We start from the raw sequence: 54,335 nt of genomic DNA, 5'->3' as shown, positions 1-54,335 counted from the left end.
ATACAACTTTGGTATCTATGTGTTAAAAGGTAAAAAGTTTAATGCGTTTGCCCTGAGGCTCTGAACGCACATTCAAAGGCTCTGAACGCACATTCAAAGTCTCTGAACGGAACTTTTATAGGCTAAAGAAAACATTTATATAATATAGGAAAAAATCTCCTGTATTAAGCGATAGTTTCTTTGGGTTGTAAGGCTGATAACACAAGTATAGCATTTGTAACTATCAGTTCTCCATATGGGTGCTGAGTAGTTGCCATTTACACCTTATTAGATAAAAAAAACTTAACGAACGAGAATAAAAAATGGAAACAGTTGGATAAGAAACAATAAAAGTGTATCTTTGCCGAACAAAGAGAGATACCCCACACATGTTGGGTAAAAACAAAAAGTCAATAAACATTTGATTATGAAAATAAAATTTATCATGGGACTTGTATTAGTTCTGTTTGCATCATTATTTGTAGCATCATGCAATAATGACGACGAGGAATCATTGGAGCAAGAATTTGCTCATGTATTAGATAATCATGGAGTTGCATACGATTTCAGTGACAATGGAAACTGTTTCGGTGATGGCGGTGGCATAGGTCAAGCAGACTTTGACAATATGTGCATTGGGCATGGATGGAAGCACTATGCTACATGGGAAATAGACAAGAACGGCAAAAGAAAGTCTGCTGAATATTACAGCAACATGTTAGGCTTAGCTCCAGAACAATACTATTTTGATAGTAATACAAAACTGACTACATATTGTCGTTCTGACATCTCCGGTGGCGCAGTAAAGAAGAATGAAGTTACTTATAGATTTTATGATAATTACAATGGTACGTCGCGTACAGTCTTGTTGCTTGACAACAACGAATATATTCAGATAACAGGATGGATGTTAGGCGCTCAACCAAGTTTCTGCATGGTTCAGCCGTTGGGAATAAAAGCAGATGGAACAACCGTCTATGGTGTTTCTATCTATGTGCAGATGACAGACAAAGAACTGAAGGCTATGCAGGATAGTGCCAAATAAAAATATCGATCAAGCATTATGAAGAACCTTCCATACATAGTGTTCAGTTTTCTTATGCTTTGTGCATTGTGCACAAGCATAAGCAGCTATCACCGAACAGAATACATGATAGCACAGGATGTGAATCAGGCTTTGAAGCAAGTTCTTGTGAAAATGCCTGACAATGTGGTTACCACAGACACTATACGCTGTTATCGTAACTGCCTCACCATTGCCGAATTGAAAGATACGGCAGGTATTGCCATGCGTACTGTGCGCAGAGATGGACGTTGGGAAACCAAGATGGTGGCAGAGGCTAATTGCAACTTTGCTACGACTTTCATGATGTCCGACCAAAAGGCGTCGGGCTCTCTTTTGTTTATCGGGATACTATGGCTGTTAGGTAGTTTGTGGTATGTAAGAAGGAATAAGCCGGAGCTGATAGTTCAAGGTTTGGCGTACGGAGGTATAGTGTTCCATGATGATAAATTTATGACCGTATCAGGTGAGGAGATACGTCTTACTCCAATGCAACACTCCCTGCTCGAAATGTTCATAACGACAGATTCTCATACGCTATCGAAACAGGAGATTTGCGACCAACTATGGCCTAAGAAACCTGATGCAAGCGATACACTTTATACGCTAATCAAACGTATAAAACCTATCATAGAGACACATAGCAGGCTGAAAATCGAATCAGATCGGGGTAAGAGTTATAGTTTGAAACTCAAATAGATAGGTGTTTGTCAGCCAATTGTCAGGGAAATGTCAGACTAAATAATTGGCTATCTTGTAAAGAGGATATAAATTTGCGCCATAAAACAAAAAATGGTGCAAAATGAAACGATTATTAACAATTTCAATTATTATGACTTCTGCATTCTCCGCTTATGCTCAGAATGTAGACAAGACTATCACGCTTGATGAAGTAACGGTAAAAGCCGCTAAGGTAGTAAACAAATCTGACGGCATGCTCATCTATCCTACCGATGCACAGAAGCAGGCTTCGAACAATGGTTACAGCATTCTTGAGAAACTCACACTTGCCAATATTCGTATTGACAACATCAGCCATACTATTACTGCTATTGATAACAGAGGTAGCGTTCAACTGAGAGTAAATGGCATTGTTGTAGGCAAACAGGAGATGTTGGCTCTCAATCCAAAGGATATTGCCAAGATAAACTTTATAAACAACCCCGGCGTTCGTTATGGCGAAAGCATTGCCTATGTAATTGATATAGTTACACGCAGGAGCGAGAGCGGTTATACTATTGGTACGGACATAACTTCGGCTCTTACCACCTTGCAAGGCGACGGCTCGGTGTATGGTAAATGGAACCACGGAAAGAGTGAATGGTCGCTTTCGTATGATGTGAGTGGATATAAAAACAAAGGCGAAAAGAGCAAGCAGTTGGCAGAATACACCTTGACAGACGGCAGTATCTACACTGTTGAGCGAAACGATGTGGAGTCGCTTAGAAAAGCTATAGCACATGATACAAAACTAACCTATAACTGGGCAGACTCCACAGCAACCGTCTTTCAAACATCCTTGAGTGGGACTTTCAATAACACTCCCGACAACTATAATATTAAGGACATCACGGATGGCAGCCGCCAATACAGAGCGACAAGCAGGGATGACGACAAGAGCTATTCGCCTGTATTGGATATTTATTTCTTTCGTCAGTTCACTCCACGTCAGTCGTTTACAGCCAATGCAGTTGGCACCTATATCTCCACACAGACCAATAGTTTCTATGATGAGGGAATACCATATCAATATGCGGTAGACGGCAAAACGGCTTCTTTGCTTTCTGAAGTAATATATGAGAACAGGCTGAAGCCCTTTACTCTCTCCACAGGTCTGAACTATAGTTACAAATATACCAAGAACGACTATCGGGGTGACGCTTCCTCTTTGACCAGGACGAACAACAACCGCCTGTACGCCTTTACCGAAATCAAGGGCATGCTAAAGCAACTGCGCTATACATTAGGTACAGGTGCGAGTTATATCCATTACACTCAGAACGGTCACAGATACGACTACTGGACTTTCCATCCCAAGGCTTCGCTGACATATCAGTTCAATAACAATATGCAGTTGAGTTATACATATCAGATGCAGGACAAAGTGTCTCGCATTGCCATGACCAGTGATGCTACCATCCGCACCAACAGTATGGAATGGACAGTAGGCAATCCCGACCTGAAGCCTTCACACGACATGGACCATCGGTTGCTGCTATCATATAACACCCAACGATTGCAAACCTTAGTGGAAGGCTACTACAAGCAATGCCTCAAACCTAACATGGCACACTACGAACGGACCGATGACAATCAATTCATCTATACACAGATCAATCAAAAGGAAATAGACGCATTGGACGTCATGGCATACGCCAGCTACTGGCTCTTGCCCGAGAAACTTCAGATGGCCGCCAACGGAGGAATATACAGATGTTTCAATTTCGGCTACAACTATACACACTGCTACACATCATGGTACTACGCAGGCAACATCACGGCTTATCTCGGCAAATTCACATTGCAAGGATATGTAGACAACGGCAACCGATTCTTTGAGGGCGAGTCGAAAGGCTACAACGGAGCCTATTCCGTTCTGAAAGCATCCTACACCTGGCGCAACTGGCAATTCTCTTTGTCATGGGTCAATCCATTCCGCAGTCATTACAAGTCGTACGAGAACGAACTGCTGAACCGAAATCTCTATAAACGCACCATCGGCTATTCCAAGGACAGCGGCAACCTATTGTCGCTCAACATCTCCTGGCGCATCAACCAAGGCAGCAGACATAAGTCGGCAGAAAAGACAATCAGCCTCAGCGATAAAGACAATGGTATCATAAAATAGAGATGAACGATTTCTTTATACAATAGAAAGGCATATGAACAGACAAAAAAGCCATCGCTGCAGTAGTAGCGATGGCTCATTGTTTTATATAGTTTTAAATTATTCCTCAACAGCAGCTTGGGCCGCAGCCAAACGTGCGATAGGCACACGGAATGGAGAGCAAGACACATAATTCAAGCCTACCTTGTGACAGAACTTAACAGATGAAGGCTCACCGCCATGCTCACCACAGATACCACATTTGAGATCTGGACGAGTGCCACGACCCTTCTTGACAGCCATCTCCACCAACTGACCAACACCTGTCTGGTCGAGAACCTGGAATGGATCGACATTCAGAATCTTCTTCTCCAAGTAAACAGGCAAGAAGCTGGCAATGTCGTCACGGCTGTAGCCGAATGTCATCTGAGTCAAGTCGTTAGTACCGAAACTGAAGTACTCAGCCTTTTTGGCAATATAGTCAGCAGTAAGGGCAGCACGAGGAATTTCAATCATGGTACCTACCTTGAATGGAATCTCAATGCCTTCCTGCTCGAAGAGTTCCTTGGCAGTGCTGCGGATTACCTGCTCCTGCAGATCAAACTCGTTGACGATACCGATGAGAGGAACCATGATCTCTGGCTGAGGATCGAAACCTTCCTTCTTCAACTGGATGGCAGCACCCAGGATAGCCTTTGTCTGCATGGCGGTAATCTCTGGATAGGTATTACCAAGACGGCAACCACGATGACCCAACATTGGGTTGGCCTCACTCAGAGAGTTGACACGCTTCTGGATTTCCTCAACAGAGATACCCATCTCTTCAGCCATCGTCTTCTGACCTGCCAAATCGTGAGGAACGAACTCATGCAGAGGAGGATCGAGCAAACGAACGTTTACTGGATGACCGTCCATAGCCTTCAAGATGCCATAGAAGTCCTGCTTCTGATAAGGTAGAAGCTTGGCGAGAGCCTTCTCGCGACCTTCCTTCGTACCAGAAAGAATCATCTCACGCATGGCCTTGATCTTTTCATTCTCAAAGAACATGTGCTCAGTACGGCACAAGCCGATACCTACAGCACCAAAGTTGCGTGCCACCTCAGCATCATGAGGCGTATCAGCATTGGTACGAACTACCAACTTGGTGTATTTATCGCAAAGGTTCATCAACTCAGCAAAGTCGCCTGTCACCTCTGCAGGCTTGGTCTTTACCTCACCGTTATAAACCTCACCTGTAGAACCATTCAGAGAAATGAAATCACCCTCGCGAAGCAGCACTCCGTCGATTTCTACAGTACGGGCCTTATAGTCTACATTGATGGCGCCAGCACCTGACACACAGCACTTACCCATACCACGAGCTACTACGGCTGCATGAGAAGTCATACCGCCACGGGCTGTCAAGATACCTTCGGCAGCATTCATACCAGCCAAGTCCTCAGGACTGGTCTCGATACGAACCATGATTACGCGGTGTCCACTCTCGTGCCACTTCTCTGCATCATCAGCAAAGAATACAATCTGGCCGCTTGCAGCACCTGGCGAAGCAGGCAAACCGCGAGTCAGCACCTTGGCCTGCATCTGAGCAGACTTGTCGAATACTGGGTGCAGAAGTTCATCAAGTTTGTTGGGCTCACAACGCTTAAGAGCAGTCTTCTCATCGATTTCGCCCTCGTGGAGCAAGTCCATGGCAATCTTAACCATAGCAGTTCCAGTACGCTTACCATTACGAGTCTGAAGGAACCAGAGATGGCCTTCCTGTACGGTGAACTCCATATCCTGCATATCATGATAGTGCTTCTCCAACTTGTTCTGGATATCATTGAGCTGAGCAAAAATCTCTGGCATATTCTCCTCCATAGAAGGATATTTTGTGGCGCGAGTTTCCTCGTCAATGCCCTGGAGTTTTGCCCAACGTATAGAACCTTCCTTAGTAATCTGCTGTGGTGTACGGATACCGGCAACCACGTCCTCGCCCTGGGCATTGACAAGATACTCACCATTGAAGAGATTCTCACCTGTTGCTGCATCACGGCTGAAGCAAACTCCTGTTGCGGATGTATCGCCCATATTACCGAATACCATGGCCATAACAGATACAGCTGTACCCCACTCTGCAGGAATGCCTTCCATCTTGCGATAGAGGATGGCACGCTCGTTCATCCAACTGTCGAATACGGCACAGATAGCGCCCCAAAGCTGATCCATAGGATTGTCGGGGAAGTCCTTGCCTGTCTGCTGCTTGATGGCTGTCTTGAATGCCTTGACGAGTTGCTTCAGTTCTTCGACTGTCATTTCGTTGTCGAGAGTAATTCCGCGCTGCTTCTTCACGTCCATGATAATAGCCTCGAATGGATCGATGTCTTCCTTGTTGACAGGCTTCATGCCAAGCACAACATCGCCATACATCTGTACGAAACGACGATAGCTGTCGTAAGCGAAGCGCTCATTGCCTGTCTTGCGAGCCAATCCCTCTACTACCTCATCGTTCAAACCAAGGTTAAGGATAGTATCCATCATGTCTGGCATAGAAGCACGGGCACCAGAACGAACACTGACAAGAAGAGGATTCTCCACGTCACCGAACTTCGAGTTCATCAAAGTCTCAATATGCTGAACAGCCTTCTCTACTTCTTCTTTGAGAAGGGCTACAACGTCTTCCTTGCCTTTTTCAAAGTATTCATTACAAACATCGGTTGTGATAGTAAAACCTGGAGGAACGGGGACACCAATAAGATTCATCTCTGCCAAGTTGGCTCCCTTACCACCAAGCAAGTTTCTCATGTCGGCCTTGCCTTCCGCCTTACCATTACCAAAGGTATAAACTCTTTTTACACTCATAGTTGAATAGGTTTGTTATTTTTAGTTATTGTTTTTTTATGATGCAAATATACAACTTTTATTCTGTTCCACCAAACATAAAACCAACTTTTTGCTATCTCCACATTACATTTTAGGCTGTTTACGTACACACAGACACATTTTAAAGAGCAAACAATGCTACTACTCTATAAAAGCATCGTCATTCCGTATTCGGGGACTGTCTTTTTGCCTACCTGGCCATTACGACACAAAAGATTCCACGGCTCTATACACCTTATTATATATAGAGACCATGGAATATAGTAATGATTGCCAAGCGGGCAACGTTAAGAAAAACGATTACAGCTTGGACAGACGATCCAGATAATATTCTCTTACGTCATTCCAATGATAATAAGGCCACATATCAGTCTTCACAGCCACATGCATTTCCTTCTCATTGTGAAGGAACTTCACCAGGATGTCGCCTTTCTTGTTCTCGAAGAAAACAATCTGGATATTCGCCGCCATCGGAGAAGCCTTGAAGTCGCACCAATGCTTGTACACCTCGGCAGGTCCAGCTACTGACACATCAAAGTTTTCTACCTGCAGCAGCGCCAACAAAGGAATCACGTTGCCGTCATGACCGAAACGCAAAGTGGCGGCAATCGAGCGATTCTTGATAGCAGAGTCTGCCGACTCGATGATATTCTGGACCAAAGACTTGGAGTTTGCCATCACAAGGCCCTTGCTTGCCAAAGGATTGGCATTGCCGATATAGAATCGGTAGTTGACGCACTGCCACAAATCGAACATTTCCTGTGCCGTGAACAGATCATAGAAAGACAATGGAGTCTCAATGTCCTGCATGTCTACTGCAATCCAGTACAAACTCCACATCAAGTCACGAGGATTTACCTCACAACGTATAAAGTCGGCATTGGAGAAGAGTGAAGCCACCAGACGGTCGGGCTTTACCTGAGCCTCTTCAAACTTACGATATTCCTCTACCCATGGACCTTTCTCCCCATGAGTGAAAGCATTCGACTTGTCAGAATGATAATTAAGATAATTCATGTATTTCTCGCTCATCTCGTAGCTGATGTCGAGCTGAGGATACAATCCCTTGAGACGGTCGCCGAAAGCAGCCATACTCATTGCGCAACGGTAAACCACTGTAGAACGGGCAGAAACGTGACGCTTGCCACGGAACACCTCAGGGAAGTTCTTTGCCATTCGCTCAGCGATACCCTGATGCTGACGCACACCAAGAGGAGTCAAATCTCCAGCACGTCCCTGAGCCTCAGCCCAAACCTGTCCCAGACGGTTCAACACATCCTTTCCCAATGTGGTAAGGCCGTTCACAGCATCAGCTTTCTGCATCAGTTGGAGAACCCACAGATAATCTCTGTCGCCCAAAAGATAACGGGAACCATGTCTTCCGTAATGGCTCACATAAAACGGCTTATAGCCTTTTGGAGCCGGAGTCAACTTTGCTTCTACCTTGGGATAAACCAGATAAACACCACCAACCTTATTCAGATCAGCACTAATTTCCTCAAAAGTTGTCTGCGCATGAATGCCCAGACCAAAAGTAGCCACCATGATGGCTAATACTTTCATTCTAAGTTTCTTCATGAATTCGTTTAATTTATAGTTTTAAATTGCCAGTTAGTGTACATTGATATAATGTTATTTCTTCTGCTTGAAACATTTCTTGCTCTAAACGACTACAAAGATAATACAATTAAACGATTCCACCATCATTTTTCCCCAAAAAACCTCAATATTCGGCTTTTACTCTGCTTTAGCCCGATTCCAGCCATCATAGACGACCAAAGCCAGTCATAATAGACGACCAAAGTCGGTCGTAATAGATGAGCAAAGTCGGTCGTAATAGATGAGCAGGACAAGACACAAGAGAAGAACGACATCGGACACAAATAAAACCCGACAAGTACTTAGTAACCAAACGACTTGCAGAAAGACTAAGGATAAAAAATATCTACAAGTCTTTCATGGTTCACATTTTTTTTGTAACTTTGCAACCAAAATTTAAAAGAATCATGGCAAGAAAGAAAAAACCATTACCATTACTCGAAAATGTCACCATAGAAGCCGTAGCCGCTGAGGGCAAGTGCATCACGCACGTAGACGACAAGGTTGTCTTCGTCCCATTCTGTGTACCAGGCGACATAGTAGACCTGCAGGTAGTAAAAAAGAAACATAAATACTGCGAAGCCAAAGTGGCTCGCTTCATCCAGAAAAGCAAAGTTCGTCAAGAGCCTATGTGCGAGCATTTCGGCATCTGCGGCGGCTGCAAATGGCAGAATCTTCCCTACGAGGAGCAGATAAAGGCCAAACAGCAACAGGTGGAAGACCAGCTCACACGCATCGGAAAGATAGAACTGCCCGACTTCCGCCCTATCATGGGAAGTGTGAAGACTCAGGAATATCGCAACAAGATAGAGTTCGGCTGCAGCAACAAGCGCTGGTTCACAGCCGAGGAGCTCGCCCTGCTGCCAAAGAAAGAAGACGACACTGTGACCTCGCTCAAGGAACGCCATGCGCAGAATGCTATAGGTTTCCACATCACAGGCGCTTTCGACAAGATTTACCCCATCAAGAAATGCTGGCTGATGGACGATCTCTGCAACGAGATTCGCAACTTTGTCTTCGAGTATGCCGATTCACATGACTATACTTTCTACGATCTACGTGAACAGTACGGATTGCTGCGCGACATGATGATACGCAACTCCAACACCGGAGAATGGATGCTCGTATTCCAGTTCCATTACGACGAGGAGGGCGATGAGCAGAAGGCTCTCGAGCTGATGCAGCAAGTGGCCGACAAATTTCCACAGATCACATCACTCATGTACGTGGACAACCAGAAGGGAAACGACACCTTCAACGATCTGGAACTGAGCCTCTTCAAGGGCAACGACCATATCTTTGAGTTGATGGAAGACCTGAAGTTCAAGGTCGGACCAAAGAGTTTCTATCAGACCAATACCGAACAAGCTTACCACTTGTACTGCGTGGCACGCGAGTTTGCCAACCTTACAGGCAAAGAACTCGTGTACGACCTCTATACAGGAACAGGAACCATTGCCAACTTTGTGGCACACAAAGCCAAGAAGGTAATAGGAATCGAATACGTGCCTGAGGCTATCGAAGATGCCAAAGTCAACTCGCAGGTAAACAATATCGAGAATACGCTCTTCTATGCAGGCGACATGAAGGACATTCTGACAAACGACTTCATTGCACAGCATGGGCGACCCGACGTCATCATCACCGATCCACCACGTGCAGGAATGCATCCTGATGTCATCCAAGTCATCCTGAATGCTGCACCAGGCCGCATTGTGTATGTAAGCTGCAACCCAGCCACTCAGGCACGCGATCTTCAACTGATGGACGACTATTACAAGGTAGGAGCCGTACAGCCCGTCGACATGTTCCCTCATACACCGCATGTAGAGAACGTGGTACTGCTTGAAAAGCGAAGTGATGCCGACATCAAGCAGAAACTCAAGGAGCGCAAGGAACGAGAGCAAGCGATAGCAGAAGCCAAGGCTGCCAAAGAGGCTGAGGCACTTGCCAAGGCTGAAGCTCAAGCAGAAGACCTGACCGAAGAAGAACAGAAAGCCTGCCAGGCTTAGCAATATTCTCCCCCAACAACATTCCCTCCTCGGTAATTCTGAAAGAACATGGATTTCCGAGGAGGATTACTCAAAGAATCACAACACAATCTTAACTTATTAAGTGACGAAAAGAACAAATAACATTTTCGCCATTACTAAACCAAAACAGAGAGACATATAAAAAATGAAAAGAGTATTCCTGATGGCGACTCTACTCGCCATGACTTTATTCTCGGCCTCAGCGCAGGAGAAAGAAAAGAGGTGCATACAACTGCCCTCATGGTTAGACAACCTGAAATTGTCGGGCTACGGCATGACACAGTATCAATACATCGGACAGGAAGGAGCAAAATCCAATACTTTCAACATCCGCATGGCGCGTATTGCACTCGAAGGCCGCATAGCTGGAGATTTCTACTGGAAAACCCAAATACAGTTTAATGGCAACACATCCAACTTGGGCAGCAGTCCAAGAATGGTTGACCTGTTTGCTGAATGGCAGAAATATGAGATGTTCAAGGTAAAGATCGGTCAGTTCAAAAACCCATTTACCTTCGAGAACCCCATGCACCCCATCGTACAGGGATTCATGAGCTACTCACAGAATGTAAGCAAGTTGGCAGGTTTCAGCGACCGTGCCGGAGAACACGCCTCCAATGGCCGCGACATCGGACTACAGTTGCAGGGCGACTTCCTCAAGAACGCCAACGGCCGTAACCTGCTGCATTATCAAATAGGTGTGTTCAACGGACAAGGCATCAACACAAAGGACGTAGACAATCAGAAAAACATCATTGGCGGAGTATGGGTCATGCCTGTCAAAGGAATGCGCATCGGTGCCTTCGGATGGACTGGCTCTTATGCACGCAAGGGAACATGGAACGACGACGAGCAGGGCAATATCGTATATCAGAAAGACGCTGCCGGAAACCCTGTTCTCGATGAAGAGGGAAATCCGAAAAAAGAAACTTTCTCGGGCGTACGCAAACTGTCACAAAACCGATATGCCTTCTCCTTCGAGTACAACGTGAACGACTGGACACTCCGTTCAGAATACATTCATTCCACAGGTATGGCATTTGCCAAAAGCATCACCAACCACGGAGATGCCAACTCGAAAGACTGCAGTCTGAACGGCAAGATAGGCAATAAGGCCCAGGGCGTTTATGCACTCGTCATCGCCCCTATAGTGAGCAAGAAGCTCTATGCCAAGGCACGCTACGACATGTATCAGGCCAACGGCAAGACCGACATGATGAGAACCCAATATGAGGCTGGTCTGAATTATCACATCAGCAAGAACTTCACCATCCTCACAGAATATGCGCTCATCAACGACCGCACTCTGCAGAAGCACAACTACTCCATGGCAGACGTAGAGGTTTGCTTCCGATTCTAAGGAAAGCTAAAGCACCGGAAAGCAAGTCTGATCAACATAAAAAACCTTTTTCGTTAAGCCAAACGAGCAGGGTAAAACTTGTTTTTACTCTGCCGCCATAACGAGGAAAGATGCCCGTAAGCAAAATATATTCAATAAAAAACGACTTGGCAGAAATGCCAAGTCGGAAATATTAACTATAAGTAAAAGAGTATGCAAATGGAATCAGAACAAAGTACACATCGTACACACCATTCGCACCATACACATCAACACAGCAGCACGTCCATGCGTGCATGCAGCCCACGACACAAAAAGCGCTTGATATTTAGCAAGTTGCTATTCGCTTTTCTTCTCGTTTGCGCCCTGCTTGTCATTGCCGTCTGCGTATGGATTACGATTTATGGCATTTACTAAAAAGAATAGGAGAAACCCACAGAGGCGAACTCCTTAAATTGCCAGTAGCTTTGACCATCCTTGCGTTGGGCCCCATCGTCGAATCGAGGATAGATAAAAACATTAGTGGAGATGTAGCGATTGAACTGAAAGGTTATCGTGTTCTCCCACTCCAATTCAGCACGCTTGTATGTGGTATAACCATACAAGCGTGTTTTCCATCTCAGGTTGTCAGCAAGCACCCAGTTCAAGTCAATCGTACATTCCGAACCATAGTCGGTCATTCCATGATGTCCCTCATCAAGACCATATCGGGTGGCAAGGTCAGCACGACCAACATACTTCCAGTTAAGCGCCAAAGGTGCTATATGCACACTTCCCTTAAGACGGTGGTTGAGCCAGTCTACAGAATAGTCCATACCGACAGAGAGGTTGAGATTGAATGGCGAGAAGAAATCAGAATAAATCTTTTTGTCATTACTCTTCACACCATGCGTAAACTGAGTCTGGGCTATGAGCTGCAGAGTGTAGTACCAGCGCTTGGTGGCCTGCAGACCAACCTTGCCGGTATAACGCATCAAGTCTTCTGTGGTTTTGTACTTGTGAATAGTATCGCCACGCGATGTCTGATAACCAAGACGCAATTCCAACTTGTTGTCCCACTTCACCTTCTGCTTGTTGTTGTAGTTGGCCTGCATGGTTACACTACCCAAGAGCGAATAGTTACTCTCGCCTCCCTTATACCAGTTGTCCGACACATAGTTCTGCAAGAACTGAAGATAATAGTCGCCCCTGAAAGTCCAGAAGTTAGGCTTCGTCACCAAAATATCCATCGGAGCCACAGTAGGCTCAATAGCCACTGGTGCGACCTCTTTAACAATATCTGTAGCAACATGACGTGGTGCAGGTTCAGAGACAATCGGTGCACCCACACTCTCAAGGTGACTTTCGTGCACTCTCACCAAGTCGGGACGGTTCAGATACACATGCATCAGAGCCTGGTCGATAGCCGCCTGCAAAGAATCGGCAACAACACACTTCCCCGGAGCAAGCCGCAGAAAGCGGGCAGCAGGTTCATGATAAAAAGTAAGAGGAATAAAGAGTTGCGAATAACGACTATTGATCTTGGGCTTCACCAACGAGTCAATACGCTGTCTGCTTGCAGTCAACGAGTCCATATATTCTGCCACCCTGTCTTTCTCTACCTTTTTCTTACCGTATCCACCCTTTTGTGCACACACCATTCCTGTCACACAAAAGGCCAACACTAATAAATAATATCTTAAATTCATACTAAGCTTATTCATATTTGGGCACAAAGGTAACAAATAAATCATAAAAGCCACGCCAATATTTACAATAATTTTGGCTAATTCATAATTTTATAGTAACTTTGCAGCCAAAATATTCTAATTTAAATATAAAACATCGTGGCTGAAACAAAGTACATCTTCGTTACCGGTGGTGTGGTTTCTTCCTTAGGTAAAGGTATCATATCATCATCCATCGGAAAGCTTCTGCAAGCCAGGGGCTACAACATTACAATTCAAAAGTTTGACCCATACATCAACATCGATCCGGGCACACTCAATCCATACGAGCATGGTGAGTGCTATGTGACGGTAGATGGAATGGAAACGGATCTTGACCTCGGTCATTACGAAAGATTCACGGGCATCCAGACAACAAAGGCCAACTCGCTCACTACAGGACGTATCTACAAGGCTGTTATCGACAAGGAACGACGTGGCGACTATCTTGGCAAAACCATACAGGTAGTTCCTCACATCACCAACGAGATAAAACGCAATGTAAAATTGCTGGGGCAGAAGTATCACTACGACTTTGTCATCACAGAGATTGGTGGCACTATAGGCGACATAGAGAGTGCTCCATATATGGAAGCCATCCGACAGTTGAAATGGGAATTGGGCAAGAATGCTCTCAATGTGCACCTTACCTACGTGCCCTATCTGAAAGCAGCTGGCGAGTTGAAGACCAAGCCTACCCAACACTCCGTCAAGGAACTGCAGAGCGTAGGTATTCAGCCCGACATCTTGATTCTCCGCACAGAGAAACATCTCGAAGAGGGCATACTGAAGAAAGTGGCAAGTTTCTGTAATGTGGATATCGACTGCGTTATCCAGAGTGAAGACCTGCCAAGTATCTATGAGGTACCTGTCAACATGCAGAACCAGGGACTCGATACCGCCATCCTTCGCAAGATGGATGAGCCGATAGGCGAAAAGCCTGCATTAGGTCCTTGGAAAGCATTCCTCGACCGACGCAACAACGCCACAGAGGTTGTCAATATTGGTTTGGTGGGTAAATACGACTTGCAGGACGCCTACAAGAGTATTCGCGAAAGCCTTTCTCATGCAGGAACCTACAATGACCACAAGGTGAATATCACATTCATCAATTCAGAATATCTGACAGAAGACAATGTGGCAGAACGACTGAAAGGTCAGGACGGTATAGTCATCTGCCCGGGATTCGGTCAGCGAGGAATAGAGGGCAAGATAATAGCTGCTCACTATACCCGCACCCACGACATTCCCACCTTCGGCATTTGCTTAGGCATGCAGATGATCGTCATCGAGTTTGCCCGCAATGTCCTGGGTTACAAAGACGCAAACTCTCGAGAAATGGACGAGAAGACTCCACACAATGTCATCGACATCATGGAGGAGCAGAAGAACATATCAAATATGGGTGGCACCATGCGATTGGGAGCATACGAGTGTGTGCTGAAACAAGGTTCGCGCGTGTTCAATATCTATAAGAAAGAACACATACAGGAACGTCATCGCCATCGCTATGAGTTCAACAACAATTTCCAGCAGGAGTTTGAGAAGCATGGCATGATGTGCGTGGGACGAAATCCCGAAAGCGACTTGGTAGAAATCGTAGAGATTCCAGGCCTGAAGTGGTACATCGGTACTCAGTATCATCCAGAATACCAGAGCACCGTGCTGAAGCCACACCCACTGTTTATGGACTTCGTCAAAACAGCAATTGAAAACAAAAAATAAATATGAACAAAAACAACATTATCGGTTTCCTCCTGATAGCCCTTGTACTGATTGGGTTCAGTTGGTACTCACAGCCTTCTGCCGAAGAGCAGAGAGCAGCATTCGTTCAGGACTCCATCGCTAAGGCAAAACACGCCGAGATGGAAAAAGCTAACAAGGCTGCGGCGCTGCAGCGACAGGCTGAAGCTAAAGCCAAGGTTGAGGCTGACTCAACAGCCCTCTTCTACTCGGCTTTGAAGGGCAAGTCTCAGAAAATCGTTTTGAGTAACGAGAAAGTTGAGCTGACCCTCAACACCAAGGGTGGTACTGTCGAGAAGGCTGTAGTAAAGGGTTATGTGGGTCACGACCTCAAGGTAAAAGACGGCTCAAAAGACAAGAAGGACGTAACTCTCTTCGATGGCAACGACCAGAGCCTCAAGTTCATGCTCGAGGCTAAGGAAGCCAACATTATCACAAGTGATCTTTACTTTACTCCATCAAATGTCACAAAGACATCTGTCACCATGACAGCAGAGGCTGCTCCGGGCAAGACTCTCACTATGACTTATACATTGGGCAAGGACTACATGCTCCACATGAGCCTTCAAGCACAGGGCATGGCTGGATTGTTCTCACCTAATTATAGCAAGATGGATGTTGACTGGAGCGACAAGGCCCGTCAACAGGAGCGCGGCTTCATGTTCGAGAACCGTTACACTACCCTCACCTATCACGATGTAGAGGGAGGTACCGACCATCTGAACGAGACAAGCGAGAAGATCGACGAGAAAATCGAAGAAACCATCGACTGGGTGTCTTTCAAGAACCAGTTCTTCTCTGCCATCATGATATCCAAGGACAACTTCGACAAGGATGCCTTCATGACTTCTATCCCTCAGGAGAAGGGCTCCGGCTATCTGAAGCAGTTCCATGCTAAGATGAAGACCGCTTTTGACCCAACTGGAAAGAAGGCTTCTGAGTTTGAGTTCTACTTCGGACCTAACGACTTCCAGATTCTGAAGAATACAGAGAAGGAAAGCACCTTCGGCAAGGACCTGGAGTTCCAGAAGCTTGTTTATCTGGGATGGCCTATCGTCCGCTGGATCAACCGTTTCTTCACAATCTATGTATTCGACTGGTTGAGTAAGATTTTCCCTATGGGTATCGTGTTGATTCTCATTACCCTGCTCCTCAAGCTCATCACCTACCCTATGGTAAAGAAGAGCTACATGAGTTCTGCCAAGATGCGCGTACTCAAACCAAAACTCGAAGCTGCTACAGCTCAGTATAATAAGCCAGAGGATCAGATGCAGAAGCAGCAGGCTATGATGGCTGAATATGCCAAATATGGTGTAAGCCCATTATCTGGTTGTATCCCTATGCTGATTCAGTTGCCTGTTTGGGTTGCAATGTTCAACTTTGTGCCAAATGCTATTCAGCTTCGTGGTGAGAAGTTCCTGTGGATGAGTGATTTGAGTACCTACGACCCCATCATCGAGTGGAACACCAACATTTGGTTGATAGGCGATCACTTGAGCCTTACCTGTATCCTCTTCTGTGTAGCCAACCTCCTCTACTCTTGGATGACCATGCGCCAGCAGCGCGACCAGATGGTAGGCCAGCAGGCTGATCAAATGAAGATGATGCAGTGGATGATGCTCATCATGCCTCTGATGTTCTTCTTTATGTTCAACGACTACTCATCTGGTTTGAACTTCTACTACTTCATCTCTCTGTTCTTCAGTGCAGCCATCATGTGGACCTTGCGCAAGACCACCAACGACGAGAAGCTCCTTGCTATCCTTGAGAAACGTTATCAGGAGAACAAGAGCAATCCTAAGAAGGCAAGCGGATTGATGGCAAGAATGCAGGCTCTGCAGGAATTGCAGCAAAAACAGCAAGCTGAACTTGCACGTAAGCAGGCAGAATTGAACGAGAAGAAAAAGAACCTAGGAAAATAAAGAAACTTACAACACATAACAAATGATTGTTTGTTCCCCATAGGTGTTACACCTTATTATATATATGCAAACTTCATTAAACAAGAAAGAGTGTAATGAATCACTTCACGAAGTATTCATTACACTCTTTTTTTAGACATAAATAAACAAACATCTACGATAATAACCTTTATTCCATTTCATAAAAACACCACTAAATTGAAAAACATCAAAAGCCATATAACACTAACAATCAACACCTTACATATTCACAACCACTTATTTTCACCACTTAATGATTTAATCAACAAACATTTTGTTACTTTTTTTATTACTTTTGCATGAGCAAACATAGCACTGTCCACAAAGACAAAAGCTATAAAAAAGAGATATACACAAAATCAAATAACAAAAACTTAAATTTATGAGAAAAGCAAAAAGTAATGCGATGTTGCGAGGATTAGCATCTACAGCACTCGTTCTATTAATCTCGGCTACTGCCTGGGGTCAAAAGATGAAGATTACTGGCACTGTAATCGACAACACCAATGAACCCATTATTGGAGCTTCTGTTCTTGAAAATGGAACGCAAAATGGTGTAGCCACCGATTTGGATGGACATTTTACCATCGAAGTACAACAAGGTGCCAAACTCAAGATTTCTTATATTGGCTATAAGAATAAAGAAGTAAAGGCTTCAAATGGCATCAAAATCACACTTGAAGAGGAAGCTAACATGCTAAATGAAGTAGTTGCCATCGGTTATGGCTCAGTGAAGCGTAAAGATGTTACTACTGCTGTTTCAAGCGTGTCGGCGAAGGATCTTTCTACACGTCCTATTGTATCTGCAGCTGCTGGTATGCAGGGTAAAGCAGCAGGTCTACAAATTTCACAAGCCAATGGTCAGCCAGGTGCTTCCCCCACCATACGTGTGCGTGGTACTACATCATTGAATGGTAGCAACGACCCACTCTATGTGGTAGATGGTGTGCCTATGACCAATATTGATTTCTTGGCTGCTGATGATATTGACAATATCCAAGTATTAAAAGATGCATCTTCAGCTGCCATCTATGGTTCTCGAGCTGCTAATGGAGTTATCATTATCGGAACCAAGCAGGGAAAAACAGGTGTGGCAAAAATTAGCTTGAATGCACACTATGCGTTTAATACTGTACGCGATAATCAAGAATCACTCAATGCTGCACAGTATAAAGAATTGATGGATGAGATTGGTTTGGTAAAACTTCCAGAAGGTTTGAAAGACATGACCGACTGGAAAGACGAGGTTTTCCGCACTGGAAACGTACAGGACTACCAGGTCTCTATCACTAATGGAACAGAAAAAATGAGATACTTCATCTCTGGTGGTTACACGGGCGAAAATGGTGTCATCAAGAAATCAAGTTACAAACGTTACAATTTCCGCGCATCTATTGAAAACGACATTCGTAAGTGGCTGCGCCTTAATGCAAGCGTAACCTATTCTGACTATACCAACAAGGGTACAGGTATTATTTCCGGTACGGGTTCTAACCGTGGCGGTGTAGTTACGGCTATCGTCAATACGCCTACTTACGCTCCTGTATGGAATCCTGAGAATCCAAATCAATTTTACAACAACTTCTATGGCGTAAATATCACTTCACCTGCTGAGAATATAGCCCGAACACAGAACAACAAATCTGCATACAATCGTTTGTTGGCTACAGGAAAAGCAACAGTTACCTTCATGCCTGAGTTGACGTACAACCTGTCTTTGTCTTTCGATCGCACACAAGGCACAACAACCAACTTCCTCGACCCTATCTCTACAACCATTGGTCGTCAGGAATTTGGAACAGGCTATGATGGACGTAATATCAGCAGTGTTATCGTATGGGACAATGTGGTGAATTACAAAAAAACATTGGGTAAACATAACTTTGATGCCATGGCAGGTAGTTCATGGACTCAAAGCAAGTGGAGCCAAAACTATATCAATGGTAGCAACTATGCGAATGATAACTTCCCTACTCTGAATGCTGCCAACAAGATTTCCTGGACAGGAACAGGCTCTTCTGCTGCTGATTGGGCTATCTTCTCTACCTTCGCTCGTTTACAATACAACTGGAACGACACCTATATGGTAACAGCCAATATGCGTGCTGATGGTTCTTCCAAGTTAGCTCCTCACCATCGTTGGGGTTATTTCCCATCTTTCTCTGGAGCTTGGCGTGTGAGCAATGAGAAATTCATGAAGGATATCAAGTGGATAGACGACTTGAAGATTCGTGGTGGCTGGGGACAGACTGGTAACCAGAGTGGCCTGGGCGACTATAGTTATTTGGCAAGATACAATATCAATCGTGTACAATGGTTTGGTGAGGGCAATGACGCCAACGCTATACCTACATTCTCACAAGGCAACTTGAGCAACCCTGAGTTGACATGGGAAACAACAACACAGACTAACATCGGACTCGACCTGACTGTATTAGGAAACCGCTTGACTTTCTATGCCGATTACTATTACAAGAAGACCAAGGATATGCTGATGAACATCACCCTTCCTGCAGGAAGTGCAGCTGCAACAAGTCTTACCTATAATGGCGGTTCGATGAGCAATAAGGGTTGGGAATTTGCCTTCTCCTCAAAGAACTTGATTGGAACATTTAAGTGGAACACCGACTTTAACATCTCATTCAATAAAAACAAGTTGGAAAGTCTGGCTCTAACGCAAGTATATTATGATGCTAAAACCACCGACTATGTCAACGAACCTGTTGTACGCAACACTCCCGGCATGCCTTTAGGCAGTTTCTGGGGATATATAGCAGAAGGGGTTGATCCTGAAACTGGTGACATGAAGTACAAGGACATAACTGGCGACGGACTCGTTTCGGCAAGTGATCGTACCTATATCGGTGACCCTAACCCAGACTTCACTTTCGGTATGACCAACACCTTCTCATATAAAGGTTTGAATCTCAGTATTCTTATCCAGGGAAGTTATGGAAACGACATCTATAATGTCTCCCGAATGGAAACAGAAGGAATGTATGATGGCAAGAACCAAAGCACCAAAGTATTGGCACGCTGGAGAATTCCAGGACAAATCACCAACGTACCTAAAGCTAAGTGGGACATCCGTAACTCTACCTACTTCGTAGAGGATGGCAGTTATATTCGCTTAAAAGATATCTCCCTCTCTTACGATGTTCCACGCAAACTGATCTCACGCTTCGGACTGACTCGTTTGCAGCCATACGTATCAGCTACCAACCTGATTACCCTTACCGATTATTCTGGTATGGATCCAGAGGTCAATCAGTATGGTAATAGTGGTAGTGTACAAGGCATCGACTGGGGTACATACCCTCTCAACAAAAGCATAGTATTAGGTGTAAAAGTTGAATTCTAAAAATCATGACAACAATGAAAACATATAATAAAATCAAGACTTTAGCGCTCGGTAGCTTAACCATGATATCATTGGCAAGTTGCTCACTCGACTATGAGCCTATATCCGAGCCTTCAGAAATAACACAGGGCACCCAGACTGAAACATCCACAGCTGTTTTAAAGGATAAGGCTGCCGCAGAAGCACAACTCAAGTCTCTCTATGAGTTGTTCCGCAACCGCCAGGAACACACCCATCTCGATTATCTCTTGATAGGCGACTCTCATAGCGATAATGCGTATGCTGGTACTACAGGAGCCGAGGTGGTGCCTTACGAAACCAACTCTATCGATGCCAGCAACTCTGTTTTGAGCCGAGACTGGAATCGATACTTAGAGGATATCGCTCAAGCCAATGTGCTCATCAATGGCGTAGAACAACTGAAGGAAAGTGGCCAAATCTCAGATACAGAATATCATTCCTATAAGGCTCAAGGAGAAATTTTCCGTGCATTGATGATGTTCCGAATGGCACGTCTTTGGGGCTCATTCCCTGTTATTACAACCATTGCAAAAACAATCACCTCTGATAACATCAATGAGGTATACCCTACTTACTATCCTCCTCGTAAATCACCCAAGGAGTGCTATGAACAGATTATTGCCGACTTGACAGATGCTGAAAAATATGCTCCTGACAATGATAATTCTGACCGCACCAAGATGACCAAGACTGTAGCTCAAGCTATGCTTGCCAAGGTCTACGCCGAAAAGGAAGTACAAGATTACGATAAAGTAATAACCTACGCTGATAAGGTAATCAAGACAACAGGTGTAGAACTTGAAGATAGTTATGAAACTCTCTGGGGATACGATGAGACAACCAAGGATTGCCTGAAACGTAATACCAAAGAAGGTATTTTGGAGGTTCATTGGACAACAGGTAGCGGAAACTGGGAAACATGGATGTACGGACGCCAGTTGGACAACTGGGATTACTATTTCACATGGGCAAAGTGGATTACTCCTTCGCGCGACATCATCAGCGACTTCGAAAAAGAAGGCGATGAAATACGCAAGAATCAGGCTATTGTATATTATGCATGTACATGGAGCAACTATTATCCAGCCTCCAACTACCCATTCATGTATAAGTTGCGTTCTTCCTACAGCAACATTTATTGGATTCGACTCGCTGACATTATCCTCATGAAGGCAGAGGCGGAAGCCTATAAGGGCAACCTTGACGAGAGTGCGAAACTCGTAAACCAGATTCGTAAACGTGCCAAACTGAAGGAACTGACTTCTGATAAGACAAATAGCAAGGAAGCTATGATAGAAGCCGTGCTTCACGAACGCCGTTTAGAGCTTGCCTTTGAGGGAGAGCGTTGGTTCGATCTATGCCGCAACAACAAAGTAGAAAAATATCTCAATGGTATTGATAATCGTGATAAAGGCCGCAACAAACAAGTTAAACTGTTTGACAGTAACTCTTACCTGTTGCCTATACCACAGACGGCTCTCGACCAGAACACTAACCTGGAACAAAACCCTGGTTACTAATCACAATCTCAAAATGTGAAGATAAAATTATTTCAAATATAAAAAACTCAACTTTCGCAAAAGGGGAAGTTAAAGAAGTTAAAGAAGTTAGAGAAGTCAAAGCCATATGCTTTATAACTAAATATACAACAAAAAAGGCTATAGGCTATAACTTCTAACGACCGAAGGGAGTGATAACTTCTTTAACTACTATAACTTCCGTACATGCGAAACTTCAATAAAAAAGAACTATTCATATGAAATACCATAACCATAAAATTATGATGTTTATCTGCGCCACAGCATTTTCTGTGACAGCATGCAGCAATAGTAATTCATTCTCAGATCCTATTGATTTTGAGACTCCAAGCGAAGTTCCCAACCCTATACCTACACAAGGAACTGCCAAGACTTTTACCACAACAGCCGATGGCACATATTCCTTGGCAGAGGGAGAAACCAAACTTTTTGATGGTGTATCTATGGCGCCAACAACCATCGAAATAGACAAAAATAAGAAATTCCAGACTATCGATGGTTTCGGATATGCCATCACCTACTCTTCTTGCTACAATCTCATGCAGATGAATCCTGAGGCTCGCCTGGCTCTCTTAAAGCGCATTTACTCCACTACAGAGGGATATGGCGTTAGTTATGCTCGCATCTCACTGGGCTGCAACGATTTCTCGAGTACAGAATATACTTATTGCGATAAAAAGGGAAGCGAGAACGATCCTATCAGTAATTTCGAACTTTATAGCGATGAAAACAACTATGTGATTCCTATATTAAAGGAAATCTTGTCTATCAACCCAAGTTTAAAAATCATAGCAGCACCATGGACTTGTCCTAAATGGATGAAGGTTGCTGACATCGATACCAAGACTCCAAAGGACTCCTGGACTGACGGACACCTCAACCCTGATTACCGTGAGACCTACGCCAAGTATTTTGTGAAGTTCATCAACGTGATGAAAGAAAAGGGTATCAATATCTATGCTGTAAGTCCTCAAAATGAACCATTGAACAAGGCCAACTGCGCTTCTCTATATATGCCATGGCAGGAAGAAGCTCCTTTCGTAAAGGCTTTGGCTACCGAGTTCAAGAGAAGTGGTCTTACAACCAAGATATATGTCTTCGACCATAATTACAATTACGACAATATAGCAGACCAAGAAGATTATCCTATTAAACTCTACAATGCTATCGGTGACAATTTTGAAGGTTCCGAGTTGGTTGTTGGAGCTGCATATCATGACTATGGTGGCAACAACAGTGAATTGACAGATATCCATAACCAACGCCCCGACAAGGAACTTATCTTCTCAGAAACAAGTATTGGTACATGGAATAATGGACGCGACTTAAGCAAACGTCTGATGGCAGATATGAAGAATGTAGCACTCGCTACTGTCAATCAAAACTGCAAGGCCGTACTCGTTTGGAACTTGATGCTCGACAACAAAATGGGTCCCAATCTTGATGGTGGATGCCAAACTTGCTATGGCGCCATCGACATCAATCAGAATGGGTACAATCAGTTGAGCTATAATTCTCATTATTACATCATCAACCACATGGCAAGCGTGGTGGCCCCTGGTGCTGTTCGTATCGGTACTACTTCACGTACCATTAATGACAGCAAGATAACTCATGCAGAATTTTTGAATCCTGACGGAAGCCTTGCTGCTGTTATCATCAACGAGGGAGATGAGACAAAATCTATCAATCTAAGCGATGGCATCCATAACTTTACATGCAATGTACCTGCTAATGGTGTTATTTCGTGCAAATGGAATAAATAATGAATGTCATTTTAGTAATTAATCAACAATAGATACAACCATTATGAAACATATCAAATATTATATCATAGCATTGCTCGCTCTACCACTAATGGCAGCTTGCAGTGAAGACGACTACAAAGCTCCAACACCTACAGGAAATCCAGTGATGAGCTATAGCGCTCCTACTAAAGCAGTATGGATGGGCGAAGAGGTAGAAGTGAAAGTAGACTGTAAGGATGAGGCGGGCGTAGCTCTCTCTACCTTGAAAGCCAACTTGCTTTTCAGCGGTCAGAGTGTAGACGCAACAACTATCCGTACCAAGGAGCCGGGTGAATATCTTGTCAAGCTCAAAGTACCTTACGTTCAGAGCATTCCTGATGGCAAGGTTGATATACAACTCACTTTGCAAAATGTGTCGACAAAGGCAAATACTGAGACGTTATCATTCGACATCAAGCGTCCGCACTTTACAAACTTGCAATTTATCTGTGCAGACGGAACCAAGTATGACATGACCGAAGTTGACAATTTCTTGTATCAGACAGTCCTTCCCAACACAAAGAAGAACTTTAAGGGATATTTCGCTACCAAAGATGGCAAGTTCGTGTTTGGTTCAAGTACTGGAAAGGACATCAATTTGGGCGAAACCAACAACTTCAACTTCTCGTCAGAGAATACTGATCATGTAGTCGTTATTTTCGATGCCAAGAACTATACTGCAGGACCTACAGATGTTTTACCAGTCACCAGTCTCGATTTTTCCGATTCTGATGCGGGCAAGACTTGGGTAGGAGATATTAAACAAGGTGCTACCTGTAATCTTACTATCAATGGCAACAATTTACCAGACGATTGGTACTACGACAATGATTGGTTCCAAAAAGAAGAAGATGGCACCTACACCTTCAAGGCCATCACAGGCAGATACACCGTACAGGCTGACTTCACTCATAAGTCTTTCCGCATCTGGACAATGAATGGAAACGAGCCTATGGCATTGAACGCTGATGGTACTGGCGCTATTTGGATAATAGGAAACGAAGGAATCAACAAACCTACTTGGGACGCTGTAAATCATGGTTGGTGGACTGGCACCGATTCTGATGTCTGTCTCACTCCTATCAAGGATAAGGTATATCAGGTTACACTCACCATAGGCAAGCAACTCAGAGCTACAGACATAAACTTCAAATTCTTTGGTCAGGCCAACTGGGGTATTGAGTTCAAGGGTAAGGATAACAGCCATCTCATCTCAACTGAGAGCGAGGTATTCGGCATCGGTGACGGTAACGGTCACGACAACGGCAATGTTTATCTGAAAGATGGAGTAGAACTGAAGGATGGCGAGACATACGTTCTTACAGTTGACTTGACTGCCGGTGTAGACAAGGCTGTTCTCAAAGTAGAAAAGAAATAAAAAAACGTGACTTGTAAACCCATCTAAAAGAAATTAAAAGTAGATTTAGGTTTAGAACTGAATAATATAGGTATTTTGATTTGTTTGAAGGCTGTTCCAAGTGATTGGGACAGCCTTTTTCGTAATGAACTTATCCGTAGATGTCATTTACTGAAGTTTCACATGTACGGAAGTTGAATTAAAAAAGAAAAAACATGCCAAACATTTGGCATTATCCACTAAAAAACTTATCTTTGCATTTGAATGTTCGCTTACTCAGTAGAACAGGCTAAATTTAAATCTATTTTAATCTTACAACAAACAAAACATAATGAAAAAGATACTATCTTTGGTATATATATTGTGCTTCTCTGCACTAACTTCAAGTTTTGCTCAGAATAAAAACATAAAAGACTTATACGAGCAACTTGATCAGGCTATCAAACAATCACAATACTATATCAACCAAAAAGAAAGCCGCATCACTAAAATCAAAAAACAGAGCCGACAAGGACATACACCCCAACAACTCCTAACCGCATATTACAAACTATACGAAGAATACAAAGCATACCAAAGCGACTCTTCTATTTATTATATTCACCAAGCCATCGACTTGGCAAAAAGAAACAACATGAAGAGCGACATTACCAAGTTGAGAAGCTTACTTGCTTTACAATATTCAACATCAGGAGCTTTCACGGAGGCACTTCATGTTCTACAAAGTATCGATAAAAAAACTTTGAATAACTCTAACAAGAAAGACTATTACATAGCCTTTTATCACGTCTATGGCGAACTGGGCTTTACAAATATAAACATTGACACTGAGCTAAGTCAAGAATTCTACAGCAAACAAGACTGTTATCGTGATACATTATTTTCAATATTATCCCCTAACAGCGAGGATTACCTCATGAGAAAGGAGGTCTTGCTAACCAACCAGAATAAGTTGAAAGAAGCCCTTAAAATTAACGACATCCGATTAAGCAAGTGCAAGAAAGGAAGTCACGAATATGGAATTGTGGCCTACTATCGCTACTTAATATACCGCTCGCTGAAAGACGAGGACATGGTAAAATACTGGCTCCTACAATCTGCTATATGTGATGTAAAATGTGCCATCAACGACCAAGCTTCACTCTGGATTCTTGCAGAGATACTCAGCAAGGAAAAAGATGTGGAACGCTCATACAAATACATCAACTTTTCGTGGAAAGCCAACAAGAAATTCTGTACTCGCATACGCAGTTGGCAGATATCTCCAGTGCTTGGCACCATAGACCACAACTATCATGCAGAACTCAAAAAGGCCAACCATCGTCTCATCTTTGCCATTATATGTGTGAGTCTTTTGGTCATTGCATTGGCTTTATTGACATTCTATGTCAACAAGCAGAAATCGTATCTGTCGAAAGCAAGAAACGAACTGAAGAAAACCAATACTCAATTAGAAGAACTCAACAACAAACTATCTTCCGCCAATGGTATGCTAAAAGCATCCAACGACAAACTCAATGAGTCGAATGGGGTTAAGGAAGAATATATAGGCCAGTTCCTGGGGGCTTGTTCACACTACATCGATAGACTGGACCAAATGCGCCTCAATGTCAATAAGATGGTAAAAAACAAACAGTACAACGAACTCTACTCTATGACTAAGAGTTCAGAGGTCAAGGAGCATGAACTTGAAGAACTATACGCCAATTTCGACAAGGTATTCCTAAACCTCTTCCCCAACTTCGTGGAGGATTTGAATGGACTGCTGAAGGAAGAATGCCAAATTCATCTATCCTCCCCTAACAAACTCTCAGCCATAGTAAGAGTATTTGCACTCATTCGTCTGGGCATCGACGATAGTACAAAGATTGCAGAATTCCTACACTATGCAGTCAACACCATATATAATTATAGGGCAAAACTACGCAATGGCGCAATCAATGACAGAAATGAGTTTGAGAAAAAAGTCAGAGAATTAGGAACGCTGATGAAACATCAAGAGCCAGAGGAATAGAAGGAAATCGAGCATGAATAGAGATTGATTTCAAATTATATCTTCATGTTACTTGTTCTTATGGAATTCCCAAAAAGCAATAATATTTCATAGTTTACTCCCGAAAAGGTATAATTAGTTAAAACTTATTATATATTATACCTTTTCGGGAGTATTTTCAATTATTCTTTGTATATTTGCCACCGAAAGGGTATAATATAATACATTTTCCTTCATCACATTACCCGAAAGGGTATAAAATGAGTATCATAATTGCCAAGAAACAAAGAATATGAGCGATACATTATCATCATACGTAAAAGAAATGCGCAAGCAGTTCGGATTGACACAAGTCGACCTGGCTGCCAAAGCAGGCGTAGGACTCAGATTCGTACGCGAACTGGAGCAAGGCAAAGAAACACTACGCCTCGACAAGGTAAACCAAGTTCTCTTACTTTTCGGACAAGAAGTAGGACCTATTCCTATCCAAAAAGAATAAATTTCATAAACATAGATTCTCCAGAGGATAGTAGATTTCTCTGATGATAATGACAAAGAAACGACAAACCACAACTCCCATCTAAAAACGCAAGATATGAAACAAGGAAGAGTATATCTCTACGACCAATACGTGGGAATGTTGACTGAAGATGAGACAGGATTTACCTTTGCATACGATGCCAATTATCTTGCATCAAAAACAGCAGAGGCAGTTAGTTTAACCCTCCCACTTTCCGAAGAGCCCTACCACGACACCGTGTTGTTCCCCTTCTTTGATGGTCTGATTCCAGAAGGGTGGTTGCTGAATATTGCTGAAAGCTGCTGGAAAATCAATCAGCGCGACAGGATGTCGCTCCTGTTGGCTTGCTGTAGAGATTGTATAGGAGCAGTAAGCATTATTCCTGTTGAAGATAACGAAACCACAATGAAGTAAACATCCACCAATAAATAAAGAAAGAAAGGACAACCGTGTATGGAGAAATGTTTATATTGCTATAAGCCCTTAAAAGTAGGTCAGGTGGACTACCATCCAGCCTGTGCACGCAAGCTTTTCGGAACTAAGGAAGCCCCTCTCCTACCTTATGTTAGAAAAGAAATAGGCGATTTGGCCAAACAAGTAGTCAGAAGTCAAACTACACTCACAGGGGTACAAGCCAAGCTCTCGCTCGATGTCAACCCTGGAGGCAAGAATGAACCTTCGCGATTTACCATTGTCGGACTATGGGGGAAATACATCCTAAAGCCACAGACAGAGCGATATCGTTGTCTGCCAGAGATAGAAGACCTCACAATGCACCTTGCCGAGGCTGCCAAGATAGCAGTGGTTCCTCACGGATTGATACGCTTTGCCGATGGCGAGCTTTGCTACATTACTCGAAGAATAGATCGTCTGGAAGAGGGACAGAAAGTACCGATGGAGGATATGTGTCAGCTGTCTGAACGACTTACCGAATACAAGTATAAAGGTTCCTACGAGCAGATAGCCAAACTTATCAAAAAACATTCATCCTTTTCACAGCTCGACCTTGTCAACTATTGGGAAGTTGTCATCTTTTCGTGGATAACAGGCAATGCCGACATGCACCTCAAGAACTTCTCGCTATACAATAATCGCAAAATGGGCTATGCTCTTACTCCTGCCTACGATTTACTATCTACCAAGATTGTGATGCCTGAAGACACGGAGGAATTAGCATTAACACTCAATGGCAAGAAAAGGAAGTTACAGAAGTCTGATTTTATCAAAGTGATGACAGCTTCTGGACTTAGCGAAAAGGTTATCAGTAATATGGCAAAGAAGTTCCGTCGTTCCATCGTTAAATGGCTTGACCTCATCGATGCCTCTTTCCTACCCGAAAACATCAAGAAAGGATACAAGAAACTGATTCTCAGCAGGGTGATGGCGTTGAGATAATTATCTCGATGTGCTACTGCACTCACAGACCACATACATCAAAAACAGAATATAAATAAAACAGAATAAGAAATGAAGAAAATATTATTATCATTATTGACAGCCATCAGTTTTGGAACTACAGGCTGCTCAGCACAATCGGACAGTATTGACACATTGGCTCCACAGTCCTTTATCAAACAGGCTAAAGCCGATACAACAGCCATTATTCTCGATGTACGCACACCCGAAGAATACAAAGAAGAGCATTTGGCTGGAGCCCAGCAGCTCGACTTTCTCAATACATCGGTCTTCGATGCTGGTATCAAATTGCTCGACAAGTCGCACACCTATTATGTATACTGCCGAAGCGGCAAGCGCAGCCATCATGCCTGTATGAAAATGCAGAAGCAGGGCTTAAAAGTATTTGACATGGAGGGTGGAATCCTCAACTGGAAAAAGTTAGGAATGCCTACAACTAAGGAATAAGTTTCCTCAAAAAATGGAATTAACACGTTATATAATGTGAGATAACTACTTCTATTAAATTCCACAAAGACTTCAATAGGCGCCTACTATTCTATAACGAAAAAGCCTGAGAAAATGTCAAGCATCATGCAAGCATATTTCTCAGGCTTTTTTATCTTTACTTTGTCAAATGCTATTTCTTCAGTACGGGCTCGCAAGTGATATTGACACCGAGTTTTTTAAAGATACGCTGGTCTACATCACTCAACATCACAGTGCAGTGAGCCTGACAGCCACGCAACTTAGGCAACTGCTGTAAAGCCACACGACAGTTCTCATCGTTCTCGGAAAGAACAGAGAGTGCCACAAGTACCTCGTCGGTATGAAGTCGTGGATTATGGCCACCGAGATAATTTACCTTGGTATACTGTATAGGTTCTATCATCGACTGAGGAATGAGCTTTAGGTTATGATCGATATCCCCCAAATGCTTGGTGACATTCAGCAACAAGGCAGCACTACAGCCAAGCAGTTCGCTGCTGTGACCACAGATGATGGTACCGTCTTCCAGTTCTATAGCAGCCGATGTATGTCCAGTTTCCTGCTTGTGATTCTTGGCAGCCACAGTCACCTTACGATAATCGGTAGTAATCTTAGCCTGGTTGAAGAGCATCTGTATCTTGCTGATTTCCGCGTCATTGCAGGCTCCAGCCGCCATCTTGTTGGTGGCTGCATAATATCTACGTACTATCTCATCCTTGGATGCCTCACAACAAACCTCATCATCAGAGATGCAGAATCCCACCATATTGACACCCATATCTGTGGGCGACTTATATGGATTGCTGCCATAGATTCCCTCGAAGAGCGCATTGAGCACGGGATAAATCTCCACATCGCGGTTATAGTTGATGGCTATCTTGTTGTAGGCCTCTAAATGGAAGGGGTCTATCATGTTCACGTCATTGAGGTCGGCAGTAGCAGCCTCATAAGCGATGTTGACAGGATGTTTCAAAGGCAGATTCCACACAGGGAAAGTTTCAAACTTAGCATATCCTGCATGAACGCCACGCTTATTTTCATTATACAACTGACTCAGACAAACAGCCATCTTACCACTTCCAGGACCAGGAGCTGTTACGATAACTAAAGGACGTTCTGTTTCTACATAGTCATTTTTACCAAAGCCCTCATCAGAAGCAATTAACTTCACATTGTGAGGGTATCCCTCAATCAGATAATGACAATAAGTCTTGATGCCCTCACGCTCTAAGCGCTGCTTGAAAGCGATGGCTGCAGGCTGACCATTGTAATGGGTGATGACAACAGATCCCACCATGAAACCTCGATGCTGAAACTCGCCACGCAGACGAAGTACATCTTCATCATAGGTAATACCCAAGTCGGCACGTTTCTTGTTCTTCTCAATGTCGGCAGCACTGATAACTATTACTATCTCTATGCTGTCGCTGATTTTCTGAAACATACGCAACTTACTGTCAGGCTGAAAGCCTGGCAAAACGCGGCTGGCGTGGTGATCGTCGAAAAGTTTACCACCCAATTCGAGGTAAAGTTTTCCGTCAAACTGTGAGATTCTCTCTTTGATATGCTCTGATTGAATTTTCAGATACTTCTCATTGTCGAAACCTATCTTCATCATTCTATTTGATATAACTAATTGTTGTTGGTTTTGAATTCGATTACAAAAGTACAAAAAAGTATCTGAATATCAAAAAAAATAAGTACCTTTGCACACAATAAAGATAAAAAAACGACAGGAAGCCACAGCACCACAAGTACAACAGTATAGGGCGAGTGCCATTTCTGCCAAACCAAAAGAGAAGAGCGAGAGCAAGACTTTTCGCCCATAGAAGAACTTAAATTAAAAAATACAACCGACAATGGAAAAGAAATTACGTGCAGCTTCCATCTGTGTACAGGGAGGCTATGAGCCAAAGAATGGAGAACCTATCGAAGTGCCCATCATTCAGAGTACCACATTCAAGTACGACAATTCTGAAGAGATGGCCATGCTCTTCGACCTGAAGAAAGAAGGATATTTCTATACCCGACTCCAAAATCCCACCAACGATGCTGTTGCCAAGAAAATAGCACAGCTCGAAGGCGGTGTGGGAGCTGTATTGACAAGTAGCGGTCAGGCCGCCAACTTCTATGCTGTATTCAACATCTGCGAGGCTGGCGACCATATCGTTACCTCCAACGAGATTTATGGTGGAACCTTCAACCTCTTTGGTGTGACACTCAAGAAGCTCGGCATAGAATGCACCTTCGTCAATCCCAACGACAGCGAGGAAGAAATACAGAAGGCGTTCCGCCCCAATACCAAGTTGTTCTTTGGTGAGACCATCAGCAACCCAGGATGTGCCGTTCTCGACATAGAGAAATGTGCACGTATAGCTCACAAGAACGGTGTTCCTCTGATTGTGGACAACACCTTCGCCACACCAATCAACTGTCGTCCTTTCGAATGGGGAGCCGACATCGTAACCCACTCCACTACTAAATACATGGACGGAACCGCATCACAAGTAGGCGGTGTGGTAGTAGACAGTGGCAACTTCGACTGGATGGCTCACGCCGAAAAGTTCCCTGGTCTCTGTACCCCCGATGACAGCTATCATGGTCTGACCTACGTAAAGGCCTTCGGCAAGATGGGCTATACCACCAAACTCGTAGCCCAGTTGATGCGCGACCTTGGAAGCATACCTGCCCCAATGAACTCTTTCATCCTCAACCTGGGACTTCAGACTCTTCATCTGCGTATGCGCCAGCACTGCGAGAATGCGCAAAAGGTGGCAGAGTTTCTGCACAATGACTCGCGTGTGGCTTGGGTTCACTACAGCGGCTTGAAAGATGACGCCTACCACGAACTGGCGCAAAAATATCTTCCCAACGGCACTTGTGGTGTAATCGCCTTTGGCTTGAAGGGCGACCGCGAGACGGCCATCAAGTTCATGGACTCACTCGACATGATCAATATCGTGACCCATGTGGCAGATGCCCGCACCTGTGTGCTTCATCCTGCCAGCCATACCCATCGCCAGCTATCTGACGAGCAGTTGAAAGAAGCAGGAGTTGCCCCCGACCTCATCCGCCTCTCCGTAGGCATCGAGGATGTCGAGGATATCCTCGACGACATCAAGCAGGCACTCGACAAGATATAATCTTCACGCTCCACTTTAAGGGGCTGAATAAATCAATCTGTTAGGAGGTAAATGCTAATCAAAAAAGGCATTTAAAGACTATTAGCAATTCAAGCATTCCAAGCAAAGATAAAGATGCTTAAAAAATGGGTGTTACAGTTGGGTATGCTAGTTCTAAATTATGGAAAAGCGAATAATATTACAATATATGAAGTATATGATTTTATCTTTTCTGATGCTGCTTACCCAAGCTGTATCAGCCCAAACTATCAGAGATAGCCAGAATCAATCAGACAGCTTGTCTATTGGAGAAATCTTCTATCTCGGAGAGCAAAATGATGCACAAAAAGCGACTATCAAGATTAAGACAAATGAAACAACCACCCAACGCCATGACGGAAACGATGTCTTCAAGACAAACAGAGTAGCAGAATACTCGATAAAAAAGACATCTGCCAATATTGTCATCAGCAGAAAAATAATATCGACTGTAGACACACCGTTGAGTACCGAGACTACCATCAAAAAGCTTTTTCCAAATGTAACTTCCAAATTATTAAGCGGAATATTGAAACCTGGCAAAAGAAACATAGCAAAGTGGGAGCTCAAGAAAATACCATGCTCCATATCAAGCAAGAACGGCCTTGTTGCATTTCTCATAGACAAGTTAGTTTTGGCTGGCGGAAACATCGAAGAAAAAAACATGGGAACGATAACGAAGTTCAACAACATGACCGAAACACTTCTATGCAAAGAAAAGAGCGAACAGCCTTGTCTTGACAATATAAAATCGATCATTACAAGCACCGCTTTGACATCAACTAACAAACTTGAAGGTTCTCACCATATCGAATTAGAAGAAGTTATCAATATAGAAGACAAGGCTATCGTCAAGAAATAGCAAGTACATCATAAAAAAAACAGCTTAGAATACTTATATATAGCATTCTAAGCTGCTTTTACCTTTTCATAGCTTTATACAAAAACTAGCATAAAACCCTTCATCCTTCATCTATCCCTTGGAATCCCCTGTGTTTATCGGGGTTTCAGAGGGTGAATGGCACAATTCCACCCTTCATCATCCTTCATCTCCCTTCATTCTCATTGGGTAAACGGGACCGCGTTGACACCTCGCATCGCTCAACCTGGAGTTGTTGTAAAGGGAGAATAACAAGCATCTCTTGAAGTTAAAGAAGACTTGTCATAATGAATTCGAACTATACGGTTGGCACGCCCTGAGCCAACGGTCACCGGCGCGTAGCGGAAAGGTAAAGGGCGTATTGGGTAATTTCAACCATACAGATTGAATAATACTACCAACTTTTAGGCACTATTTTTTATCCCAAACTGAGGTATTATTTTCCTTGCAATAATATCCTTTTAGTCCAATATTACAAAATCTATAGCGAAAACATGTAATTTCTTTCTGAAAAATATTGTGTCTTAAAAAACTTTTGTAATTTTGTAGCGGACTTGGTGAAAACCATCTCCAGACATATTAGAAATGATAAGAAGCGTTATGCTTATCTCATAGTCGGGAACGTAGGAAATTCAAGACTTATCAGAGAGATTGCATAGTGGTTCTCACGCATAGCGTGGGCTGCTATTCCCATATTCTCTGATAAAAGGTAATTCCTACGACCTCCGACTTAGAGTGTGGCATAGTCAGTACCACGCTTCACGTTTAATAAAAGGTTCATTCGAAGTGCTGGGATGAGGATGGAGCTATTGGCTAATGAGTACCCTTAAACCTATTTATGTTCAATATGCAGAGGAAGCTGTACACGCAAGACATAACAGAAATTTTCAAGTATTTGTCTTTGTCTTCTGAAAGATATGAAGCCTTCCAAGATTTTTATAATTCTCTAAGTATTTACGACGACTAAAATAAATTGGTAAATTATATGATGTTATGCTATAATAAGGAATGCAACATGCTATATCATGCAAATAGTGCACCAACTGCGGATGTTCTCTTTCATTGCTATGAAGATAAAGGTTTCAAGGAAAGTGAGAACATCTACGTTGGGGAAACAGGCTTTTCCTTTGTAATTAGAAGTAATTTTGGTTATGGAAATGCGTCATACTTGCAGTTTAGAGCTACTTACAACACATGCAAGTTGTATGATTATGAGGCAGGTTACCAAAAAGAAAATTGGTTACCAATCTTTAAGTTTGAACCCAATCCAGACAATTGGGATAAGCTCTTTTGTAAGATAGAAGAAGTTTTTATACAACGAGAATCGTGGAATTGTAACAGCTTAACAAAATTTCTTATTTGGTTTGATTCTGAATTCTCAAATCTTAAAGAAGAGGAGCTAGAAAAGAAGCCAAACTTAATTGTCGGACAAATATCAACTGCATTACATGATGGAATAGCAAGAAGTATGTCTTTTAATCCTATGCTGAAACCTTTGCTCATAAAAATGTGCAAAGTTGGTCTGAAGATTATACGTAAGAAGACTACTGGTGATGGATTTCTGAGACTTTCCGAAGAAAACAGAAAGAAAGGCATGGATACCATATATGATTTTTTGAAAGAAATAAATCATGAATATTTACTATTTGAGTGATTATGAATAGAATCTATAAGAAGAACTTTATTTTTAAAGCTAACCGTTTTGAAGAGTACTCTAATGGAGTATGCACCAATAAAGGTGCCATAAATACAACTATAGTTGCCAAAGTTTTAAATGACTCCACTTTAGGAATAGGCTTGTTGGACGAAGTTCCTGCTAACCTTAACACGAGGTTTGGACTTCCAATTTTTGGCATTCAGAATGGTGATATATTGGAAGATAGAATACAATACGGGCGTATCCCAGACTCATTTAGTTGGAATGATCCTAATGAACCTTTGGTGTGTAACATCTTCAACAATTTGACTTGCATCAGATTTGCGATGTTATCACCACTTAGAATCGTGGAGTTTTATGGACAATTTGTTGATATACAATAATTTAAGCGTATGGATAATTTGCTTTCTAATAATAGTATTGCCAGCCTTCTTCAGCAAAATGGAGAAATGGATGCAGAAGTTAATGTCTATTCCATTACTTTCAAACAAGCAATGACTCTTATAGGTTTTATTCCTTACAATGAATTAGACACTCTTGACTTTTACAAACCTCAAATAAATATAAATAGTGAAGTTATCTTTACTCCATATCGAATAAAATTCCCTATGTTTGAAATGACTTACCCTGTTATGAAGAAGATTCGATTAGCAGAAGAGGGAGAGGAATGTTTGATTCAAAGGAAACTATTTACTCCGTTTGGTAATAAAGGCTTTATTGGCTATTATCATAATGTAGAAAGAGATGACTACCCTGAAGACAAGAGAAAGAGAGTCTTAGAATATACAACGAGAGATCTGCTTAGACAGGTGAAGACTTCTCCTTATTATACCCCTAATAGGCTAAGTGTAAATGAGGACGGTCTTCTAGTCTACAATCTATCACCAGAAGAATTTGTGTTGTCAAGGACTTTTGGTCGTTATACGGTAATAAGTAATCGTTATTTGTGTTTGTGCGCATATACGAATAGCGTAACAGGACTTCCTTGTTATTCGTTGTTCGACCCTGAGGATATTTACAAAACAGAAGATACAAATAAAAAAGATGAATAGCTCTAATCGTTATTTTTCTGATATAGGTGATACATTCGGCTTTGGCAAACATAGAAATCAGCTTCTGTGTGATGTCATGGCCGATGACCCAACTTATTTAATATGGTGTGTAAATAATATTGATAATTTCGGAATGAGTCTGCAAGCATTAGAGCAAATAAAGTTATTATTTCCAAATTTTCCAATAACAGACACAGTTATGCAACATGTTGGGATGGATTATGAATTTCAAGACACTTCCGATTATGTAGACGATTCTGATTGGCAGGAATGGGAAGAAGAACCAGCTACATATGAACGGTATGGAGGTTCTTATGCGCAAGATGAAATGGGATACTCCGATGATGATATAGATACTATCTTTGAAGGCGATCCCAGTGCTTATTGGAATATTGATTAGTTTTTTATTAAATGTAATTATGAATAAATTAGTTTTATTTTTTGGTGTGTTGTTAGGAGTTTGTCTTTGCTCTTGTAGTAGTAATAAGACTGCTTCTAACACAGAAGAACTGGATACCGTTTGGAATGAAAAGGTACAAAATTCCTTCTATGATTTGAAGTTGGGGACTCCAACAAGTGTAGAACAAATAGTTAATTCTTTGGAAAAACATGGATTCTATTTTATCAAAGAATATAGTACAGATGAATCATTGCATTTTAGATTTCACGAAAGCCAATATTTTACATTTGGAGGGCTTACATGGGAAATGTTAGATATATACAGAGAAGGTGATGTTCTACAAGCAGTTTATTTTAGGAATAGCAGTCTTGATAAAGCTGAATCTATTCAAAACTACAACTATATAAAGGATGCAATAGAGAATAAGTATTTACCAACATCAGTTCAACCAAAAGACACAACAATTTATGAAAAAACTCTTTATTTCGGAAGGAATAACGTCAGAGCAGCGGTTTCTTGCTACAGATACGAGACAGTGACAAAGAAAATAATGATTGGTACGGAATTATCGTATTCACAGAAAAATATAAAACCAGCTAATGACGAACTATAATGGCTCATGGGAGATTGTCCGTGTATAGCCAATATCTCATGAGCCACTTTTCTTTGCACAAAAGTACAAAGAAAAGTGAATCATGATATAATGTTCAAAATATCTTTTGAAGAAGTTTCTTGTTATTTCGGAAAATTATCCTTATTTTTGCAGAACAATATAAAAAAGGTGTAAAAATATGGTAGAGAACCAATCAACGAGCATTCGAAAATATCCTAAGCGCATCCCTTACGGCATGATGAACTTCAAAGCCGTCATAGAGGATGACTGCTACTATGTCGACAAGACTCCATTCGTGGAGAAAATTGAAAGAGCCAACAAGTTCTTCTTCTACATCCGCCCTCGCCGATTCGGCAAGAGCCTCACCCTCTCCATGCTTGAGCATTACTACGACATTAATCGAGCAGACATCTTCGACAAGCTCTTCGGGCATCTCTACATCGGTCAACATCCCACACCCGAGCACAACAAATATCTTGTCATCAAGCTCAACTTTGCAATAGTAAATGCAGAACTGAAAGACTATAAAAAGGGATTAGACGACCATTGTCGTATAGCCTTTAATTTTTTCTGCGATGTATACGCACAATATTTGCCAAAAGGCATCAAAGAAGGTATGAACCAACTGGATGGTGCGGTCAAGCAACTGAACTTTTTGTGCCGTGAATGCGAGAAGACCAACGCCAAGGTGTTCCTCTTCATTGACGAGTACGACCATTTCACCAACAAGATTCTTGCCGAGCCCAATTGCCTGGACAAATATCGCAAAGAAACTCATGGCGAGGGCTACTTGCGCACTTTCTTCGACACGATCAAGGCTGGCACGGATTCTACCATCGCCCGTGTATTCGTGACAGGAGTCAGCCCTGTCACATTAGACGACCTGACCAGTGGATTCAACATTGGCACCAACTACACTCTGAGTGCCCAATTCAATGAACTGACGGGATTCACGGAGAAAGAAGTACGAGCCATGCTCGAATACTACTCCACCCAATACGAGTTCAACCATACCATCGATGAATTGATAACCATCATGAAGCCATGGTACGACAACTATTGCTTTGCACTCAAGAAGTTCGGCAAAGTGACGATGTACAACTCCAACATGGTGCTTTACTTCATCGACAATTATGTGAACAATGATTGTGAGGTGCCCGACCACATGATAGACGAAAACATCCGCACCGACTACAACAAGCTCCGCATGCTCATCCGCAGAGACAAGGAGTTTGCCCACGATGCCTCTATCATCCAGCAACTGGTGCAGCAAGGTTACATCACGGGCGAACTCAAGTCGGGATTTCCTGCAGAGCTGATTGGCAACCCCGACAATTTCGTCAGCCTATTGTTTTACTTCGGAATGGTCACCATCGACGGAACATACAAAGGAAAGACCAAATTTGTAATTCCAAACGAGGTTGTGCGCGAGCAGCTATTTACTTATCTCCTCGATACCTACAAAGAAAACGACCTCTCATTCGACAGCTACGAAAAGAATGAGTTGGCAAGCAATCTTGCTTATGATGGCAAATGGAGAGCATACTTCCAGCACATTGCCGACAGCTTGCATAAATACGCCTCCCAGCGAGACCATCAGAAGGGGGAGTATTTTGTGCATGGCTTCACGCTTGCCATGACTTGCCAAAATCAGTACTATCGTCCGATCTCCGAAAAAGATACTCAGGAAGGATATGCTGACATCTTCCTATGTCCGCTTCTCGACATCTATAGCGACATGACCCACTCTTATATTGTGGAACTCAAGTACGCCAAATCGAAAGATACTGATACGCACATCCAACAGCTTTTCAAAGAAGCCGAGGCTCAAGTGAACCGCTACGCTCAAAGCGAAGTGGTCACTTCCGCCGTGAAGACGACCCAACTTCACAAGATTGTCGTCATCTACAGAGGTACAGAGATGGTGGTGTGCGAAGAAGTAACCAACAATCAGTAACTCCCGTTCATGCCTCCCTCTTCACCCACACCTTGTGGCTGTGGCGACCGTGCGAGCAGATGGGCGACTGAGGGTCGTCGGTAATCCCCTTCAGGTCTTCGGAGGCTACCGTACGACTCATATTGTTGAGCTGGGCATAGTCGTCAAGGCTGATAAAGCCATTTTTCTCTATCACTTGCAAGGCTCGGGCAATGCGCTCCTCACGGGTGTAATTGCTTTTCAACACTCGTTTCACACCACCCATGTCCCGCTCTAAATACTGGTCAGTCTCAAGCTTCACTTCCTTGACAAACTCGGGCGCAGCCCTATAGTTGACGTTCTTGACGCCCACCCTTCGATAAGTCATCTTGTCGTCCTCGTCTTGCATCTCGGCAGGCTTGTCGTCCTTGAACTCTAACGAGAGCGAATAATGACCCAGATTGCCCAGATTGACATTATATCCCATAGAGAGCATTCTCACCAGCATGTCCTCGACATCTATCAACACAGCCTCTACCATACTGGGCGACGTGCCCCGATGATAATCATGCATCATCTCGACAAACTCCTTGCGCGACAGGGTACGGTTGATCATCATCTTGGGATACACCCTTCGCTTACCATCATGATGCACGTCCGGCATCTCTTGCAACTTGTACTTAGCCATGTTTTTGTTCCTTTCTATATTGATATTTGTTATTATAATGGGTTAAAATTGTTTCTGAACACGCAATAAAGTTATGTTCTAAACTATCGAACTTAAGTTCTAAACTATCGAACTTGTGTCCGAAACTATCGAACTTAAGTTCGATAGTTTAGAACATAGATTATACGAAGGCAAAAATACAATTTATTAAGGAATAAAACAAATTTTATCCTAAGTTTGTTACTTTTTCTCCGCAAATATGACATTCGCTCCTCATCATTCGATAAAATGCCGCCCATGGGTACATTTTGCACAACTTTCTTGCTGCTTTGGAAAATTATCATTATTTTTGCACTATGATTACCATATATGGGATAAATCAAACAACAACATAAAAAAAACATGATTAAAACAATGATCTTAGCCGCTGCCACACTTACGATGAGTGGCACTATGGCTAATGCACAAACAATGATTGAGAAGAACAACATCAAGGTGGAGAACCACCTGATGACGCCTGAGGCTCTATGGGCCATGGGGCGAATTGGTGGTGCCGAGGCTTCGCCCAACGGCAAGCAAATCGTGTACCAAGTAGGTTACTACAGCGTCAAGGAGAACAAGGGTCACCAGATGCTCTTCATCATGGATGCCAATGGAAAGAACCAGAAGGCCCTCACCACTGATGCCAAGAGCGAGAGCGATGCCGCATGGATTGCTGACGGTAAGAGAATTGCCTTTATCCGCGACGGACAGCTCTGGAGCATGAACCCAGACGGAACCGACCGCAAACAGCTCACCCATGACAAGGCCGGTATCGAGGGATTCCGTTTCTCGCCAGACGGCAAGAAGGTTATCCTCATCAAGGAACTGCCCTACCACGGCACCATTAAGGAAAATCCATCCGACCTTCCTTTGGCTACAGGCCGACTCGTTACTGACATGAACTATCGCCACTGGGACCACTACGTGGAGAGCATCCTTCATCCTTTTGTAGCTGAAGTGGCAGAAGACGGAACCGTCAGTGAGGGGGAAGACATCCTGAAGGGCGAACCTTACGAGTGCCCTATGGCACCATTTGGTGGTATCGAGCAGCTGGCTTGGAGCCCTGACTCTAAGACCATCGCCTATACTTGTCGCAAGAAGGAGGGATTGCAGTATGCTATCTCTACCGACTCTGATATCTATCTATATAATATAGGTACGCGCGAGACGAAGAACCTTTGCAAGGAAGCCGGCTACGTGGAGCCTAAGGTAGATGCTACCAAGAGTATGAAGCACCAGGCTGTCAATGCCCCTGAAAACTTGAAGAACAATCCAGGCTATGACACCAATCCTCAGTTCTCTGCTGATGGCAAGTATATAGCATGGCAAAGTATGGCACGAGACGGATACGAGAGCGACCGCAACCGACTCTGCGTATACGATCTCGCCACTGGCAAGAAGAATTACGTAACAGAGAAGTTCGACTCAAATGTAGAGGGATTCACATGGAACAAGGACAACAAGAGTCTTACCTTTATAGGCGTATGGCACGGAACATTGAACCTTTACCAGACCAACTTCAAGGGTGAGGTAAAACAAATCACCAACGACTGGGCTGACTATGGAAGCGTTTCGCTTGCCAATAACGGCAACAAGATTCTCGCCACACGTGCAAGCATGAGCCATCCTACCGACATCTATATGGTGACACCTGGCAAGAACGCAAAGACCACCAAGGTGGAACAGATAACCCGTGAGAACGACCACATCCTGAACCAGTTGAACTTAGGCAAGTGCGAACAACGCTGGGTGAAGACTACCGATGGCAAACAGATGTTGGTATGGATCATGTTGCCTGCCAACTTTGATGCCAGCAAAAAGTATCCTACCCTCCTCTTCTGCGAAGGCGGACCTCAGAGTCCTGTCAGCCAGTTCTGGAGCTATCGTTGGAACATCCAGATCATGGCAGCCAATGGCTATGTCGTAGTATTACCAAACCGTCGCGGTCTGCCAGGTTTCGGAAGCGAATGGAACGAGGAAGTATCAGGCGACTGGACAGGCCAGTGTATGAACGACTATCTTTCTGCCATCGACGATGCTACAGCCAACCTGCCTTATGTAGACAAAGACCGCCTGGGTTGCGTAGGCGCCAGCTTCGGAGGTTTCTCTGTATATTATCTGGCTGGTCATCACGACAAGCGCTTCAAGGCTTTCCTTGCTCACGATGGAGCTTTCAACCTCGAAAGCATGTATACTGATACTGAGGAGGTTTGGTTCTCCAACTGGGAGTACGATGATGCTTACTGGAACAAAGACCAGACTGTCAACGCCAAGAAGACATACGAGAACAGCCCTCACAAGTTTGTAGACAAGTGGGACACTCCTATCCTCTGCATTCATGGCGAGAAAGACTATCGTATCAATGCAAACCAAGGCATGGGAGCCTTCAATGCGGCTCGTTTGCGTGGCATTCCTGCCGAGCTGCTCATCTTCCCAGACGAGAATCATTGGGTATTGAAACCACAGAACGGAATTCTCTGGCAACGTACCTTCTTCGGCTGGTTGGACAAATGGCTGAAGAAATAATCTTTTGAAAGAAAAAACGATATTGGCAAAAGCCAATTCCATTTAAAACAAGACAAAAACGAGGTATCAGGCGTAACCTGTTACCTCGTTTTTCCTTATAGATTTTTAAGCCATTTTTTACCAGATTTGGTACTCAACCAGATATTCAGTATCAAAGCCACTACTCCTGTACCAGCCAATGTCATTATTAATGCTTCCATATCTTTACATTTTAGAAATTCTATACCCAACCGTAGACAACAAACTGGTGGTAATTAAACCAGTAACAAAGAGCCAAATTGCGGTAGCTGTTACATCTTCCTTTAAAAACATAGTTACTACATCTCCCACAACCATAGCTGTGAAAGTTGCCTTAGCCAAATCATAGAAGAATTTACTTAAGTTCTCACGGCTATACCTTAACTTTTCTTTATCTTCTCGAGCTGTCATACGCTTTTATATTTAAAACACAGCAAAAATACAACTTTCTTTTCAAACAAACAAAGAAAAAAGAGTTTTTTAGGAAATATAAAAAAAAATCTTGCTTTGAACGTATCAAAGCAAGATTATATACGATTTAGCTCACGCGATTCAACTTCTTGATGATAGAGAAGATGAAGAGAGCTGAGACCAAGCAGATACCTGCAAGAACGCCCCAAATTATAACGAGGTTGAAGTTCTGACCCCACATGATACCTGGCACCATAACCAACTGGTTACCGATAGCTGTTGCACCGAACCAGAGACCCATCATCAAACCTGCATACTTAGGAGGTGCCACCTTCGATACAAACGAGATACCGATTGGAGAGAGCAGAAGTTCAGCGAAGGTAAGGATGAGATAGGTAGAAATCAAGAGATTTGCACTGACACGTGTACCCTCGGTAGTAGGGTCGCCCTGTGTCAAAGGAAGCTCCAGACCCATTGAACCTACAGCCATCCATACAAAACCGAGAGCTGCAACGAGCATACCCAAACCAATCTTCTCTGGAGATGTTGGCTCCTTGCCTATCTTGTTGAGCCATGAGAACAAAGCTACGCTCACAGGTGTCAAAGCTACTACGTAGCATGGATTGAACTGCTGGAAGATAGGAGCCTCAACATCTACAGCACCTTCAAGATTGGTGTACTTGTAGAAGAGGAAGGCGATGGCTGCAACGATAATACCAAGTGAGATACCTTTACCCTTGCCTGTTTTGCTCTGTGCCAAACCGAAGCTTCCGTAAACAACAAAGATGCAAGCTACGAGGTTGGTAACATCGAATGCCATTGACTGCAGACCTTCTGAAGTCTTCTGCGTATAGTCGCGTGCAAAGAGTGTCAGTGTATTACCGTTCTGATGGAAAGCCATCCAGAAGAAGATTACCACCGCGAATACCAAACAGAGGCAGACGATGCGCTCCTTGGTTTCTGCCTTCGAAAGCTCGTTAGCCTCCTTGACAGGAGCCTTGTCGTCCTTATTCTTGTTCTCAGAAGCAAGAACGTGTTTGTATGTAAAGCTGAAAGCATAGTAGATGGCAATACTAACAATAAGCGATGCACATGCTACGGCAAATGCAAAGTGGTATGAATCCTCCACCGAAACGCTCAGGCTCTCCTGCGCCCACTTCATAATCTTGATGGCTGCAGTAGGTGCAAACATGGCACCGATATTGATAGCCATATAGAAGAGCGAGAAACCGGAATCACGATTGCTGGCGTACTGTGGCTCGTCGTAGAGACGACCTACCATCACCTGCAGATTACCCTTGAACAGACCTGTTCCCAAAGCAATAAGGATAAGCGAAATGCCCATTGCGGCAACAGCAACAGTGTCTTTGCCAAGAGGGAGTGAGAGCACGAGATAACCGATAAACATAATGAAGATACCCGTAGTAACCATACGACCAAAGCCAAACTTGTCGGCTGCGATACCTCCGATGATAGGCAAGAAATATACCATCATCAAGAATGTAGAGTAAATAGTACTTGCCAATCCAGTTTCAAAACCGAAGTTAGCCTGCAAATAGAGTAAGAACACTGCGAGCATGGTATAATAACCAAAGCGCTCACCCGTGTTAGCCAAAGCTAAGGCCCACAGACCTTTTGGTTGATTCTCAAACATAATTATTTTTTAGTTTTATTTATAATGATTCTTTCGATTCAAGTTTTTTACATAATATGGTTGCAAAGTTACACATTTTCTTTGAATATACAAACAATATGCATTAAAAAGCGCCATCATTATATCGATCTTCAACCTTTTGAGCATACAAAAAGCAGGAAAACAGAGCCTACATCTTTCTTAAAGTAGCTAAAAAACACATGGTTATGCAAACTTTTTCTCTTTAAAAGCTAATTATATTGTATTTTTTTTGTAACTTTGCAACCCGAATTCAAGGAATAGCGATTTTCCTACGTATCATTAGAACAAAACATCAAGGTAAAAAGAAGATTTATGAGACAACTTAAGATCAGTAAAAGTATTACCAACCGCTCCAGTGAAGCACTCGACAAATATCTGGTAGAGATTGGTCGTGAACCTATGGTCTCTATCGATGAAGAGATAGAACTTGCCCAGAAAATACGCAAGGGAGGCCGTGAGGGAGAGCGTGCCAAGGAGAAATTGGTAAAAGCCAATCTTCGATTTGTTGTATCTGTTGCCAAGCAATACCAACATCAGGGTCTGGGTCTTACCGACTTGATTGATGAGGGTAATATCGGTTTGGTGAAGGCTGCAGAGAAGTTTGATGAGACTCGTGGTTTTAAGTTTATCTCCTACGCAGTATGGTGGATTCGTCAAAGCATTCTGCAGGCTATCGCTGAGCAGAGCCGTATTGTTCGCCTTCCCCTCAACCAAGTTGGAGCTCTGAGTAAGATCCAGGCAGAAATCAGCAAGTTCGAACAGGAGAACCAGCGCAAGCCATCAGTAACTGAATTGAGCCAGATTACCAAGATGGAGGAAACCAAAATCGACCAGACCATCAAGGCCGACAACCATCACATGAGTATTGATGCTCCATTCGGTAGTGATGATGACGACAATGCAATGGTTGACGTAATGGCATCGGGCGATGACAGCCGAACAGACAAGCATGTTGATTTCGAATCTATGAGCCAGGAGTTGCAGCGCGTTCTCAGCACCGTTCTCAAGGAGCGTGAACGCAAGATCCTCTGCTACTGCTATGGTATTGGATGTCACGAAAAGGGTCTGGAGGAAATAGGAAGCGAATTCAATCTTACTCGTGAGCGTGTACGCCAGATACGTGAGAAGAGCATCATCAAGCTGCGCGACAGTGGTAAGATCAAAATCTTGATGAAATACCTTGGGTAAATTAAGTGAAGAATTCTATTTCAGTTTGTAATATTGAATGAGAAAGGGCAATCAGATTGGGATGAACCAACTGATTGCCCTTTTTTACTTCGTTGCTATGAGCTACTTATCTTTATCTGATTTTTCTCTCGTCTTCAAACCCTATTGAAGAAAAGCAAGAGAATTTTTCACTCTTCGTTCTTTACTCTTCACTTTGTCAAGAAGTTTCCATCCTTGTCAATCAATCCAGAAACACCATCCTTCACAGCCTCGAAGTATGGATATTCGTCACGAAGGCAAATCTCATCATAAAGGAAGTCGGCTACTACCGTATCCTTGCCATCAGGCATCACGAGTCCCATTTTACCATCTTTCTCTGCTATGACAGGCATGATTGTCAGATCGTCGTTATAGATATAACAGGTACGCAAGAAATCGTAAACGGGCGAAAGCAGCATATTGCCCTCGTGGTCTTTCATTCCGAACTTACCATCCTGCTCTATCACCTCGTGATACTGTATATACTTTGCCTTGATGCGATGATAATAAAACACCATCTTTCGCTTGTCGTTGACAAAATCAAGCATGTACTGAAATGTATCACAATAGTTGGCCACCGATCGCACAAGAATCATCTTGAGATCCAGACCGTCCAACGCCTTGCGATTCAAATCTATATACTTGGCAATAGCCTTTTCTTTCTCGGGAACTGAAAGACTTGCCAGTTTTTCCTCGAACTTGACCATAGCCTGTTTGGTGCCCGACATACCTTTGATATAGCGGTGAATCTGGCGTCCCATCTCGGCACAGATAAACTTGTCTATCTCCTGCTGCTCTATAGGATCAGCATACTCTTTAATTAAAGATTCTGGTGTAGCGTTCATGGTTGTTTCCTTTCTTTTTTAGAATTATACTTTCAAAGATTAGGAAGAACAAAGAGCAAACGAATTCTTCGCTCTTCGTTCTTCACTCTTCACTTCATTTATTTCTTCACATTAGGCTGCTGCAGACCATAGCCCTTGCGCTTGTCTTCCAAGAGAAGGAGGAAGGAGATGACGATGGCAATCACGCCAAAGCCAGCAAAGATGGTCATCGTCTCAGTATAGTCGATAACACCATTTGCACCCGTGTTAGCCTGGTTCACCTTACCAATCCATACTGGAATAAGAGCCAGTCCGATATTCTGAATATAGAAAATAAGGGCGTATGCAGTTCCTAAGAGTTTCATTGGGATGATCTTTGGCACGGATGGCCACATGGCTGAAGGTACCAGTCCAAAGGCGATGCCCAGGATGAGCATCATCACGATGGCAAGCACCCATGAATTGAGCGGCAGGGCAAAGACTACGTGTACCAGCGTAAGGAGGCAACTGCCGATAATCATCAGCGTGGCACCCTTGCCATACTTATCGTATATACTACCGAAGAACGGTGTAAGGAAGATGGTACCGAATGGCAACATCGCAGGAATCAGACCTGCCACATTAGCATCAACACCATATTTGAAAATCATCAACTTGGTAGCAAACTTCAGGAATGGGAATACACCTGCATAGAACATCAGGCAAAGGAATGCCACATACCAGAAACCTGTAGTCTTGAAAAGACGCCCCAAGTCTGAAAACTTGAAACCTTCTTCTGGCTCAGTAGCTACAGCAGCAGCTGAAGCATCCTCCTTCTTGTCCATCACGCAATAAACCAAATAGACCAAGACTCCGGCACAAAGCAAAACTGCACCCAAAGCAACAGAAGCAGACACACCGCCCATTTCCTTGGCAAAAGGAAGAGAAAAGCCTAAGGCAGCAGCAGTTCCCAAACGAGCCGTAGCCACCTGCACTCCCATAGCCAGAGCCAACTCATGACCCGTAAACCATTTCACGATGACCTTGCTCACTGTGATACCACAGATCTCGCAGCCCACGCCATAGATGGCGAAACCAAGAGCGGCTATCACTACCTGTGTACTATAAGTACCAAAGAATGGTACTGCTACAGATCCGGCAAACTCATGACCTACAGCATACCATTTCAACAAGGCTCCACCAAACATCAGGACGGTAGAGAGAACACCTGTAAAACGGATACCGAACTTATCGAGGATAAGACCACCGAAGAAGAGGAGCAGGAGGAACACATTGAAGTATCCGTAAGCACCTGAGAAGAAGCCATACTCATCCGAACTCCATCCGAGTCCGAGACCGTTCTCTGCCCCCTTGGCTGCTGTCAAGAGAGGCTCAAGTGGAGACATCACATCTGTAAAAAAGTAACCGAACATCATCGTGACGCTCACGATGAAGAGGGCTGTCCAGCGAGCGGACACAGAGTCGCTCAATTTCATCTGAATTTTTTCTGTTGTACTCATTTTATATTATTACTAATTTTTCCATAACCATCACCAGAAGGATTGTTCTGCCCGTAAAGTAACACTTAAGAGCTGCTTTCCGACAATAGAAAGTTACTTTCTCTTCACGTTCTTGGTACGAGTGATATCAAAGAGATAAGAAGCCTTTACAACTATCTGTCCGAAGTTACTTTTTCCGAAGTAATCCTTCTTTGAAGAACCATAGATATTGCCTAAACCATAATAGTAACGGCCTTCGAGCAGGAAATGTCCCACCTTGGGAATACTGTATTCCATACCTGCACCTGCAGCGATTCCATAATCGAGTTTCTTTTCAACAGGCATATCATACTGAGCAGTGATATTGCTTACCCGGTCGTTTTCGGTTGATGTTGTCTCATCGAAGTTGGTCGTGGTACTTTCATTCAGATAAATTCCGATCTGCGGACCTAAATTGACAAAGAAGTTGAAGCCACGCTCCTCCCTTCCCCATGCCAGATGAGCAAAGACTGGTATCTGTATATAAGTAATGTCACGCTGATATTTCAGCGCCTCACCCGTTCCACTGATCAGCACGGCATTGTTTTCTATGTCAAGTATGTCTTCTGTCCATCCCACCTTGGCATAATTCACCTCGGCATAAACCGAGCAAATGGTCTTGAAGTATTTTTCGCATACGTAGCGCAAAGACACTCCGCCCGTTATACCGCCATGCTGTTTTTGCTGCACCGTAGGAGTAAAGCCCACCTTGCTGAGCACATAGCCACCATTTGCACCTATGGCAAAATCGCTACGATGCTCGCCTATCTGTGCCTGAACCGTTGTAAGACTGCAGACACTCAGTGCCACAACCGCTATTATATGTTTTATGTTCATTGGTCTTTATTTCTTCTGTTCATGTCTATTTTCACTTGCCAACAAGCGACTTCATCAATATGTCACAGCCTCAATCTGTCTATTGAAGGTATAGTGTATCAACTGCAACAACTGATTGCGATAACCTCCCTTGGCGGTTTTCACGAAACGAAGTGGAGTCTGCACAGGCTGCTCACCCGCTATACTGCCAGTTCCTGCAAAGTTTCTACCTTGTTTCTTGATGCCCTGTATGAAGTACATAGCATGGTCGTAACCCGTCAGAGCAAAGCTTGGCTGTGCTATCATCATTGGCACATGGAACCACCGGCTGTAGTTGCGCTCCAACTGCAAAGTACGTGCAGAGTTGGCATTATAGTAGAAAGTAGAAGGAATGTATGTATCGTACTTATAGAAACGGTCGAGATTGTACTTGGCATACATCAGCCACTCTGTATAACCGAAGAGCGACACCACGGCTCCTGGATATTTAGCATCCAGTTCATCCAACTTGTTGAGTACGGCTGTAAGCTGTGGCGAACGTCCAGTATTGAGTACCACCACATTGCGGACTGAAGGAGCAAAAGCCTTGGCAAACTGATCGATAGAGCTGTTCACATTGGTAATGCTGTAGTTGATCTTTCTGCGTTCCAGTTCTTTACGAAGTCCGAAAGTAAAGTTTCCCTTACGTGAAGTACTGTCATTACAGTCTACGAAGATGGGATGGGCACTTGGGAAACGTTTCAGGAAAGCCTGGATAGTAGCCTCGTTGAGCTGCTCCGGGCTCTGATATACTTGGAATATTTCCTTGTTGCGCTCCACATCATCGCCAGTTATAGAGAAAGGTATCACCATCTTGATGCCATAGGTCTTACAGAATCCTGCCAACGCACTCACCTGCTTGGAATAGAGAGGGCCGAATATCACATCGCACTTGTTGGCACCTTCCTGTAAAAGCGTGGTACGGATATCGGCATCAATAGGCACGTTCCAGGCATGTATATCTGTAGAAATGCCCTTCTGCTTCAATGTTTCACAAGCCATCAGGATGCCTCGATAATACTCCACCATTCGTCTGCCATCACCGTCTACATCATGAAGAGGCAACATAACCCCTACCTTCACAGCACTTGCGGTTTGGACAGCAGTTACCTGCTGGGCAGCTTTCAAGTTCTTACCAGCAACAACTGTCTGAGTCCCCTGGGTGTTTTTTTCGTAAGGAATAAAGAGGGTATCACCCTTCTTCAATACATATCCTTCCTGTTTCATCTCTGGATTGGCATCCATCAGTTCTGGCAGACTCAATCCATACTTCTTAGCAATACTGAAGATGGTATCCTTCTTCTTCACCGTATAGATGTCGCGCCATTTAATGCTCTGCGCCAACATGACAGAACTCAACATCAAGCCCAAAACGAGCAACAGATATCTTAATTTTAGTCTCATAACGTCGATATTTTGGTTATTCATGTGCAAAAATACAAAAAAACTCTCAACCAGCCATATTCATGTCTCATCTTTTTAGTATCTTTGCACAAAATAACGCCTCACAAGGCAAAAACGACATTTAAGATATGAGATTGAACACCCGATACACATTTCTGTTATGGGCACTCCTCGTGCCGGTCATAACACTCTGGGCAGACGACTATCCAACCGTCAATCCAGTTGTGACGTTCACCAACAGTGAAGGAGAGACAAGTACTGACCTTGCCTATACGGGTTCTGCCCCTGTCAAAGCATCATGTGTGGCCAACCCCGAGAACACGACTGGCTGGGATGGCTATTACGAATGGCGCATCTATCACGATGCCGAGGAGACTCCCTATATAATAAGGTATGAGCAGGACACCGAACTCGAGTTTACTCAGAGCGGAACTCATCGTATCGTGCTCTACGCAAAGTTTACGAAAGATGGCGAGGTGCAGGAGTTTCTCACCGACGATTCTCCCGTTACGGTCACCATCTCAGAAAGTCAGCTACAGATGCCCAATGCCTTCAGTCCCAATGGAGACGGTATCAATGACATCTATAAAGCCAAATCGGGATATCAGAGTCTTATAGAGTTTCATGGCTACATCTTCAACCGCTGGGGACAAAAACTTTTCGAATGGCGCGACCCTGCCGACGGTTGGGATGGCACCTACAAGGGCAAGCCGGTTAAGGATGGAGTCTACTTCTGCCTTGTCAAGGCAAAAGGAGCCGATGGAAAAGAATACAATATCAAGCGTGATGTCAACCTGCTGAGAGGTTACATCGAAAACCAAACGAATTCAGGACAATAATGCAATCAGAAGAAGAAAAGATAAATGTGTGGGGAGCCCGCGTTCATAACCTCAAGAATATAGACGTAGAGATTCCCCGCAACTCACTCACCGTCATCACTGGTCTATCAGGATCGGGCAAGTCATCCTTGGCCTTCGACACAATATTCGCCGAAGGTCAGCGTCGCTATATAGAGACTTTCTCTGCCTATGCCCGTAACTTCTTAGGCAGCATGGAGCGACCCGATGTAGACAAGATTACTGGTCTTAGCCCTGTCATCAGTATCGAACAGAAGACCACCAACAAAAATCCACGTTCCACGGTAGGTACCACAACCGAAATATACGACTATCTGCGTCTGCTATATGCTCGTGCAGGAACAGCCTACAGCTACCAGAGCGGTGAGGAAATGGTGAAATACACTGAGGAGCAAGTCATCGATATGATACTCAACCACTATGCAGGGAGACGAATCTTCCTGCTTGCCCCTTTAGTGCGACAGCGCAAAGGGCACTATCGTGAACTTTTCGAAAGCATGAGACGCAAGGGCTATCTCAATATCCGCGTAGACGGAGAGATACTCGAACTCACACGAGGCATGAAGGTCGACCGATATAAGAATCACAACATAGAAGTCGTCATAGACAAACTTGCCGTCAGAGCTGAAGACGAGGAACGATTGCGCAAAAGCGTAGCTACTGCTATGAAACAGGGAGAAGGCATGGTGATGGTCATAGACAAAGACACACTCGAGGCAAAGAATTTCTCCAAGCGACTTATGGATCCCATCACGGGTATAGCATATCAGGATCCTGCGCCCAATATGTTCTCATTCAACTCGCCCGAAGGTGCCTGCCCCCACTGCAAGGGATTAGGCAAGGTAGACCAAATAGACATGGAGAAGGTGATTCCCGACAACAGCCTGAGCATCTACGAAGGTGGCATTGCTCCATTAGGCAAATACAAAAATCAGATGATATTCTGGCAGATTGAGGCTGTACTCGACAAGTATGATCTCAAACTAAAGACACCTATCAAGGATATTCCTGACGATGCCATGCAGGAAATACTGAACGGCTCACTTGAGAAGGTAAAGATTGCCAAAGAGAAGGTACATACCTCCTCCGACTATTTCTGCGATTACGAAGGTGTGACCGAATACCTGCGCATGGTGATGGAGAACGACGACAGCTCGGCTGGAAAGAAGTGGGCTGACCAGTTTATATCCACCGTTGTATGTCCTGAATGTAAGGGACAACGACTCAAACGCGAGTCGCTCTCTTTCAGGATATGGGACAAAAACATATCAGAAGTAGCTAACCTCGACATAGATGAACTGCGCGACTGGCTCGACCAAGTAGAGACGCACCTGCCACCTATGAAGGCCAAAGTGGCTCATGAGATTATCAAAGAACTGCGCTCACGTGTCACCTTTCTTCTTGACGTAGGACTCAACTATCTGTCACTCAACCGTCAGTCGGCTTCTCTCTCGGGAGGTGAAAGTCAGCGTATACGTCTTGCCACACAGATTGGAAGCCAATTGGTCAATGTGCTCTATATCCTCGATGAGCCAAGTATAGGTCTTCACCAACGCGATAACGAAAGACTCATCAACAGTCTGAAAGAATTGCGTGACTTGGGCAATACCGTCATTGTGGTAGAGCACGACCGCGACATGATGCTGGCTGCCGACTATATTGTAGATATCGGGCCTAAGGCTGGTCGCAAGGGAGGCGAGGTGGTCTTCCAGGGCACTCCTGCACAGATGCTCAAGACCCATACCATTACTGCACAATATCTCAACCACGAAATGGCTATCGAGTTGCCTGCCCATCGTCGTAAGGGTAACGGCAAGAGCATCATCATACATGGTGCCAAGGGCAACAACCTGAAAAATGTAGACGTAGAATTTCCTTTGGGCAATCTGATTGTCGTAACAGGCGTAAGCGGTTCTGGCAAGTCAACACTCATCAATGAGACACTGCAGCCCATCCTATCCCATCACTTCTATCGCTCGCTCAAACAGCCCATGCCTTACGACAGCATTGAGGGTATCGAGAATATTGACAAGGTGGTAAATGTAGACCAAAGCCCCATAGGACGAACCCCACGCAGCAATCCTGCTACCTATACTGGCGTGTTCAGCGACATACGCTCGCTTTTCGTTGGACTTCCCGAGGCCAAGATAAGAGGATATAAGCCTGGACGTTTCTCCTTCAATGTAAAAGGTGGACGATGCGAAGCCTGTGGCGGCAATGGTTACAAGACGATAGAAATGAACTTCCTGCCGGATGTGTACGTTCCCTGCGAGGTTTGCCATGGCAAACGATACAACCGCGAGACATTAGAGGTTCGTTACAAGGGTAAGAGTATCGCCGATGTACTCGACATGACCATCAATCAGGCGGTAGAGTTCTTCGAGGCCGTACCACAGATATTGCAGAAGATTAAGGCTTTGCAGGACGTAGGATTAGGGTACATCAAGTTAGGACAAAGTTCCACCACCCTCTCTGGTGGTGAGAGTCAACGTGTCAAGTTAGCTACAGAGTTGTCAAAACGCGACACTGGCAAGACACTCTATATTCTTGACGAGCCTACCACGGGCCTTCACTTCGAAGATATCCGCATTCTGATGAATGTGCTGCAAAAATTGGTAGACCGCGGCAACACGGTCATTATCATAGAGCATAACCTCGATGTTATCAAATTGGCAGACTACATCATTGACATGGGCCCCGAAGGAGGCCGTGGCGGAGGAACATTGCTATGTGCCGGTACTCCCGAGAAAGTGGCAAAGAGTAAGAAAGGATATACTCCACGCTTCCTGGCAGAGGAACTGAAATAAACATTCAACACAACACTATAAACACTTAAGAAAATGGATAAATTACCTCTCAATGACATTCCCATGCTTGTGAGTGCCATTAATTTTTTGCTTCGAGATCACGAATTCGAAACACTTGACCAGATTTGCTATCACTTCAATGTTGACAGAAAAGAACTGGAAGCCAAGATGGCTACTCAAGGCTTCGAATGGTCGGAAGAACAAAAGAAATTTTGGTAAAAGCAACGATTACAAAATCATGAGGGTGTGTCATAAGTCTGTGACGCACCCTTTTTTATTTTTTCATCTTTCCT

Annotated in this window: 39 protein-coding genes and 1 pseudogene; 29 read left to right on the top strand and 11 right to left on the bottom strand. The window is 43.7% G+C overall.

Annotation, left to right across the window (positions count from 1 at the left end):
• Positions 1-424 precede the first annotated feature (424 nt).
• The 3 genes from F7D20_RS00575 to F7D20_RS00565 all read left to right on the top strand — a co-directional run bounded on the left by F7D20_RS00575 (position 425) and on the right by F7D20_RS00565 (position 3,890).
• Positions 425-1,024 carry a hypothetical protein gene (locus F7D20_RS00575; RefSeq protein WP_158462334.1) on the top strand — a complete coding sequence of 200 codons (600 nt, stop codon included), beginning with the start codon at positions 425-427 and terminating at the stop codon, positions 1,022-1,024.
• A gap of 18 nt (positions 1,025-1,042) precedes the next feature.
• Positions 1,043-1,741, top strand: coding sequence for a helix-turn-helix domain-containing protein (locus F7D20_RS00570; RefSeq protein ID WP_158462333.1), 699 nt, complete (start codon positions 1,043-1,045; stop codon positions 1,739-1,741).
• A gap of 103 nt (positions 1,742-1,844) precedes the next feature.
• On the top strand, positions 1,845-3,890 hold the full coding sequence (locus F7D20_RS00565; RefSeq protein ID WP_158462332.1) for a TonB-dependent receptor: 2,046 nt from the start codon (positions 1,845-1,847) through the stop codon (positions 3,888-3,890).
• 99 nt (positions 3,891-3,989) lie between these two features.
• On the opposite strand, the gene ppdK is transcribed toward F7D20_RS00565, so the two are convergent.
• Together ppdK and F7D20_RS00555 are read right to left on the bottom strand one after the other, a co-directional pair.
• Entirely contained in the window at positions 3,990-6,710 is a 2,721-nt protein-coding gene (gene ppdK / locus F7D20_RS00560) for a pyruvate, phosphate dikinase (RefSeq protein WP_158462331.1), read from the bottom strand.
• 321 nt (positions 6,711-7,031) lie between these two features.
• Positions 7,032-8,309 carry a histidine-type phosphatase gene (locus F7D20_RS00555; protein WP_158462330.1) on the bottom strand — a complete coding sequence of 426 codons (1,278 nt, stop codon included), beginning with the start codon at positions 8,307-8,309 and terminating at the stop codon, positions 7,032-7,034.
• Between the two features lie 428 nt (positions 8,310-8,737).
• Here F7D20_RS00555 and rlmD point away from each other — a divergent pair.
• Positions 8,738-10,186 (top strand): annotated as a pseudogene (gene rlmD / locus F7D20_RS00550) (23S rRNA (uracil(1939)-C(5))-methyltransferase RlmD); the annotation flags it as partial.
• 322 nt (positions 10,187-10,508) lie between these two features.
• Entirely contained in the window at positions 10,509-11,723 is a 1,215-nt protein-coding gene (locus tag F7D20_RS00545; RefSeq protein WP_158462329.1) for a porin, read from the top strand.
• Positions 11,724-12,115: 392 nt separating this feature from the next.
• On the opposite strand, the gene F7D20_RS00540 is transcribed toward F7D20_RS00545, so the two are convergent.
• Positions 12,116-13,390: a DUF3078 domain-containing protein gene (locus tag F7D20_RS00540; RefSeq protein ID WP_158462328.1), complete on the bottom strand. Its 1,275-nt coding sequence runs from the start codon at positions 13,388-13,390 to the stop codon at positions 12,116-12,118.
• 138 nt (positions 13,391-13,528) lie between these two features.
• Between F7D20_RS00540 and F7D20_RS00535 the strand changes: the two genes are divergently transcribed.
• The 11 genes from F7D20_RS00535 (at position 13,529) to F7D20_RS00485 (ending at position 29,534) form a co-directional block, all read left to right on the top strand.
• Complete coding sequence (locus F7D20_RS00535; RefSeq protein WP_022253116.1) at positions 13,529-15,133, top strand: CTP synthase; 1,605 nt, start codon at positions 13,529-13,531, stop codon at positions 15,131-15,133.
• A 2-nt stretch (positions 15,134-15,135) separates the two neighbouring features.
• Positions 15,136-17,073 (top strand): membrane protein insertase YidC, encoded by a 1,938-nt coding sequence (gene yidC, locus F7D20_RS00530; protein WP_158462327.1) that lies wholly within the window; start codon positions 15,136-15,138, stop codon positions 17,071-17,073.
• A 403-nt stretch (positions 17,074-17,476) separates the two neighbouring features.
• On the top strand, positions 17,477-20,455 hold the full coding sequence (locus F7D20_RS00525; protein ID WP_158462326.1) for a SusC/RagA family TonB-linked outer membrane protein: 2,979 nt from the start codon (positions 17,477-17,479) through the stop codon (positions 20,453-20,455).
• Between the two features lie 14 nt (positions 20,456-20,469).
• Entirely contained in the window at positions 20,470-21,996 is a 1,527-nt protein-coding gene (locus F7D20_RS00520; RefSeq protein ID WP_158462337.1) for a RagB/SusD family nutrient uptake outer membrane protein, read from the top strand.
• Positions 21,997-22,256: 260 nt separating this feature from the next.
• Positions 22,257-23,780 carry a glycoside hydrolase family 30 protein gene (locus tag F7D20_RS00515; RefSeq protein ID WP_228114056.1) on the top strand — a complete coding sequence of 508 codons (1,524 nt, stop codon included), beginning with the start codon at positions 22,257-22,259 and terminating at the stop codon, positions 23,778-23,780.
• A gap of 43 nt (positions 23,781-23,823) precedes the next feature.
• Positions 23,824-25,179 (top strand): DUF5121 domain-containing protein, encoded by a 1,356-nt coding sequence (locus F7D20_RS00510; protein ID WP_158462324.1) that lies wholly within the window; start codon positions 23,824-23,826, stop codon positions 25,177-25,179.
• Between the two features lie 310 nt (positions 25,180-25,489).
• Positions 25,490-27,172, top strand: coding sequence for a DUF6377 domain-containing protein (locus F7D20_RS00505; protein ID WP_158462323.1), 1,683 nt, complete (start codon positions 25,490-25,492; stop codon positions 27,170-27,172).
• Between the two features lie 271 nt (positions 27,173-27,443).
• Positions 27,444-27,650, top strand: a complete 207-nt coding sequence (locus F7D20_RS00500; RefSeq protein WP_158462322.1) for a helix-turn-helix transcriptional regulator — start codon at positions 27,444-27,446, stop codon at positions 27,648-27,650.
• A 96-nt stretch (positions 27,651-27,746) separates the two neighbouring features.
• A complete protein-coding gene (locus tag F7D20_RS00495) occupies positions 27,747-28,085 on the top strand; it encodes a HipA N-terminal domain-containing protein (protein ID WP_158462321.1) in 339 nt (112 codons plus the stop codon).
• Positions 28,086-28,124: 39 nt separating this feature from the next.
• Positions 28,125-29,066, top strand: a complete 942-nt coding sequence (locus F7D20_RS00490; protein ID WP_158462320.1) for a HipA domain-containing protein — start codon at positions 28,125-28,127, stop codon at positions 29,064-29,066.
• A gap of 72 nt (positions 29,067-29,138) precedes the next feature.
• On the top strand, positions 29,139-29,534 hold the full coding sequence (locus F7D20_RS00485) for a rhodanese-like domain-containing protein (RefSeq protein ID WP_158462319.1): 396 nt from the start codon (positions 29,139-29,141) through the stop codon (positions 29,532-29,534).
• A 172-nt stretch (positions 29,535-29,706) separates the two neighbouring features.
• Here F7D20_RS00485 and F7D20_RS00480 read toward each other — a convergent pair whose 3' ends face one another.
• The gene (locus tag F7D20_RS00480; RefSeq protein ID WP_228114055.1) at positions 29,707-31,173 is read right to left on the bottom strand and encodes a DUF1846 domain-containing protein; all 1,467 of its coding nucleotides are present in this window, start codon (positions 31,171-31,173) and stop codon (positions 29,707-29,709) included.
• Positions 31,174-31,414: 241 nt separating this feature from the next.
• Between F7D20_RS00480 and F7D20_RS00475 the strand changes: the two genes are divergently transcribed.
• From F7D20_RS00475 to F7D20_RS00440, 8 genes are all read left to right on the top strand, one after another.
• Positions 31,415-32,698, top strand: a complete 1,284-nt coding sequence (locus F7D20_RS00475) for an O-acetylhomoserine aminocarboxypropyltransferase/cysteine synthase family protein (RefSeq protein WP_022253125.1) — start codon at positions 31,415-31,417, stop codon at positions 32,696-32,698.
• Between the two features lie 187 nt (positions 32,699-32,885).
• Entirely contained in the window at positions 32,886-33,578 is a 693-nt protein-coding gene (locus tag F7D20_RS00470; RefSeq protein WP_158462318.1) for a hypothetical protein, read from the top strand.
• A 1,033-nt stretch (positions 33,579-34,611) separates the two neighbouring features.
• A complete protein-coding gene (locus F7D20_RS00465; RefSeq protein ID WP_158462317.1) occupies positions 34,612-35,250 on the top strand; it encodes a hypothetical protein in 639 nt (212 codons plus the stop codon).
• Positions 35,251-35,252: 2 nt separating this feature from the next.
• On the top strand, positions 35,253-35,636 hold the full coding sequence (locus F7D20_RS00460; RefSeq protein WP_158462316.1) for a hypothetical protein: 384 nt from the start codon (positions 35,253-35,255) through the stop codon (positions 35,634-35,636).
• A gap of 9 nt (positions 35,637-35,645) precedes the next feature.
• Positions 35,646-36,305 (top strand): hypothetical protein, encoded by a 660-nt coding sequence (locus F7D20_RS00455; protein ID WP_158462315.1) that lies wholly within the window; start codon positions 35,646-35,648, stop codon positions 36,303-36,305.
• Positions 36,298-36,705, top strand: coding sequence for a hypothetical protein (locus F7D20_RS00450; RefSeq protein ID WP_158462314.1), 408 nt, complete (start codon positions 36,298-36,300; stop codon positions 36,703-36,705). The genes F7D20_RS00455 and F7D20_RS00450 overlap by 8 nt, the downstream gene beginning before the upstream one ends.
• Positions 36,706-36,724: 19 nt before the next feature.
• The gene (locus F7D20_RS00445) at positions 36,725-37,318 is read left to right on the top strand and encodes a hypothetical protein (RefSeq protein ID WP_158462313.1); all 594 of its coding nucleotides are present in this window, start codon (positions 36,725-36,727) and stop codon (positions 37,316-37,318) included.
• 178 nt (positions 37,319-37,496) lie between these two features.
• Positions 37,497-39,275 carry an ATP-binding protein gene (locus tag F7D20_RS00440; RefSeq protein ID WP_228114054.1) on the top strand — a complete coding sequence of 593 codons (1,779 nt, stop codon included), beginning with the start codon at positions 37,497-37,499 and terminating at the stop codon, positions 39,273-39,275.
• A 7-nt stretch (positions 39,276-39,282) separates the two neighbouring features.
• On the opposite strand, the gene F7D20_RS00435 is transcribed toward F7D20_RS00440, so the two are convergent.
• Positions 39,283-39,921, bottom strand: a complete 639-nt coding sequence (locus F7D20_RS00435; protein ID WP_158462312.1) for a hypothetical protein — start codon at positions 39,919-39,921, stop codon at positions 39,283-39,285.
• Between the two features lie 381 nt (positions 39,922-40,302).
• On the opposite strand from F7D20_RS00435, the gene F7D20_RS00430 reads away from it, so the two are divergent.
• The gene (locus tag F7D20_RS00430) at positions 40,303-42,468 is read left to right on the top strand and encodes a S9 family peptidase (protein WP_158462311.1); all 2,166 of its coding nucleotides are present in this window, start codon (positions 40,303-40,305) and stop codon (positions 42,466-42,468) included.
• Positions 42,469-42,672: 204 nt separating this feature from the next.
• Here F7D20_RS00430 and F7D20_RS00425 read toward each other — a convergent pair whose 3' ends face one another.
• Both F7D20_RS00425 and F7D20_RS00420 read right to left on the bottom strand, forming a co-directional pair.
• Positions 42,673-42,897, bottom strand: coding sequence for a hypothetical protein (locus F7D20_RS00425; protein WP_158462310.1), 225 nt, complete (start codon positions 42,895-42,897; stop codon positions 42,673-42,675).
• A gap of 127 nt (positions 42,898-43,024) precedes the next feature.
• Positions 43,025-44,551, bottom strand: coding sequence for a peptide MFS transporter (locus F7D20_RS00420; RefSeq protein ID WP_158462309.1), 1,527 nt, complete (start codon positions 44,549-44,551; stop codon positions 43,025-43,027).
• A gap of 333 nt (positions 44,552-44,884) precedes the next feature.
• On the opposite strand from F7D20_RS00420, the gene F7D20_RS00415 reads away from it, so the two are divergent.
• On the top strand, positions 44,885-45,760 hold the full coding sequence (locus F7D20_RS00415; RefSeq protein WP_022251900.1) for a sigma-70 family RNA polymerase sigma factor: 876 nt from the start codon (positions 44,885-44,887) through the stop codon (positions 45,758-45,760).
• A gap of 188 nt (positions 45,761-45,948) precedes the next feature.
• Here the strand turns inward: F7D20_RS00415 and F7D20_RS00410 are convergent, their stop codons facing one another.
• The 4 genes from F7D20_RS00410 to F7D20_RS00395 all read right to left on the bottom strand — a co-directional run bounded on the left by F7D20_RS00410 (position 45,949) and on the right by F7D20_RS00395 (position 50,378).
• Positions 45,949-46,623, bottom strand: coding sequence for a hypothetical protein (locus F7D20_RS00410; RefSeq protein ID WP_158462308.1), 675 nt, complete (start codon positions 46,621-46,623; stop codon positions 45,949-45,951).
• A gap of 98 nt (positions 46,624-46,721) precedes the next feature.
• Positions 46,722-48,101 carry an MFS transporter gene (locus F7D20_RS00405; protein WP_158462307.1) on the bottom strand — a complete coding sequence of 460 codons (1,380 nt, stop codon included), beginning with the start codon at positions 48,099-48,101 and terminating at the stop codon, positions 46,722-46,724.
• A gap of 93 nt (positions 48,102-48,194) precedes the next feature.
• Positions 48,195-48,956, bottom strand: a complete 762-nt coding sequence (locus F7D20_RS00400) for a porin family protein (RefSeq protein ID WP_158462306.1) — start codon at positions 48,954-48,956, stop codon at positions 48,195-48,197.
• A 54-nt stretch (positions 48,957-49,010) separates the two neighbouring features.
• Positions 49,011-50,378 (bottom strand): amino acid ABC transporter substrate-binding protein, encoded by a 1,368-nt coding sequence (locus F7D20_RS00395; protein WP_158462305.1) that lies wholly within the window; start codon positions 50,376-50,378, stop codon positions 49,011-49,013.
• A gap of 128 nt (positions 50,379-50,506) precedes the next feature.
• Here F7D20_RS00395 and F7D20_RS00390 point away from each other — a divergent pair, with 128 nt between their 5' ends.
• From F7D20_RS00390 to F7D20_RS00380, 3 genes are read left to right on the top strand one after another with little or no spacing between them, the layout of a single operon-like run.
• On the top strand, positions 50,507-51,217 hold the full coding sequence (locus F7D20_RS00390; RefSeq protein ID WP_158462304.1) for a gliding motility-associated C-terminal domain-containing protein: 711 nt from the start codon (positions 50,507-50,509) through the stop codon (positions 51,215-51,217).
• Positions 51,217-54,042 (top strand): excinuclease ABC subunit UvrA, encoded by a 2,826-nt coding sequence (gene uvrA / locus F7D20_RS00385; protein ID WP_158462303.1) that lies wholly within the window; start codon positions 51,217-51,219, stop codon positions 54,040-54,042. Before F7D20_RS00390 ends, uvrA begins: the two co-directional genes overlap by 1 nt.
• Before the next feature lie 33 nt (positions 54,043-54,075).
• Positions 54,076-54,261, top strand: coding sequence for a DUF4250 domain-containing protein (locus F7D20_RS00380; protein WP_022251908.1), 186 nt, complete (start codon positions 54,076-54,078; stop codon positions 54,259-54,261).
• The last annotated feature ends 74 nt before the right edge of the window (positions 54,262-54,335 follow it).

This window comes from Segatella copri (genome assembly GCF_009495355.1).
In the GTDB taxonomy this organism is placed as follows: Bacteria; Bacteroidota; Bacteroidia; order Bacteroidales; family Bacteroidaceae; genus Prevotella.
Note: the sequence above shows the minus strand (reverse complement) of the source record. Positions and strands in the feature narration are given on the sequence as shown.

Excerpts from the sequence above, each read along its gene's own strand:
- F7D20_RS00430 (WP_158462311.1), top strand. The coding sequence starts at position 40,303 with ATGATTAAAACAATGATCTTAGCCGCTGCCACACTTACGATGAGTGGC.
- F7D20_RS00415 (WP_022251900.1), top strand. The coding sequence starts at position 44,885 with ATGAGACAACTTAAGATCAGTAAAAGTATTACCAACCGCTCCAGTGAA.
- yidC (WP_158462327.1), top strand. The coding sequence starts at position 15,136 with ATGAACAAAAACAACATTATCGGTTTCCTCCTGATAGCCCTTGTACTG.
- F7D20_RS00470 (WP_158462318.1), top strand. The coding sequence starts at position 32,886 with ATGAAGTATATGATTTTATCTTTTCTGATGCTGCTTACCCAAGCTGTA.
- F7D20_RS00495 (WP_158462321.1), top strand. The coding sequence starts at position 27,747 with ATGAAACAAGGAAGAGTATATCTCTACGACCAATACGTGGGAATGTTG.
- F7D20_RS00390 (WP_158462304.1), top strand. The coding sequence starts at position 50,507 with ATGAGATTGAACACCCGATACACATTTCTGTTATGGGCACTCCTCGTG.
- F7D20_RS00545 (WP_158462329.1), top strand. The coding sequence starts at position 10,509 with ATGAAAAGAGTATTCCTGATGGCGACTCTACTCGCCATGACTTTATTC.
- F7D20_RS00565 (WP_158462332.1), top strand. The coding sequence starts at position 1,845 with ATGAAACGATTATTAACAATTTCAATTATTATGACTTCTGCATTCTCC.
- F7D20_RS00445 (WP_158462313.1), top strand. The coding sequence starts at position 36,725 with ATGAATAAATTAGTTTTATTTTTTGGTGTGTTGTTAGGAGTTTGTCTT.
- F7D20_RS00520 (WP_158462337.1), top strand. The coding sequence starts at position 20,470 with ATGAAAACATATAATAAAATCAAGACTTTAGCGCTCGGTAGCTTAACC.
- uvrA (WP_158462303.1), top strand. The coding sequence starts at position 51,217 with ATGCAATCAGAAGAAGAAAAGATAAATGTGTGGGGAGCCCGCGTTCAT.
- F7D20_RS00570 (WP_158462333.1), top strand. The coding sequence starts at position 1,043 with ATGAAGAACCTTCCATACATAGTGTTCAGTTTTCTTATGCTTTGTGCA.
- F7D20_RS00460 (WP_158462316.1), top strand. The coding sequence starts at position 35,253 with ATGAATAGAATCTATAAGAAGAACTTTATTTTTAAAGCTAACCGTTTT.
- F7D20_RS00525 (WP_158462326.1), top strand. The coding sequence starts at position 17,477 with ATGAGAAAAGCAAAAAGTAATGCGATGTTGCGAGGATTAGCATCTACA.
- F7D20_RS00575 (WP_158462334.1), top strand. The coding sequence starts at position 425 with ATGGGACTTGTATTAGTTCTGTTTGCATCATTATTTGTAGCATCATGC.
- ppdK (WP_158462331.1), bottom strand. The coding sequence starts at position 6,710 with ATGAGTGTAAAAAGAGTTTATACCTTTGGTAATGGTAAGGCGGAAGGC.
- F7D20_RS00485 (WP_158462319.1), top strand. The coding sequence starts at position 29,139 with ATGAAGAAAATATTATTATCATTATTGACAGCCATCAGTTTTGGAACT.
- F7D20_RS00405 (WP_158462307.1), bottom strand. The coding sequence starts at position 48,101 with ATGAGTACAACAGAAAAAATTCAGATGAAATTGAGCGACTCTGTGTCC.
- F7D20_RS00380 (WP_022251908.1), top strand. The coding sequence starts at position 54,076 with ATGGATAAATTACCTCTCAATGACATTCCCATGCTTGTGAGTGCCATT.
- F7D20_RS00425 (WP_158462310.1), bottom strand. The coding sequence starts at position 42,897 with ATGACAGCTCGAGAAGATAAAGAAAAGTTAAGGTATAGCCGTGAGAAC.
- F7D20_RS00420 (WP_158462309.1), bottom strand. The coding sequence starts at position 44,551 with ATGTTTGAGAATCAACCAAAAGGTCTGTGGGCCTTAGCTTTGGCTAAC.
- F7D20_RS00450 (WP_158462314.1), top strand. The coding sequence starts at position 36,298 with ATGAATAGCTCTAATCGTTATTTTTCTGATATAGGTGATACATTCGGC.
- F7D20_RS00455 (WP_158462315.1), top strand. The coding sequence starts at position 35,646 with ATGGATAATTTGCTTTCTAATAATAGTATTGCCAGCCTTCTTCAGCAA.
- F7D20_RS00480 (WP_228114055.1), bottom strand. The coding sequence starts at position 31,173 with ATGATGAAGATAGGTTTCGACAATGAGAAGTATCTGAAAATTCAATCA.
- F7D20_RS00540 (WP_158462328.1), bottom strand. The coding sequence starts at position 13,390 with ATGAATTTAAGATATTATTTATTAGTGTTGGCCTTTTGTGTGACAGGA.
- F7D20_RS00400 (WP_158462306.1), bottom strand. The coding sequence starts at position 48,956 with ATGAACATAAAACATATAATAGCGGTTGTGGCACTGAGTGTCTGCAGT.
- F7D20_RS00435 (WP_158462312.1), bottom strand. The coding sequence starts at position 39,921 with ATGGCTAAGTACAAGTTGCAAGAGATGCCGGACGTGCATCATGATGGT.
- F7D20_RS00465 (WP_158462317.1), top strand. The coding sequence starts at position 34,612 with ATGCTATATCATGCAAATAGTGCACCAACTGCGGATGTTCTCTTTCAT.
- F7D20_RS00395 (WP_158462305.1), bottom strand. The coding sequence starts at position 50,378 with ATGAGACTAAAATTAAGATATCTGTTGCTCGTTTTGGGCTTGATGTTG.
- F7D20_RS00410 (WP_158462308.1), bottom strand. The coding sequence starts at position 46,623 with ATGAACGCTACACCAGAATCTTTAATTAAAGAGTATGCTGATCCTATA.
- F7D20_RS00510 (WP_158462324.1), top strand. The coding sequence starts at position 23,824 with ATGAAACATATCAAATATTATATCATAGCATTGCTCGCTCTACCACTA.
- F7D20_RS00440 (WP_228114054.1), top strand. The coding sequence starts at position 37,497 with ATGGTAGAGAACCAATCAACGAGCATTCGAAAATATCCTAAGCGCATC.
- F7D20_RS00475 (WP_022253125.1), top strand. The coding sequence starts at position 31,415 with ATGGAAAAGAAATTACGTGCAGCTTCCATCTGTGTACAGGGAGGCTAT.
- F7D20_RS00505 (WP_158462323.1), top strand. The coding sequence starts at position 25,490 with ATGAAAAAGATACTATCTTTGGTATATATATTGTGCTTCTCTGCACTA.
- F7D20_RS00555 (WP_158462330.1), bottom strand. The coding sequence starts at position 8,309 with ATGAAGAAACTTAGAATGAAAGTATTAGCCATCATGGTGGCTACTTTT.
- F7D20_RS00490 (WP_158462320.1), top strand. The coding sequence starts at position 28,125 with ATGGAGAAATGTTTATATTGCTATAAGCCCTTAAAAGTAGGTCAGGTG.
- F7D20_RS00500 (WP_158462322.1), top strand. The coding sequence starts at position 27,444 with ATGAGCGATACATTATCATCATACGTAAAAGAAATGCGCAAGCAGTTC.
- F7D20_RS00515 (WP_228114056.1), top strand. The coding sequence starts at position 22,257 with ATGATGTTTATCTGCGCCACAGCATTTTCTGTGACAGCATGCAGCAAT.